This is a genomic window from Delftia sp. CH05 (assembly GCF_009827015.1).
Taxonomy (GTDB): Bacteria; Pseudomonadota; Gammaproteobacteria; order Burkholderiales; family Burkholderiaceae_C; genus Comamonas; species Comamonas tsuruhatensis.
Map to the genome: position 1 here is coordinate 1 of NZ_WUMG01000027.1, position 54,322 is coordinate 54,322.

Below are 54,322 nucleotides of genomic sequence, written 5' to 3' on the forward strand. Positions count from 1 at the left end.
ACGACCAGTGAAGACGGTTTGCCGGACGATGGGGCTGGCGCGCTCGCATGTGCGCGACCTGCTTGGGCGCGGTGAAGACTGGRCCGATGGCCGCAGCCATCGCACACCCAGCGACGATGCCGGGCTGCTCGCCGAACTGCGCCAGSAAATTGCCGACTTGCCCAGCTATGGCTACCGACGKGCCTGTGCCTTGGTGAACCGCCAGCGTGCGGCACGGGGCGCCCCGAGGGTCAATGCCAAACGCGTCTATCGCGYCATGGCACAAGCCGCTCTGCTGCTGCCCAAGGCGCCTCGCCGGCGCCAGTCCGCACGCACGCATGAGGGCCGTGTTGCGGTCTCGCGCAGCGACCTTCGATGGTGCTCCGATGGTCTGGAAATCAAGTGCGATTCGGGTCAAACCGTGACGGCCACCTTCACCAAGGATTGCTGCGACCGTGAGGTGATGGCTTGGCGCGCGAGGGAGGGCAAAGGGCTGCCAGGTGAGCCGGTACGCGAGATGCTCATCGAGGCCGTGGAGCGCCGCTTCGGCTCGGTCGAAGCGGTCCCGCAGGGCCAGGAGTTGGAGTTCCTCAGTGACAACGGCGGWGCCTACATCGCCGCCGAAACGAGGGCACTGGCGCGCGCTCTGGGTCTGAAGCCCATCAACACGCCCGTCTGCAGCCCGCAGAGCAACGGCATGGCCGAGAGCTTCGTCAACACCTTCAAGCGCGACTATGTGGCGCGCATGGACCTGAGTGACGCGCAGACGGTACTGGCGCAACTGCCAGCGGCCTTCGAGCACTTCAACGAGGTGCATCCGCATTCTTCGCTGAAAATGCGTTCGCCTCGGGAGTTCAGGCGACAACAGGCTGCAGGGGCTGAGCAGGCACTTCATTGCGAATAGGGCGGGGTCGGGAGTACGGGGGCAACATCAGGCATTGCGTCGAGTTCACGACTTTATGGAAACGACTATTTGTATGAGCAGTGCGCTGAGCCGCATGGATGCTACGCTTCTGTTTACGACTTTATTTGGCCAGAATAGCGCAGGCCGTGGCCTGCCCTGGTCCTTCGTTGCCCCCTGTGCGAAATGTCCGTCGGACACCCGGCGGCTGGCCTACCTGCGGTGTCGCAACATGGGGCTGCGCACGCTCTGGCCGGTCCTACGGCTGAGCCGCATGTCCGGGCCCACACTGGTTACCAGCGCAGTGCATATCTGCGCTGCAGTCGGGCGCTTCGTTTGACGCGCCTCTTTGACCACCATGTGAAGGAGATACCCATGGCTCAGCAAAACGACCAGCAACAGCAGCAGCAAAACAACCCGCAGCAGCAGAACCCGAACCAGCAAAACCCGGGACAGCAGCAGCAGGACAACCCCCAGCACAAGCAGCCTGGCCAGAACCAGCCAGGCCAGCAGCAGCCCAATCAGCCCCGCTGACAGGCTGGGCGGCGTTCCGTTTGACGTGAGGATGGAACCATGAAACAGCTTCTTCCCACGAGAGGCCCGCAGCATCCGGCCTATGTTCCCATGCAGATGGGGCAACCCATCACGGACAGGAACTACAGCCAGATGCAGTGCAAGGCGAACGTCCGCCAACAAGGGCAGCCTTTGCGCCAGCCACAGCAACGCTGATTGATCGCAGCCAGCGCTGGTGCAGCGCTCCCTGGAACCGGCCGCCTTCGGGCGGCTTTTCCGTGTCGGCGGCCTGCCCTGGCCGGGGCCGCCGGAGATCTCCCCGCACAATGACGCCTTTCCAGCATCAACCTCCAAGGATTTCAACGATGACACTGCAGCGCCCCTGCTTCGTTTTGCCGACCCTGGTGCTCGCCCTGGGATTGTCGGGGTGTGCCGCGCCGCCTTCCAGCGGGCAGCTCGAGAAGGAGGAAGCGGAGCAGGCGAAGACGCTGTGGGTGATCAGCGAGGCCTTGAAGGCCAACATGGCCGTGGTGCTGGTGGCTGACTTGACGCCGCACAAGTCGCTGGCCGACGCCAACGGCATGTCCAAATGGACCTCGAACGTGCTGTGGACCCACCAGGACAGGCCGGAGATCGTGTTCGGCCGCAAGTTCCAGAACAACGCGCTGCAGCGCGATCCCAAGACCACCTACCTCTTCAAGGCCTTCGAGGTCCATGTCCTGCCCCCCGGCAAGTACCTGCTGACGGGCGGCGATGACTACTGGCTCAATGCTCGGCTCGACCAGCTGGGGGCCAAGGCGGGCGCTGCGGGCGCAGGCCGCGGCGCCAGCGGCACGGTGTCCCTGGCGCCCGAGACCTACCGAGAGTTCTATACCGAGATGAACTGGAAGGAGGCCACCACGCACACGCAGACCCGCACCGAGAAGTACTGCACCACGGTGCACCGTGCCTCGGGCCATTGCGTGGCCTGGGGCGAGCGGCAGGTCACGGACAGTACGCCGGGCATGGGTGCGGGCTACTACCAGGACACGGACTCGCGCGACATCCCCGCGCTCAAGGTCCAGGTGCGCGTGCCGCCCCGGCAGGCCCTGGCCAGTTTCACGCTGGAAGGCGGGCAGCTGGTGCTGAGCCAGCGCTCGTATCTGAAGACGCCCAGCTACCAGTTCCGCCAGGCGGGCTGCCGCAAGGTGGCGGCCGAGAAGGTCGAATGCCCGCTGGAGGACTTCACCGTCCACACGCTGCCGGTGCCCATGGAATTCACGCGCACCTATCTGGCCTCCCGCGCCAACGTGACCCCTGACCAGGAAAAACTCATGGCGCGGCTGGCGCCCATGCAGGTCACCACGCTGGGCCGCCAGGGCGCCGCCGATCCGATCTGGGGCACGCCGATCTCGCTGCGCAAGGGGCCTTGAGGTCCGGGCGCAGCCGATGGCCGATGGTCGTTGATCGGCTGCGTCGGGTGGCGGCCCTTTCCTTGCCCGGCCGGTTGTTGGCGGGCTGCGGCGACCGGTGCCTGCCTATGGGGTCACCAGGTGTGCGCGTAGCTGATCTTCAGCACCGTGCCGGCCGCTGGCAGGCGGCTGGTGTTGTTGTTGCTGCGCAGCAGCTGGCTGTAGAGCGGGAAGTACTGGCGGTTGAACAGGTTTTCCACGCCCAGGGACACACGGTTCTTGGGGTCGATCTTCCACTGGCTGATCAGGTCCACCGTGGTGTAGCCCCGTGTGTCATAGCGGCCGAAGCCGGTCTTGCCGTCCAGGCGGTAGTCCTTGGAGGCATAGGCGGTGGCCTGGAGGCGGTGGCTCCAGCGCGTGTCGGGCCGGTACTCCACATAGGCGGTGAGCTTGAGCGGAGGGATGCGAAAGCCCGTCATGTCCTGGTAGCCGCTGGCGGCCTGGGGCAGCTCGCGGCCCTTCATCCAGGTGAAGCTGCCGCCCACGCTCCAGTGGTCGTCGTCGCTGAAGTAGTCCAGGCCGCCTTCGATGCCATGGATCTTCTCGCGGGTGCGCAGCAGGGTCAGGCCATTGTTGAAGCTCTGCACGGCGCCCAGGTTGGAGCGCGACTGGAAGACGCTGAGGTTGGCCATCACGTTGGAGAACTTGCCGCGCCAGCCCATTTCATAGGTGTTGGTCTTGACCGCCTGCAGGTTGGAGTTGCCCAGGTTGAAGGCCGGCGTGGCATTGCGCACCACCACGCCGATGTCCGGCAGCTCGAAGCCCTGGCTGTACGAGGCATAGAGCTCCTGGCCGGGGACCGGCGTGAAGACCGTGCCCAGGTTGTAGGTCCAGGCGTTGTACCGGACGGTGCCGCCGTTCACGGACTGGGGGCTGGGGGCGCGTGACTGCGACAGCGGCGTGAAGTCATTGAAGCTGGCCTGGGCGCGGTCGTAGCGCAGGCCGCCTTCCGCCGACCATTGCGCATTGAACCGGTGCTGCAGCTGGGCGAAGGCGCCGATGCTGCGCGTGGTGACGGGCGGCATGTAGATCAGCTGGCCCGTCTTGTGGAAGACCAGGCCGCCGCTGGCGTCATAGGCCCGGGGATCGAAGATGTCGATGGGCATGTCGGTGCGCTCCTGGTTGAAGTCCGCACCCCAGATCAGCAGGCTCTTCTTGCCGGCGCCCAGCGGCGTCTTCAGGGTCAGGCGCCCGCCAAAGACCTCGGAGTTCTGCATGGACTGGTCGACATTGGCGCCCCGCACCGGCACGGCGCGTGCGTCGAAGGGCGCAAAACGGGTGAAGAAGTCCCGGTAGTAGAGCTGGGCGGCCAGCGTGCTGCCTGCGATGTCCCGGTTCTCGTAGTCCAGGCCCAGCATGGTGTTCTTGATCTGGTTCTGGTCGGCCAGCACCAGGCCCTTGATGGGGCGGGCCGCCGCCGTTCCGGCCGGCAGCCGCGCCACCGACGGGTCGGAGGCGTAGTCCGTATCCTGGGCCGCGTTGTAGTGGCTGGCGGTCAATTGCAGGCGCTGGTCGGCATCGAGCTTGAAGCCGATCTTGGCCGAGGCGTTGTAGATGTTGGAGTCGAACAGGTCGCCCTGGCTGGGCTCGGGCGCAATGCGGTTGCCCTTGGCGTCAAAGGCACCGCCCATGTGTTTTGCGCCCAGGCTCACCGAGTAGTCGACCACCTCGCCGCCGCCGGACAGGTAGTGCTGCACCTCGCCGCCCAGCCCCGCGCCGCGCAGGCGGGACAGCGGGGCCGAGCCGGTGACGATGGTCTCGGCCCGCGTCTCGCCCGAGGGCCGCTTGGTGCGGATGGAGACAATGCCGCCCGCCGCACCGCTGCCGTAGATGGCGCTGCTGCCGCGCAGCACCTCGATCTGCTCGATGTCGGCCGGGTTGATGTTGGCCAGGTTCCTGGACGAGTCGCGGTTGGTGTTCAGCGGAACGCCGTCCACCAGCACCAGCATGTTGCGGCCGCGCAGCGTCTGGCCGTAGTCGGTGATGGTGTGGCTGGAGTCCGCCATGCCGGGGACCACCTTGCTGAGCATGGTGGCCAGGCTGTCCGAGCCCTGGCGCAGCTGCTCCACCTCCTGGCCTTCCAGAATCGTGACCTGCCGCGAGGGCGCGACCAGGTTGTTCTGCGTGCGCGCGGTCACCGTGATGGCGGCAAGTTCCGTGGCCTGTGCCGCGGCTGGGGCTGAGGGTGAGGGCACGGCCGCTGCGGCAGACGGCGCCTGGCGTGCCGCCGCAGGCAGCTTCTCCAGCGCGTAGTTGCCCGCCCCCACGCGGCGCGCTGTCCAGCCTGACGTGTTCAGCAGCTGCGCAAAGCCGTCCTCCACGGAGAACGTGCCGGACAGGCCGCGTGTCTCCATGCCGCCGAGCTGCTGCAGGTCCATGCCCAGGTTCACGCCTGCCTGCGCGGCAAAGGCCATCAGCGCCGGGCCCAGCGGACCCGGCTGGATCTGGTAGCTCCTGGCAGCGGCGCTGGCGGCCGGCTCGGCCGCCTGGACTGGCAGCGCGTGCAGCAGCAGCGAGGTGCTGACGGCCAGGGCCGCCAAGGCGGTGGCGCGCAGGCTGGCGCGTGGTCCGGCGGTGGAAGAAGGGGAGTGCATGGTGTTCTGTCCTCTGGGCTGTCGATGAAAGTGGTCTTCGCAAGCCTTGACAGGCGAGAGCGAAAAACCGGACAGCCACGGCAGAAAAAAATCGAATCAGCGCCGCGCCACCGTCACCCAGTACCGGCTGCGCTCGTGCACGCGCACCGGCAGGGTCTGGGCCAGCAGGGCCAGGATGCGGTCGGTGTCATGCAGCTGGTAGGTGCCGGAGACGCGCAGGTCGGCGACATCGTCGTCGCACCGCACAAGGCCTTCGCGGTAGCGCGACAGCTCGGCCAGGAAGTCCTGCAGCCGCAGGTTCTCGGCATAGAGCACGCCCAGCGTCCAGGCCGAGTCCCGCGGCGCCACCGGGCGGGTGGCGCTGGCGCCTTGTCCATCGAATTGCAGTTGCTCGCCCGCATGCACCACCACGGCCTTGGCCGATGCTGCCGGCGTGACGCGCACCGCGCCCTCCAGCACGGCCAGCGCCGTGCCCCGCTCCAGCTTGCGCACGATGAAGCGCGTGCCCAGGGCCTGCATCTGGCCGTCGTCTGTCTGCACCATGAAAGGCTGGGAGGCGTAGGGCGGGGCATGCGCGGTCTCGACCAGGATTTCCCCGGCATGCTGGCGGATGCGCCGCGCCGTGCCATCCATGCGCACGCTGATGGCCGAGGCCGTGTTCAGCTGCAAGCGGCTGCCATCGGCCAGCGTGACCGCGCGGCGCTCGCCCCTGGCCGTGCGGTAGTCGGCCGTCCAGTCCTGCCAGGGCAGCTGGCGCCAGGCCAGCCAGCCCAGCGCAGGCGTGGCCAGGGCCAGCACGGCCGAGCGCAGCAACTGGCGCCGTGCCGCCGAGGGGCGCGCGCGGTTGAGCGTGGCCATGCCGACGGCGGCGGGCACGGTGTTGAAGCGGCCCTTGAGCTGCTCGGCACACTGCCAGATCTGCTCATGCCGGCTGCTCTGGCTGCGCCAGCGCGCCAGTTCGGCCTGCTCGGCCGCGCTGAAGTCCGATGCGTGCCTGCGGGCCAGCCAGCGGGCGGCCTCGTCCAGGATGCGTGCGTCTGCGGCCTGCATGCTCAGCGCTCCAGCATCACCAGCAGGCATTGCCGAAAGCCCTGGGCCATGTAGCGCGTCACGGTGCGCACGCTCAGCTGCATCCGGTCGGCAATGTCCTCGTAGGACAGGCCTTCCAGCTGGGACATGAGAAAGGCCGTGCGCACCCTGGTGGGCAGGGCGTCCAGCAGCGCATCGAGCTCCTGCAGCGTCTCCAGCAGGATGGCCCGCGCCTCCACGGACGGCACGGTGGCCTGGGGCAGGAGGTGCAGCGACGCCAGGTAGGCCTGCTCCAGCGAGCGGCGTTCGAGGTGATTGACCAGCAGCCGCCTGGCCACTGTCGTCAGATAGGCCCGGGGCTCCCGGATGTCCTCGATGGCCTGCGTCCTGGCGCTGACCCAGATGCGCGTGAACGTGTCCTGGGCCAGGTCGGCCGCATCGCAGCGGTTGCCCAGCCTGCGTTGCAGCCACGCGACCAGCCAAGGGTTGTGCTGCGCGTACATGCTGCCCAGAGCCTGGCTGGCGCCACTGTCGGTGGATGGATGCACGTGCCGGGCCTTTCCTCTTGTGCGTCAAGAAACTGCCGGCATTTTATCCAGTTGATATGAATTCTCATTTGCATTGGGATCGGTGCGATCCCGCGCACCGGATCAGCCCGCCGCCGCCAGCCCGTCGAAGGTCGTGCTGGTCACCCAGTCGATGATCTGCGCGTGCGTGTACTGGCCCGACTCCTTGAGCAGGGCCACCACCGGATCGCAGGCCCGCGCGAACAGCGTGTAGAGCACCAGTTCGGCCGGCAGCGTGGCCTGCATCTGGCCGCTGGTCTGGGCCTCGGTGATCCAGATGCTCAGGCGGTTGCTCAGCGCGATCAGCCGGTCCATGTAGTCGTCGTTGGATTGCAGCGAGGCGCTGAGATTGGAGTTCTGCGCGGGCAGGGAGGGCATCTCGCCTTCCAGCTGGGTCTGCATGGCCCAGCGCGTCACGGCCTTGAGCTGGTCCAGCGGGCGCGTGGGCGTGCCGGCCTCGGCCGCCAGGCTGGCTTCGTCGCGCAGGCCGTCCACGAAGGCCAGGGCACGGTCCAGCACGCCCACCATGGCGGCCCCTGCCAGTTCTTCCTTGGAGGTGAACAGCTTGTACAGGCTGGCCTTGGCCATGCCGGCCTCGGCCGCCACCTCGTCCACCGTCATGGCGTCGTAGCCCTTGGTGGCCAGCAGCCGGTTGACGGCCGCCACGATGGCCTGCTCGCGCACGCGCTGTATCTGTTCTTTGATGGAGGAGCGGCTTGTCATAGCCATATTTTAGACCCGACAGGTCATATCCGATACCAAATAGTGCAAAGCGAATACGTTTGGTATATAGTTTGAACTCATCAGTTCACAGTTTGATCTTCATGGTCTGACTGATCGATTCAACCAGGAAGGACGCTCCCATGCATCGCATTGCAGTCATCGGGTCGGGGATTGCGGGGCTGGCCGCAGCACGGCGGCTGGCCGGCGCGCCGGGCGGGCATAGCGTGACCCTGCTGGAGGCAGGCAGCCATTTCGGCGGCCATGCCAACACGGTCGATCTGGCGCTGGGCGGCGTGAGCCAGGGGGTGGACACGGGCTTTCTGGTGTTCAACCACCGCACCTATCCGCTGCTGACCCGTCTGTTCGAAGAGCTGCAGGTGCCCACGGCGGAGGCCGAGATGTCGTTTTCCGTGCAGGTGCCGCAGGCCGGCGGCCGGGCGGGCCTGGAGTGGAGCGGCAGTTCGCTGGGCGGTGTGTTCGCCCAGCGCAGCAATCTGCTGCGGCCCCGTTTCCTGAAGATGCTGGCCGAGATCCTGCGCTTCAACCGCCTGACCACGCGCATCGCCGAGGAAGGCGATGAAGCGCGGCTGCGCAGCTGCATCGAAGATTTCCTGGACGACCACGGCTTCGGGCCGGCCTTTCGCCAGGACTATCTGCTGCCCATGATGGGCTGCATCTGGTCCTGCCCCACCGACCAGATGCTGCGCTTTCCCGTGGCCACGCTGATCCGCTTTTGCCACAACCACGGCCTGATCCAGGTCACGGACCGGCCGCAGTGGCGCACCGTGCGCGGTGGTTCGCGCCAGTATGTGCGGCGCATGGTGGCCGCGCTGCAAAAGGATGGCCGCCACGAGGTCCGGCTGAACGCGCCCGTGCTGGGCCTGCGCCGCGCCGCGCACGGCGTGCTGCTGCAGATGGCGCACGGCACGGAGCGGTTCGACGCCGTGGTGCTGGCCTGCCACAGCGACCAGGCCCTGCGCCTGCTGGGCTCCGATGCCACGCCGCTCGAGCGCAGCGTGCTGGGCGCCATCCGCTACCAGCCCAACCAGGCCGTGCTGCACACCGATGCCGGCGTGCTGCCGCGCCGCCCGGCGGCCTGGGCCGCCTGGAACTACGAACGCGCCGCCGATCCCGGAAAAGACCGGGCCGGCGTCTGCCTGCACTACCTGCTCAACCGCCTGCAGCCCCTGCCGTGGCAGCAGCCCGTGATGGTGTCGCTGAACCCGGTGCGCCCCATCGATGACAGCCAGGTCCACGCGCGCATCGAGTACAGCCACCCGGTGTTCGACCTGGCCGCCATCGAGGCCCAGGGCCGGGTGGATGCCCTGCAAGGCCAGCGCAGGACCTGGTTCTGCGGCGCATGGTGCGGCTACGGCTTCCACGAGGACGGCCTGCGCTCGGGCCTGGTCGCGGCCGACGGCCTGCTGCATGCCCTGCCGACCTTGCCCGTCCTGCCCGCCAGCGCGGCCTTCGAGGGGGTTGCATGACGGCCCGGCCGCTCATCGGCTTCGGCCATGTCTGGCACCGCCGCCTGCGGCCGGTGGAGCATGCCTTCCGCTACCCGGGCTATTTCCTCATGCTGCCCATGCGCAGCCTGCGCACGCAGCCGGACGCCGCGCTCAGGCGCAACCGCCGTGGCTGGCTGAGCTTCCATGACGGCGACCACGGCGAGGGCGGCTGCGACGCACTGGCCTGGTTCGAGCAGCTGCTGCACAGCGAAGGCATAGCCGACGCCGATGGCGAAGTCTGGCTGCACACCTTTCCGCGCGTGCTGGGCTACGTGTTCAAGCCCGTGAGCTTTTGGTATGCGCACCGCGCCGACGGGTCGCTGGCCGCCGTGCTGGCCGAGGTCAACAACACCTTTGGCGAGCGCCATGCCTATCTGCTGGCGGGGCCGGACCTGGCCTGGGGCCGGGAGCAGGTGGCGCGCAAGCAATTCCACGTCTCGCCGTTCTGCGAGGTGCGCGGCGAGTACCGCTTCCGCTTCGAACGCAGCGAAGACCGCACCCTGGCGCGCGTGGACCTGCATGACGAGGACGGCCCGCTGCTGCAGACCAGCGTGGGCGGCGTGCTGCAGGCGCTGGATGCCGCCGCCGTGCGCCGCGCCTTCTTCGGCACCCCTTTGATGACGCTGGGCGTGGTCGCCCGCATCCACTGGCACGCGCTGCGCCTTTGGGCCAAGCGCGTGCCTTTCCATGGCAAACCCTCCGCGCCCAAGCGCTTCGTCACAAGATGAACACTACCGCCGCCCCCCTGCTGAGCCCCACCGCCGCAGCGCCGCGCCGCACGCCTGCGCGGGCACGCCGTGTGCTGAACCTGCTCGAACGTCTGCCCCACGGGCAGCTGGACCTGGAGCAGCCCGATGGCCGCCTGCTGCACCTGCCCCGTCCGCCGTCGGGGGCTGCCGACGCGCATTGCGTGCTGCACGACTGGCGGGCGCTGGAGCGCACCCTGAAATCGGGCGACATCGGCCTGGCCGAGGGCTATATCGCCGGAGAATGGGACAGCCCCGACCTGGCCGCCCTGCTGCGCCTGTGCATGGCCAACCGCGACCATGTGCAAAGCCTGGTCTACGGCAGCTGGTGGGGCCGGCTGGGCTACCGCCTGCGCCACCTGCTGCAGCGCAATACGCGGGCCGGCAGCGCCAGGAACATCCATGCCCACTACGACCTGGGCAACGATTTCTACCGCCTGTGGCTGGACCCCGGCATGAGCTACAGCGCCGCCTGGTTCCAGGGGCGCACGGGTGAATCGCTGCGCCACGCCGACCTGCAGGACGCCCAGCAGGCCAAGCTCAGGCGCACGCTGGACGAGGTGCGGCTGCAGCCCGGCCAGCGCCTGCTGGAGATCGGCTGCGGCTGGGGCGGGCTGGCCGAGGCGGCGGCGCAGGAGTTCGGCGCCCGGGTCACGGGCGTGACGCTGTCGCGCGAGCAACTGGCCTGGGGACAGCAGCGCATGCGGCAGGCCGGCCTGGCCGACGCCGTGGAGCTGCGCTACCAGGACTACCGCGACCTGCCCGCGCGCCATGCGGGCGAGCCCTTCGACGCCATCGTCTCCATCGAGATGTTCGAGGCCGTGGGCCGCGAGTACTGGCGCGGCTACTTCCAGACGTTGCGCGACTGCCTCAAGCCCGGGGGCCTGGCCTGCATACAGACCATCACGCTGCGCGAGGACCTGTTCGCGCGCTATCTGCGCTCCACCGACTTCATCCAGCAGTACATCTTCCCGGGCGGGCTGCTGCCCAGCATTCCTGCCTTCGAGCAGGAGGCACGGCGCGCCGGCCTGGTGGTGGAGCGCCGCATGGCCTTCGGCCGCGACTATGCGGAGACGCTGCGGCGCTGGCGCCAGGCCTTCGATCACCACCTCGACGCCGTGCGGGCCCAGGGCTTTGACGAACGCTTCGTGCGCATCTGGACCTTCTATCTCGCCTACTGCGAGGCGGCCTTCGACACCGGCAACACCGATGTCGTCCAGTTCACGCTGCGCAGGCCCCTGCCATGAAATCGCCACCACGTCACATGCCGCGCCGCCAGGCGCTGGCCTGGGGCGCCGCCTGCGCCCTTGTCCCTTCACTGATCGCCATGCCCAACGAACTCCACGCCAAGACTCCGACTGCCGACCTTCCGGCCGAACTGCGCAGCGCCCTGCCGGCCGCGCGCCTGGTGGGCACGGGCGTGCTGCGCTTTTTCGGCCTGCGCGTGTACGAGGCACGGCTGTGGGCCGCACCGGGCTTTGTGCCCGAAGACTACGCCCGCCACCCGTTCGCGCTGGAGCTGGTCTATGACCGCAAGCTCGAAGGCGCGGCCATCGCCGAGCGTTCCATCGCCGAAATGCGCAGGGTCGACGGCTTCACCGAGGAGCAGTCCCGCCAATGGCTGGCGCTGATGAAGCAGGCATTTCCCGATGTGGCGGCCCAGGACCGGCTGCTGGGCCTGAACGACGGCCAGGGCGAGGTGCGCTTCTTCCACAACGGCCGCCAGACTGCACAGCTGCGCGATGCCGACTATGCGCGCCTGTTCTTCGGCATCTGGCTCGCGCCCCAGACCTCGGCACCTGCCATGCGCAGCTCGCTGCTGGGCCAATCCTGAGCGCCCGGGACCACGCCATGGCCTCGCACCCTGCCGCCGCCCCGTTGCTGCCCTGGCGCACAGGGCTGGCCTATGGCGGCCTGGCCGCGCCGCTGGCGTTCGTGTCCCTGCCGCTGTATGTGAACCTGCCCTACCACTACGCCAGCGTGGCCGGTGCGCCGCTGGCGGGGCTGGGCGCGGTGCTGCTGGCCACGCGTGCCTTCGATGCCCTGGTGGACCCCGCCATCGGCCGCCAGGCCGACCGGCTGCTGCGCCGGGGCATGCGGCCAGCGTGGTGGGCGGCTGCACTGGCCAGCCTGCTGATGGTCCTGGGCTTCTGGGCGCTGTGGCATCCGCCGCGCGGTGCCCAGGCCGCCATGCTGGGCTGGCTGGCCTGCAGCCTGCTGGTGTGCACGCTGGCCTACAGCTTCGTCACCATCGTCCACCAGGCCTGGGGCACGCGCTGGGGCGGGCAGCCCGCCTGGCGGGCCCGCGTCACGGCCTGGCGCGAGGGCGCTACGCTGGGCGGTGTGCTGCTGGCCAGCGTGTTGCCGGCCTGGCTGGGCTTGGACGCCACCAGCGCCGTGCTGGCGCTGGGCCTGGCGCTGGGGCTGGTGGGGCTGTACCGGCTCAAGGCTCCGGTGACGCTGCCGCAGCAGGCCACGGCGGACACCTCTCGGATCTCACCATGGGCGGATGCCGGCTTTCGCTGGCTGCTGGCCGTCTTCATGGTCAACGGCGTGGCCGCGGCCATTCCGGCCACCTTGCTGCCCTTCTTCGTGGCCGACAGATTGCAGGTGCCCGGGATGCAGCCCCTGCTGCTGCTGTGCTTTTTTGGCGCGGCGGCCCTGGGCCTGCCGCTGTGGGTGAAGGCCGTCTCGCGCTGGGGCCTGGCGCCCAGCTGGCGCGCGGGCATGCTGGCCAGCGTGCTGGCCTTCGGCTTCACGCCCTGGCTGGGCACGGGTGACGGCCTGGCCTTCGCCGTGATCTGCCTGGCCAGCGGGCTGGCCCTGGGCGCGGACCTGGCCCTGCCGGGCGCACTGCTCACGGGCGTGATCCACGAGTCCGGCCAGGGCGGCCAGGGCGAGGGCCGCTACCTGGGGTGGTGGACCTGCGCCACCAAGCTCAACCTGGCCCTGGCCGCGGGCCTGGCCCTGCCCCTGCTGTCCGTTGCGGGCTACCGCAGCGGCAGCACCGATCCGGCCGGCCTGCAGGCCCTGGCCTGGGCCTATGGCGGGCTGCCCTGCCTGCTCAAACTGGCGGCGGCCGGGCTGCTCTGGCGCACCGAGCGACTGCATTCTTCCTGGAGGAACACATGAGCCACATCACCCACTGCGCTTCGTTTTCACCACTGCGGCGCGCCTGCCTGGGGGCGGCATTGGCGCTGTCTCTGGCGGGCTGCGCCGGTCCTTCCGTGCAGGACTACGCCAAGGAGCAGCCGACGCTGGACCTGCGCCAGTACTTCAACGGGCCGCTGACGGCCCACGGCATGTTCACGGACCGCTCGGGCAAGGTGGTCAAGCGATTCACCGTGCGCATGACGGGCCGCTGGAATGGCGACGAGGGCACGCTCGATGAGCACTTCGTCTACAGCGACGGCAGCACGCAGCAGCGCATCTGGCATATCCGCCACCTGGGCGAGGGCCGCTACAGCGGCCGGGCCGACGACGTGGTGGGCGAGGCCCAGGGCCAGAGCGCGGGCAATGCCATCCGCTGGAGCTACGTGCTGGCCCTGCCCGTGGACGGAAGGGTCTGGAACGTCAGCATGGACGACTGGATGTACCTGATGGACGGGCGCACCCTGCTCAACCGCACGGCCATGAGCAAGCTCGGCCTGCACCTGGGCGACGTGACGCTGGCCATCATCAAGGAGTGATGGCCATGCCACTGTTATCCCGCCGGCTGAACCCGCCGCTGCGCGACTGGAAGGGCCGCTCGGCATGGCTTCTGGGCGCCTCCTCGGGCATAGGGCGCGCCACGGCCGAAGCGCTGCACGGCCAGGGCGCGCGCGTGATTGTCTCTGCGCGGCATGGCGGTGCGCTGCAGGATTTCGTGCGCGGCCGCGAAGGCTGCCTGGCCCTGCCGCTGGACGTGACCGATGCCCAGGCCGTGGCACAGGCAGCCCGTGCCGTGCGGGCCCATGTGGGCAGGGCGCCCGACCTGGTGGTGTACTGTGCCGGCCACTACCGGCCCCAGCGCGCCACCGAGTTCGACCTGGCCGAGATGCAGCGCCACCTGGCCGTGAACTATGGCGGCGCGCTGCACCTGCTCGATGCGGTGCTGCCCATGCTGCTGGAGGCCGGCCAGGGGCATCTGGCCCTGGTCGGCTCGGTGGCAGGCTATCGCGGGCTGCCCATGTCCCTGGCCTACGGTCCTACCAAGGCGGCGCTCAACAACCTGGCAGAAAACCTCTACCTGGACCTGCACGGCCCGGGCCTGGGCGTGTCCATCATCAACCCCGGCTTTGTCGATACGCCGCTGACGGCGCAAAACAGCTTCAGCATGCCGGCCCTGATCGGTGCCGACGAGGCCGCCCGGCACATGCTGCAGGGCTGGGCACAGGGGCGCTTCGAGATGAATTTTCCGCGCCGCTTCACGCGCTGGGTGCGGCTGCTGCGCTGCCTGCCCGATGCCTGGTATTTCTCGGCGGTTCGCCGCATCACAGGAGCCTGAAACCGATGAGCACTGCCCTCGGCGATCCCCGACTGGACCGGCTGGCCCAGGCCTATGAGGCGCTGCGCCGCGACAACCTGCCGGCGCTGCTGGCCCTCTATGCGGAACAGGCCCGGTTCAAGGACCCGTTCAACGATGTGCGCGGCCACGCAGCGATACAGCGCGTGTTCGCCCACATGTTCGAGCAACTGGACCGGCCCCGCTTCGCCGTCAGCCAGGGCGCGGTGCAGGGGGACAGCGGCTTTTTGCTGTGGGAGCTGGGCTTTGTCAGGGCATCGGGCCAGCCCATGCACATCTGCGGCACCAGCTACCTGGAGTTCGATGCGCAGGGACTGGTGGCAGTGCACCGCGACTTCTGGGACCCGGTGGAGGAAATCTTCGCCAAGGTCCCCGTGCTGGGCGCCGTGGCCAGGGCGCTGCAGAACAAGCTCAGGGCTCCGCAGTAAGCAGCCTGGCCAATTGCGCCAGGGCGCCGTCCAGGTCGTCCAGGCCTGGGGCGCCCAGGCAGATGCGCAGCCCGCTGGCACGGTCGTGCGGCTCCACCATCAGCGAGCCCGGATCGGTCAGCGTCACGCCCAGCGCCGCTGCGGCCGACACCAGGCGGTCGGCGGCCTCGCGCTCCATGGGCAGCCAGGCGTTGTAGGCCTCGGGGTGCAGCACCAGGCGGCTGTCGCCCAGGTGTGGGACAAGGTGCGATGCGGCCAGCCGCACGCGCCGCTGTGCCTCATGGCGCAGGTCGGCCTGCAGGGAGGCGACCACGCCCTGGGACAGCCATTCATCGACCACGGCGCATGACAGGGCCGAAGGCGCCATGGACAGCTCCTGCAGCGTCGCCAGCGCGGCGCCGCACAGCGCTGGCGGCAGTACCAGCGTGCCCACCTGCAGCCCCGGGCCCAGCGACTTGGACAGACCGTTCACATGCAGGGTGATCTCGGGCGCCAGGGTCGCCAGGTGCGCAAGGCGCGCGTGATCGGGCGAGCAGGCGGCATACACGCCGTCCTCGATGATCCAGGCGCCTGCGTTCCGGCAGATATCCACGATCGCCCGCCTGCGCTCCGCGCCCATGGTGGCCGTGGTCGGGTTGTGCAGCGTGGGGGTGAGGTAGAGCACCTTGCCTTCGGCGGCGGGAATTCCGTGCAGCGCCTCGGCCAGGGCCTGCGGCAGCAGGCCCTGCGCGTCCATGGCCAGGCCCTGCAGGGCGCAGCCCTTGCGCCGGGCCAGGGCAATGGCGCCGGGGTAGGTGATGCGCTCGGTCAGCAGCCGGCCCCGGGGCTGGCAGACCAGGTCCAGGGCCAGGGACAGCGCCTGGCGCGCGCTGCTGGTCAGCACCATGTGGCCAGGTTCCACGTTCAGGCCCAGCGTCTGCAGCCAGCGCGCGAGCACGCGGCGATGCTCCGCATGTCCGCCCGGCGGCGCGTAGGAATTGAAGTGATCGGCATCGATGCGGCGCGCAATGGCGGTCAGCGTGCGCGCCAGCAGGCGTTCGCTGATGGCGGCCGGCGGCGCGTTGGAGGACAGGTCGATGGCCTCGCCGCCCTGCGTCCGCCGGGCGGCCACGAAGGTGCCCCTGCCCTTGACGCTGCGCGTCAGCCCCCGGCGCTCCAGCAGCGCATAGGCCCTGGTCACCGAGCCCAGGCCGATCTGCAGCCTGTCGGCCAGGTCTCTGTGGGCGGGAAGGCGGTCGCCGCCGGCCAGTCGGCCTTCCACGATGTCGTCGGCCAGGGCGCGCGCCAGCCGCTCGGCGGCACTGGCTTCAATGCGCGCAAGACGGGGTGTCCAGGGGGAGGGCAGGAGCATGGTCGGGGCAAGGAAAAAAAGAGTGTGCCGTGACACTATTTCATTTCTCGATAGTGTAACGTTCACCCCATGTTCAGCCACATCACCGTCGGCGCCCGTGATCTCGAGCGGGCCGGCCGCTTCTATGACGCGGTGCTTTCCCCGCTGGGACTGCAGCGCCGCGCCGTCCAGCCCGATGGCGGGCCGGCCGCGCTGTGCTGGGTGACGCCGCAGGCTTCCTTGCCGCGCTTTTATGTCTACAGCCCCTTCAACGGCGAGCCGGCCACGGCGGGCAACGGCAGCATGGCGGCCTTTCTGGCGCCATCGCCCGAGGCGGTGGATGCGGCCCATGCCGCCGGTCTGGCCCGGGGCGGCAGCGACGAAGGCCCGCCCGGCCCGCGACCGCATTACGGCGATGGCTACTACGGTCCCTACCTGCGCGATCCCGACGGCAACAAGGTCCATGTGCTGCATCGCGCCGATGTGCGGACCTAGCGCAGATCGGGCCCGCCGCCCGTTTCCCCTTCTTTTCCTTCCCATGCAACAAGGACTGTCTTCATGAGCATTGCCGTTCATATGGTCGACGTTTTCGCCAGCGGCCCGCTGTCCGGCAATCCGCTGGCCGTGATCACCGGTGGGCAGGCGCTGACCACCGCACAGATGCAGCAGCTGACGCGCTGGTTCAATCTCTCCGAAACCGCGTTCCTGCTGCCGCCCACGCAGGCGCAGGCCGACTACCGCGTGAGGATTTTCACGCTGGACCGGGAGATGCCTTTTGCCGGCCATCCCACGCTGGGCAGCTGCCATGCCTGGCTGTCCCAGCGCGGTGCGCCCCAGAACGCAGGCCACATCGTCCAGGAGTGCGGGGCGGGCCTGGTGCAGATACGGCAGGAGCATGGGCGGCTGGCATTCGCCGCGCCGCCCATGCTGCGCTTTGGCGCGCCCACCGCCGACGAGCTGGATGCCGCGCTGCGCATGCTGGGCATCACCGCCGAAGAGGTGCAGGCCGCCTCGTGGATAGACAACGGCCCCGGCTGGCTGGGCATCCGCCTGGCCTCGGCCGAGCAGGTGCTGGCGCTGAACCCGGCCCGGCAGTGGCCCACGCGCATGGACGTGGGCGTGGTGGGGCCCTATGCCAGGGGTGTCGGCGGTGCCAGCCCTGCCGCCTGCGAGGTGCGCGCCTTCTTCTCCGATCACCAGGGCGCCATCGTCGAAGACCCCGTCACCGGCAGCCTCAACGCCTCGCTGGCGCAGTGGCTGTTTGCGACGGGGGTGATGGACAGCGACTACGTTGCCGCCCAGGGCCGCTGTCTGGGCCGTGACGGCCGCATCTTCCTGACCCGTGACGGCACGGGCCAGGTCTGGGTGGGCGGCACGGCGCGCACCCATGTCGAAGGCGCACTGAGCGGCCTTTGATCCACACCGAAAGAACCCACGAATGACAGCGATCCAGGAGAGCCTGCGCGCTCCCGTCTCATCGGCCAGGGCCAACCTGAAAATGCTGGTGCGCTACAAGGCCTGGGCCAACGGCCTGACCTTCAAGAGCGTGATGGAGCTGCCCGAAGGCGAGGCCTTGAAGCAGCGCCCCACGAGCTTCGGCAACATGGTGCGCACGCTGAACCACGTCCTTGTGGTGGAGGACATCTTCAGGCACCACCTGCAGGGCCGCAAGCATGGCTACACCATGCGCAACACCGACCACACGCCCACGCTGCAGGCGCTGTGGGAATCCGTGCAGGCAATGGACCGCTGGTATGTGGAGTTCGTCGATGCGTGCCCGGACGAGGAACTGGCGAAGGTCGTGCACTTCGAGTTCGTGGGCGGCGGGCAGGGTGCCATGACGCGCGAGCAGATCGTGCTGCACGTGGTGAACCACGGCAGCTACCACCGTGGCTTTGTCAGCGACATGATGTACCAGGTGCCCTTCGTGCCGCCGGCCAACGACCTGCCGGTGTTCCTCAGGGACTGCTACCGCGTGGACGAGCCGGCCTGCGGTTGAGGCAGGGCCAGGGCCTGCTGCGCCAGGGCGCCCTGGAGCACGGGCAGCGCAGGCGGCGCGTCGCCGGGCAGGGCCCATCCCTGGCGCAGCGCACCGGCAAAGCCGTCGGCCACGCGCGAGTAGGCGCGGCCGCTGGTCATCACCCGGGGCCGGGCCGACCAGGCGATGCGGGCGCCGCCGGCCGCCAGGCGGTCCACCAGGTCCTGGTCCTCGCCGCAGGTGCGTGCGTCGAACCCGCCGGCCTGGCGGTAGTGCCAGGCTGAGATGCCCAGGTTGGCACCATGCACGTGGCGGTGGCCGTCGCGGTCCGTGTAGGTGGTCTCGAAGTGCCGCCGCGCCGTGTCCGCCTGGGCGCCGTGGGCCGACCAGTCGGCCACCTGCACCGTGCCGCAAACCACGTCGGACTGAAGCGCCAGCTGGTCGGCCAGCCAGCTCGGCGAGACGGTGGTGTCGGCGTCCGTGAAGGCCAGCCAGCGGGCGCCCAGCAGCAGCAGGTACTCCGACCCCAGGGCCCGCGCCTTGCCCACGTTGCGCGCGGCAATGGACAACGGGATGGCGGGCCAGCGGCGCACGGCCGATTCGGTGGCGTCCTGGCAGCTGTCCAGCACCACCACGACGGCCACGGTCTCGCCTTGCAGGTCGGCATGGGCGGCCGCGCAAAACACGCTGTCCAGGCAGCGGCCTATGAGGTCTTCCTCGTCATGGGCTGGGATGCACACGCCGATCATCTGTCCGTCCTTTCAGGGGTTTTCTGCCAGATGTCCAGCTGGAAATCCGGTTCGCTGTGGCTCAGCAGCAAGTGCAGCTGCGCATGGGCCGACACGCTGTCATGCAGGGTGCGAGTGGTCTGCAGGTGATCGTGCGCCCCATGCCGCCAGTGGCACATGAGCCAGTGGCCGCCGCCCTGCAGCGAGGCCAGGCACTGGCGGTTGAAATGCGCCAGTGCCGCGTCGTCGAAGTAATAGGCAAGCTCCGAGACCACGATGAGATCGAAGCCTTGCTGCGGCACCTGGGGCACCTGTGGCCATTGCCAGGGCAGGGGCAGGGCCTGCAGGTCCAGACGGGCGCGGTCCTGCGGCGCAATCCGCTGCCGGCACAGATCCACGGCCCTGTCCGAGAAGTCGACGGCGCACAGCCGGTCGCAGCGCTGCAGCAGGCGCTGCGTGGCCTCGCCATTGCCGCAGCCGGGCTCGAAGCCGTGGGCATAGCGCTCGCGCGGCAGGGCGGCCAGCAGCAGGTCGCGCTTGCGCCGTTCGTACCAGCGTGATGCGACCCGCCAGGGGTCGGGGTCGGCCTGGTACATCTGCTCGAAGTGCTGCCGGGCGCCGTTCATAGAAACACCACTTCAAACGGACGCAGCAGGCGCTGCGTGGCCCAGGACGGCAGGATGGCGTCGCGGCCCGTGGACGGGTCGGGCAGCAGCTGGCTGCGAAAGCACGACAGGGCCTGGCGCTTGAGCGCCAGCTCCTGCGGCGCCAGCGCAATGGCGGCGGCGCGGTGCCAGGGCACGCGCGCGTCGCCGGGCTCGGCCCAGTGCCAGGCCCAGATCGGCAGCTCGAAGAGCCGGCAGCCCGCGTGCCGGGCTGCCGTGGCGCAGGCCTGGCCCGTGGCCTCGTGGTCCGGGTGCCCGTCTTCGCGCCAGGTGCACAGCAGCGCATCCGAGGGCTGCAGCAACGGCTCCAGCCGTTGCAGCAACTGCGCTGCATGCTCGGCGATATGGCCGTCGGGCAGGCCCAGCCGCAGCACCTGCGCCTGCGGCGCAAGCAGGGCCAGGGCCTGGGTGCTCTCCTGCACGCGCTCGCGCACCAGACGCTGCGGCGGCCACAGCGTCGAGTCGGGGTGGCTGGCTCCGCCATCGGTCACGGAGACGATGAGGCAGGGCATGCCCCGCTCGGCACAGCGGCGCAGCAGGCCGGCGCAGCCCAGGATCTCGTCATCGGGGTGCGGCGCGACGATGACGGCGCGGCGCCGGCCTTCCAGCAGGTCGTCCATGGATACCTGCGCTGGCCGGCGTTGCGCAAACCAGGCCTGCCAGCGCGATTCGGGCGTGCCCCGGCCCTCGATGAGGCGCGGCTTCACAGCATCCATGCCGCGCCTCCCGGTGCCTGCGAGGCCTGTGCCTTCTCGGCCAGCAGGCGGCCCAGCGCGGCCTGGTCGCGCTCGGCATGGCTTTGGCGGATGAAGACGGGCAGGTCGGCCATCAGCTGTGCCAGGCCCCTGTTCTTGCACAGTGGGCCGGGACCGATGGCGCGCGGCACGCGCCGCAGCACCTCTTCGGCGGCGGCTTCCACGGCCAGGCGGGCGCGGTTCACGGCCAGCAGGCAGGGGTCCGAGGGCGTGGCATCGATGCGGGCCGCAGCGTCGCGCAGCAGGCCGGCCGCGCCGGCCAGGGCCACATCCAGCGCGCCCAGGTGGGCCTGGCGGTGCGGGTCCTCGCCTTGACCGACGGCCTGCTGCAGATGGCTGGCGATGCGCGCTGCCGCGCCATGCCAGCATGCAGCAACGCCCGCGCCGCCATGGTGAAAGCCGGGGCGGCTCAGGTACTGGCCCGGTTCGCCGACCAGCACGCCGGTGGCGCCGTCGAAATGCACGTCGGCGCTGGCGCTGGCGGCCATGCCCACGGCCTGCCAGTGGCTGTCGTCTCTGCGGATGCCGGGCTGGTCCATGGTGACGGCGATCAGGCAGCGCCGGCCGTCGGCCAGCCAGCCGCTGACCAGGGCACGGTCCACCGCGCGCGCGCCCGAACACCAGGGCTTGTGGCCGGACAGCTGCACGGCCATGCCGGCATGTGCCGCAGCATGGGGGGCCGTGGACGTGGCCTGCACGCGCTCGCCCGGCGGCTCGGCGCACCAGACGGCCCAGCGCAGTCCTTCGGTGGCCAGGTCGGCCTGCAGTTCGGACAGGATGGCCAGGGCATCGGTATGGCCTTCATAGAGCTTGGCCAGGCTCAGGCTGTGGGCGGCCACCTCGGCCAGTGCGCGCCAGCGCAGCAGCGTGTGGCCATGGCCCGGCAGCGGCAGGCGGTCGGCGCCCTGCGCCACCAGCAGGGCCAACTGGTCCGCTGGCGACAGGTCCGTGTGGCCGCGCAAGGCCTGCGCCAGCGTGTCGCTGCATGTCCACGCATGGGCGTGCTCGTTGTCGTGCTGGGCCATCGCCGCTTGCCTTCCTTTTGTGTGTCGTGCGCAGCCCGGGAAATGGGGTGGGGCCGGGCGATGCCATGGTGCCGGGAGGATGAACGCGGCGCCGCAGGAGCAGGAAGGCATTACCTGTCGGAGACCACCGACCGGCAGGCGTCCCGTTCCACGCCGTCGGCAGGGCAGGCGGCCAGCTCCAGGCGCAGCGGTGCCTGCTCCTGTCTGATCGAGGGAACGGGGATGCCGAAGGCTTCCCTTTCCCTGTGCTCCAGCGGCCTGGCCTCTTTCAAGGCAGACAGAAAGGCCTTGCGCCACCAGTGCACGTCCTGCTCGGCGATGCGCTGCAGCAGCCGCTGGTGCCGCTGGCGCCTTTCCTGCAGGGGCATCTGCAGGGCCTGCTGCACCACGGCGGCCGTGCCGTGCACGTCGTAGGGATTGACCAGCAGCGCCTCCTGCAGCTGCTCGGCCGCGCCGGCAAACCGCGACAGCACCAGCACGCCCGGGTCGGCCGGGTCCTGGGCCGCCACATATTCCTTGGCCACGAGGTTCATGCCGTCGCGCAGCGGCGTGACCAGGCCCACGGCCGCCGCGCGGCACAGGCCCGGAATGCCATCGCGCGGCAGGGTCTGGTGGATGTAGCGCACGGGCATCCAGTCCAGCTCGCCGTAGTCGCCGTTGACGGCGCCGCACAGCGATTCAAGCTCCCGCCGTATGTCGGCATACGCGTCCAGGCCCTCGCGCGTGGGCGAGCCGATCTGGATCAGCGTGGCGCGCCGGCGCTGCTCGGGATGGCGGGCCAGCAGCTCCCGAAAGGCACGCAGGCGCTGCGGCAGGCCCTTGGAGTAGTCCAGCCGGTCTATGCCCAGCAGCAGGCGACGCTGTGCGTACTCGTGCTTCATGCGCGCATGCATGTCCTGCGATGCGCCGGACAGGGCCAGCGCCGCGAAGCCCTCCACATCGATGCCGATGGGGAAGGCGCGGCACACCAGGCGCTGCCCATGGGCACGCAAGGCGCCATCGCCCAGCGACTGACCCCCGGCCTCGTCGCAGACATAGCGCTCGAAATGCTGCACGTCCTGGCGGGTCTGCAGGCCCACAAGGTCGTAGGCAAACAGGCAGCGCATCAGCCATGCATGCTCGGGAATGGCCGCCAGCAGGGTCGGCGGGGGCAATGGGATGTGCAGGAAAAAGCCGATGCGCTGGCGGCAGCCCAGGGCGCGCAGCTCGGCCGCCAGCGGGATCAGGTGGTAGTCATGCACCCAGAGGATGTCGTCCTGCGCCAGCAGGGGCAGCAGCCTGCGCGCAAGCAGCTGGTTCACGCGGCGGTAGCCGGCCGCATGGCCCGTGTCGAAGCTCGCCAGGTCCAGCCGTCCGTGAAAGACGGGCCACAGCACGCCGTTGCTGTAGCCCGCGTAGTAGCTGTCATGGTCCGCGCGGTCCAGGTCCACCGTGGCCAGCGTGACGTTGCCTGCCTGGGTGCGGTGCACATGGCCGGCCGGCGCGGCCAGGGCACCGTCATCGGTGACGGCCCCGCTCCAGCCGAACCACAGGCCGCCCGTCTGCCGCAGCGCATCGCCCATGGCCACGGCAAGGCCCCCGGCTGCGGCCCTGCGCGGATCGGCCACGCGGTTGGAGATCACCACCAGCCGGCTCATGGCAGCACCTCCGCGCAGGTCTGCGCAGCCAGGTGCATGCATGCGGACTTCAGCCAGGCATGCACGGCCTGCGGGCTGCCCAGCCGGTGGCGGGCCCTGCTTGCGCCTTCGCCCACCTTGATCGCCATGCCGCCGTGTGCCTGCACCACGGCAAAGCCGCTCTCGTCCGTGACATCGTCACCGGCAAACACCGGGGTGCGGCCGGCGAACGGCGCTTCGCGCAGGAAGGCCGCAATGGCGTGGCCTTTGTCCACGCCTGCGGGCCTGACCTCCAGCACGCATTTGCCGTGCAGCAACTCCAGCCCGGGCTGGTGTCGCAGGGCGCGGCCCAACATGTCCAGGCACAGCGCCGCCAGCTCTGGCGCACGCCGGTAGTGCAGTGCGACCGAGGAGCGCTTGCGCTCCACCAGCAGGCGGGGATGGTCGGCCGCCAAGGCATTGCACATCTGCAGCACGGTCTCTGGCATGGCCGATGCCTGCATGTGCAGGCGGCCTGCGGCATCCCGCCGCTGCAGGCCGTGCTCGCAGGCGGCAGGCAGATGCAGCGGCGCCAGAAAGTGGTCCAGCATCTCGACCTGCCGACCCGTGACGATGGCCAGCGCACCGCCCAACAGACCCTGCAGCCTGGCCAGCATGGGGATCAGGCCGGGGTCTGGCGCAATGGCGTCCGGGGTCTCGGCCAGCGGCACGAGCGTGCCGTCGAAGTCGAGGAACAGTGCGGATCTGCAGGTGGGGGATGGGGGTGTTTCCATGGAGGCGCCAGGGTATGGGTTGCCGGTTTCGTGGATCGACATCAGGAAAGCGTCTGCTGCCATGGCCTGCTCACCGCTCGGCCTTGATGGAGCCGCGGATGTTGGTGATGGCCAGGCAGAACTGCAGGCTCACCAGCGCCCAGGCCGCCGTGGACCAGCCCCACAGCGCCCACAGCGCATTGCTGAGCATCAGGATCCAGAAGCCCAGGTTGCGCCTTTGCGCAGAACGCGAGCCCACACACCAGGCGCCGGCGATGGAGGCCAGAAAGGCAGGCCACTGGAGCCAGTCGGGAATGTCGGGCATGGGGTTGCTCCTGTATGGAGTGAAGCGCGGGCACCTCAGTTGCCGGGCCGTGCCGGGTCGTCTTCGTCGATGGAGTGGCATTCCTTGCAGGCTCCGCTTTCGTGCGCGCGGGCGGCCAGATTGACGTGGAAGGCCACCCCTTGCTGCAGCTGCTCCCCGTCCAGAGCCCTTCGATGCCGGTCATGCGGTTGCTGGCGATCTTGTTGGCTGCCAGCAGCTCGTTGCGCTTCAGGTGCAAGCTTCAGGTGCCATCAAGGCTGCTTGCGCACCATCTTCTTGCGCCGTTCGGCATCCAGGCCCGGCGTCTGGCGCATGTCGGTATCGACCTGGCCGGAGGCGAGGTCGTCATGGGCCTGGCGCATCACCGGATCGGGCGCATCGCTGGTAGCGTCCAGGCTCTGGTCGCGCTCGTGCGGAAGGCGCAGGCCCTGTTCGGATGCGTCGGATGCATCGGATTCACCGGGCGCATGGGGCGCCTTGCCGACCTGTCCGGGCAGCTTGGTCTGGCCATCGCCCGACGGCTTCGCCTGTGTGGGTGCAGAGGACTTGGATGCGGATGGGGTCTTGTCTTTCATGGCGTCTTCCTTTCATTCGCGGGCCTGCGCAGGCGGCGCTTGGGCCATGGTCTCTTGGCCCTTTCGCAGCCGCCGTGGGACCACGCCGAAAGCGCAGGAACGAAAAGATGCCTCGCGCATGAACGCCGTTCTCAGGCACGCCGATTGCCCTGTGCCGGGGTGCGAAAAATGGCCACAGGCCACTGGCGCGATGTCCGCAAGGCCCGGTCGCCGCGTTCCTACGGCACATGGCCGCAAGCGCGCACGCCGGCGGCGCGCCACGGCGATCACGATAGACATCACTTTCAACTGCCAAGGAGCACATTCCATGACGCAATCGAATCCCGCAAACCGTGACCCGCTGTCCGACGCGCCCGGCGCACATCCCGTGGGCACCGGCATAGGCGCTGCAGGCGGTGCCGTGACCGGCGCTGCATTCGGCGCAATGGGCGGCCCCATCGGTGCTGCCGTGGGCGGTGTGGCCGGTGCCGTGGTCGGCGGGCTGGCCGGCAAGGGCGCGGCCGAAGCCGTCAATCCCACGGTCGAGGACGCCTACTGGCGCGACGCCTACCAGAACGAGCCCTACTACGTGGCAGGCCGCAGCTACGAGGAATACCGCCCCGCCTACGAGCTGGGCTGGAACGCGGCCGCCGCGCGCCGCGATGCCGATTTCGATGCCTTCGACGCCGAATGGGAGCGCGAATGGACCACGCGCCGTGGCGCCAGCCATCTGGACTGGGACCAGGCCCGGCCCGCAGCGCGCGCAGCCTGGGAGCGCGCAGGCGTTCGCGATGTCCGTGATGACACGGGGACCATCGTGGCACCGGCCTACACCGGCGACATCGACAACGACGATGTGGCCGACGTGCTCAACGACCTGCTCGAATCCTGCCGCGATGGCGAGTACGGCTTTCGCACCTCGGCCGAGAACGCCGACTCGCCGGACCTCAAGACCCTGTTCCTGCGCCATAGCGCCGAGTGCGGCGCCGCCGCGCTGGAGCTGGAGGCCGAGATCCGCAAGCTGGGCCGCGAGCCCGCATCGGGCGGCACGGTGGCCGGCGCGCTGCACCGGGGCTGGGTGTCGGTGAAGACGGCGCTGACCTCGCAGGACGACAAGGCCGTGCTGGAGGAGTGCGAGCGCGGCGAGGATTCCGCCGTGGCCCAGTACCGCAAGGCGCTCAAGCAGCCGCTGCCTCCGGCCATCCGCGTGATGGTGGAGCGCCAGGCCCAGGGCGCGCAGCGCAACCACGACGAAGTGCGCGATCTGCGCGACCGCATGCGCGCAGCCTCCTGACCCGGCACAGGATGCCTGGGGTTGCTAGCCGCCTACGCCGTACGGCGCAAAGCGGCTGGCGTTCTCATCCACATGCAGCGCCTTTCCCACATAGGGAAAGGCGCGCTGCGTGCACTGGTCACGCTCGCAGACCTTGCAGCCCATGCCGATGGGCGTGGCCGATTCCGGATCGCCCAGGTCCAGCCCCTTGGCATAGACCAGGCGCGAGGCATGGCGTATGTCGCAGCCCAGGCCGATGGAGAAGGTCTTGCGCGGCGAACCATAGCCGCGCTGACCGTGCGAGACCGAGCGTGCAATCCACAGGTAGCGCCGCCCGTCGGGCATGCTGGCGAGCTGGCGCAGCACCTGGTCGGGCTGGCCGAAGGCCTCGTACACCGTCCACAGCGGGCAGGTGCCGCCGGTGCGGCTGAAGTGGAAATGCGTGGCCGACTGGCGCTTGGAGATATTGCCCGCGCGGTCCACGCGCACAAAGAAGAAGGGCACGCCGGGCGCGCCGGGCCGCTGCAGCGTGCTCAGCCGGTGGCAGACGGTTTCAAAGCCCACGCCAAAGCGCTGGCCCAGCAGGTCGATGTCATAGCGCAGCTGCTCGGCCGATTCCAGGAACAGGTCGTAGGGCAGCAGCAGCGCGCCCGCAAAGTAGTTGGCCAGGCCCACGCGGGCGAGCTTGCTTGAGGCCGGGTCGCCCTGGAAGGCGGCGGTGGCGATCAGCCGGTCCAGCGTGTCGCCCATCTCCAGCAAGGCCAGCTGCGTGCCCAGCTGGAAGGCCTGTTGCGCAGGCTCCAGCGCCGAGGACAGCCACAGCGAGCGCGTGGCCGGGTCGAACCGGCGCTGGCTTTGCCGGGAGTCTTCCAGGCGATGCACCTGCACGCCGTGGCGCTGCTGCAGCCGCCGGACCAGCCAGTCCGCCAGATGGCCCGGGTCCGCACGCGCCTCGCCGGCCAGGGCCTGGGCCGCGCGGTCCACTTCATCGAAGTAGTTCTGGTGCGCAAAGAAGAAATCGCGCACGGCCTCGAACGGCATGGTGCGCGCCACCGGCATGTCCGAGCGGTCATCGCCCAGCCTGAGCGACATGCTCTCGATGCGCTCCAGGGCCTCCAGATGGCGGCGGTGCAGCGCCATCACCGCACGTCCCAGGGCGGGCATCTGCGCGGCGACTTCCTGTAGCTCGGGCAGGGCAATGGATTCGGGCGCCTCGGCAAGGGCCTCGCGCAGGCCGGCGACCAGGCGCGCTTCCTCGTCCTCCGAGAACTGCTGGATATCGACGCCCAGCGCGCGGTTGAGCTTGAGCAGCACCGACACCGTCAGCGGCCGCTGGTTCTGCTCCAGCTGGTTCAGGTAGCTGGGCGACAGGCCCAGCGCGTGGGCCAGGGCGATCTGGGACAGGCCGTGCTCCGCGCGCAGTTTGCGCAGCTTGACGCCCATGAACGTCTTCTTCATGGCTGTTTCCTCGGGTGGCTGTTATTCGCAGAATTTGCAAATTCGCGGACTTCGTTTCGCAAGAATTCGCCTTTTCAGCACTATGGCAGGGGCGCTATTTTGCGTAAATTGCGAAACATGACAACACCCACCGGAACCGCCGAGCTGCATGAACTGGTATTGCCCGCGCTGGCCAACCACCACGGCACGCTGTTCGCGGGCCAGGGCCTGCAGCTCATGGCCAAGGCGGCCTTTCTCGCTGCGCGCAGCCTGGCACAGCGCGAGGTCGTGATGGCGGCCGTCACCGGCGTGGACTTCCTGGCACCCGTGCCCGTGGGCCACGAGATCGTCCTGCGCGGCTGGGTCAGCCGCGTGGGGCGCAGCTCCATGACGGTCTGTGTCACCGCGTCGGCCCAGGCGCCGGGCATTGCCTGCGAGGACGTGCTCAAGGGCCTGTTCGAGATGGTGGCTGTCGACCACAACGGCCTTCCTGCGGCCATTGCCCATTCCTATCTGAACCAGGAGACCCTTTCATGAGTACCACGACCATCGACGCGCCATCTGCGCCAACTTCGCCATCTGCGTCCGCATTCAAGCCCAAGAAATCGGTCGCGCTGTCGGGCGTGACCGCCGGCAACACCGCGCTGTGCACCGTGGGCCGCTCGGGCAACGACCTGCACTATCGCGGCTACGACATCCTGGACATTGCCGAGGTCTGCGAGTTCGAGGAGATCGCCCATCTGCTGGTGCACGGCAAGCTGCCCACGCGCCCCGAACTGCAGGCCTACAAGACCAAATTGCAGGCGCTGCGCGGCCTGCCGGCCAGCGTCAGGCAGGCGCTGGAGCAGCTGCCTGCCGGCGCCCACCCCATGGACGTGATGCGCACCGGCGTCTCGGCCCTGGGCTGCGTGCTGCCGGAAAAGGACGACCACAACCTGGCGGGTGCCCGCGACATTGCCGACCGGCTCATGGCCAGCCTGGGCTCCATGCTGCTGTACTGGTACCACTGGAGCAATTCGGGCCGGCGCATCGAGGTGGAGACCGACGACGACTCCATCGGCGGCCACTTCCTGCACCTGCTGCACGGCCACCGGCCGTCCGAAGGCTGGGTGCGCGCCATGCACACCTCGCTCAACCTCTATGCAGAGCATGAGTTCAACGCCTCCACCTTCACGGCGCGCGTGATCGCGGGCACGGGCAGCGATATGTATTCCTCCATCGCGGGCGCCATCGGCGCGCTGCGCGGGCCCAAGCATGGCGGCGCCAACGAGGTGGCCTTCGAGATCCAGAAGCGCTACGACACGCCCGACGAGGCCGAGGCCGACATCCGCCGCCGCGTCGATGCCAAGGAAGTGGTGATCGGCTTCGGCCACCCGGTCTACACCGTCAGCGACCCGCGCAACGTGGTCATCAAGGGCGTGGCCAAGCGCCTGTCCGACGAGGCCGGAACCACCCGCATGTACGACATTGCCGACCGGCTGGAATCGGTGATGTGGGAGGTCAAGAAGATGTTCCCCAACCTGGACTGGTTCAGCGCCGTCAGCTACCACATGATGGGCGTGCCCACGGCCATGTTCACGCCGCTGTTCGTGATCGCGCGCACCAGCGGCTGGGCCGCGCACGTGATCGAGCAGCGCCAGGACAACAAGATCATCCGCCCCAGCGCCAACTACACGGGGCCGGATGACCAGACGTTCGTGCCCCTCGATGCGCGCGCCTGAGCCGCCGCTGTCCTGAACCTGGCGGGCGGGCTGCAGGCCTGCCCGCATTGCATCCGCCCCATGAACAACGACCACAAGAAACCCCTGCCCGGCACCACGGTGCACTACATCGATGCCCGCGCCGCCGTCGATGCGCTCTCGCCCGGCGCCTGGGCACGCCTGCCCTACACCGCCCGCGTCCACGCCGAGAACCTCGTGCGCCGCGCCGATCCCGCGCAGCTGCACGGCTACCTGCTGCAGCTCATCGAGCGCCGGCGTGACATCGACTTTCCCTGGTACCCCGTGCGCGTGGTCTGCCATGACATCCTGGGCCAGACCGCCCTGGTGGACCTGGCCGGCCTGCGCGACGCCATCGCGGCCGAAGGCGGCGACCCGGCCCAGGTCAACCCCGTCGTGCCCGTGCAGCTCATCGTGGACCACTCGCTGGCCGTGGAGTGCGGCGGCTTCGATCCCGATGCCTTCGTGAAGAACCGCGCCATCGAGGACCGCCGCAACGAGGACCGCTTCCACTTCATCGAGTGGACAAAAAAAGCCTTTGCCAACGTGGATGTGATCCCTGCAGGGAACGGGATCATGCACCAGATCAATCTGGAGAAGATGTCCCCCGTGGTGACAGTGCAGGATGGCCTGGCCTTCCCGGACACCTGTGTCGGCACCGACTCGCACACGCCCCATGTCGATGCCCTGGGCGTGATCGCCGTGGGCGTGGGCGGCCTTGAGGCCGAGAACGTTATGCTGGGCCGCGCCTCCTGGATGCGCATGCCCGAGATCGTGGGCGTGTGCCTCACGGGCCGGCGCCGGGGCGGCATCACCGCCACCGACATCGTGCTGGCCCTGACCGAATTCCTGCGCCAGCAAAAAGTCGTCGGCGCCTATGTGGAATTCTTTGGCGAGGGCGCCGACAGCCTGAGCATCGGCGACCGCGCCACCATCTCCAACATGTGCCCCGAATACGGCGCCACGGCGGCCATGTTCTCCATTGACGACCAGACCCTGGCCTACCTGCGCCTGACCGGCCGCGACGAGGCCCAGGTGCGCCTGGTCGAGGCCTATGCGCGCACCGCAGGTTTCTGGAGCGACAGCCTGGCCGATGCCCAGTACGAGCGCGTGCTGCAGTTCGACCTGTCCACCGTGGTGCGCAACATGGCCGGCCCCTCGAATCCGCACCGGCGCCTGCCCACCTCGGCCCTGGCCGAGCGCGGCATTGCCGATGCGGCCAAGCTGCAGGCCGCCCGCGCCCAGGAGGCACAAGGCCTGATGCCCGATGGGGCCGTCATCATCGCGGCCATCACCAGCTGCACCAACACCAGCAACCCGCGCAATGTCATCGCCGCGGCGCTGCTGGCGCGCAATGCCAATCGCCTGGGTCTCACGCGCAAGCCCTGGGTCAAGTCCTCGCTGGCGCCGGGCTCCAAGGCCGTGGAGCTGTACCTGAAGGAGGCCGGGCTGCTCAGCGAGCTGCAGCAGCTGGGCTTTGGCATCGTCGCCTTTGCCTGCACCACCTGCAACGGCATGAGCGGCGCGCTGGACCCCAGGATCCAGCAGGAAATCGTCGAGCGCGACCTCTACGCCACGGCCGTGCTCTCGGGCAACCGCAACTTCGACGGGCGCATCCATCCGTATGCCAAACAGGCCTTCCTGGCCTCGCCGCCGCTGGTCGTGGCCTATGCGCTGGCGGGCACCATCCGCTTCGACATCGAGCAGGACGTGCTGGGCGTGGTGGACGGGCGCGAGATCCGCCTCAAGGACCTGTGGCCCGCCGACGAGGAGATCGACGCCATCGTCGAGCAAGCGGTCAAACCTGCGCAATTCCGCGCCGTCTACGACCCCATGTTCGCCATCCGCAAGGACGATGGCGACAAGGCACGGCCCCAGTACGACTGGCGCCCCCAGTCCACCTACATCCGCCGCCCGCCCTACTGGGATACCGAAGGCGTGGGCGCGCTGGCGGCCTTCCCGCGCACGCTGCGCAACATGCGGCCGCTGGCGCTGCTGCCCGACAACATCACCACCGACCACCTGTCGCCCTCCAACGCCATCCTGGCCGACAGCGCGGCGGGCGAATACCTGGCGCGCATGGGCCTGCCCGAGGAAGACTTCAACTCCTACGCCACCCACCGCGGCGATCACCTGACGGCCATGCGCGCCACCTTCGCCAACCCGCAGCTGGTCAACGAGATGGCCGTCATCGATGGCGTGCAGCACAAGGGCTCGCTGGCGCGCATCGAGCCCGAAGGCCGTGTGGTGCGCATGTGGGAGGCCATGGAAACCTACCTGAACCGCCGCCAGCCGCTGATCATCATCGCGGGCGCCGACTACGGCCAGGGCAGCTCGCGCGACTGGGCGGCCAAGGGAGTGCGGCTGGCCGGAGTCGAGGCCGTGGTGGCCGAAGGCTTCGAGCGCATCCACCGCACCAACCTCATCGGCATGGGCGTGCTGCCGCTGCAGTTCCTGCCGGGCACCGACCGCAAGACCCTGGGGCTGGACGGCACGGAGGTCTATGGCGTGGAAGGCGAGCGCACGCCGGGCACCCAACTCACGCTGGTGGTCGAGCGCAGAAACGGCCAGACGCTGCGCGTGCCCGTGACCTGCCGGCTGGACACGGCCGAGGAGGTATCGGTCTACGAGGCCGGCGGGGTGCTGCAGCGGTTTGCGCAGGACTTCCTGGCGCAGGCTCAGGCAGCCTGAGAAGGGGGCGTGCCAGCGGCCAGCGGCTGGCGCGCCAGCTCGATGAAGGCCTGCAGATAGTCGGTCTGCAGGTCCGCCACGCGCGCGCCCAGGAAGATCTGCTTGGCAATGCCCTGGGCGCCCAGGCGCACGGGAACCACGTCCAGCTTGCCCGCGTACTCCTGCACCAGCCAGCGCGGCAAGGCCGCCACGCCCCGGCCGCTGGCCACCATCTGCATCATGATGTCCGTGGTCTCTATGGCCTTCTGGCGGCGCGGCGTGATGCCGGCCGGCATGAGGAACTGGTTGTAGATGTCCAGCCGGTCCATGGGAACGGGATAGGTGATCAGCACCTCGGGCGCGAGCTGGGCGGCCTCCACGAAATCGGCCCCTGCCAGCGCATGCGCGCTGGAGACTACCAGCACCTGCTCGTAGTCGAACACAGGCACGAACTCCAGGCCCGCCTTGAACAGCGGATCGGGCGTGACCAGCAGGTCGATCTCGTAGCCGAACAGCGCGCCGATGCCGCCGAACTGGAATTTCTGCTTCACATCCACATCCACATCGGGCCAGCTCGCCAGATAGGGCGCGACGATCTTGAGCAGCCACTGGTAGCAGGGATGGCACTCCATGCCGATGCGCAGCGCGCCGCGCTCGCCCTGGGCGAACTGGCGCAGCCGCTCCTCGGCCAGGTCCAGCTGGGGCAGCACGCGCTGGGCCACGGCCAGCAGGTACTGGCCGGCCTGCGTCAGGCGCAGGCTGCGGCCTTCGCGCAGCCAGATGTCCGTGCCCAGCTGCTGCTCCAGCTTCTTCATGCTGTGGCTCAGCGCCGACTGCGTCACGCACAGCACGCCGGCTGCTGCCGTCAGCGAGCCTTGTTTTTCGACTTCACGGACGATGGCGAGGTGGGTGCGTTCGAGCATTTTGGTGAGAAAAATTCATGGATTTTTGAACTAGAAAAATTCTAGTTCATTGATGTGGATCCATTCCATGGCTGCCTTCATCGATTGAAAGCAGTGCATGACCATCATTCATCACCTCGGTTTCCCCATCGGCGCCCGGTGCACTACGCAGCCGGTGCGCCGGGCTGCAGGGCGCCGTGCAGGAAGGCCTGCTCCATCACGGCCCCCACGCTGGCCCGCGCAACACGGCCGCGCCGCTCCGCATCCAGCAGCCCTACGACCATGGACAGCCACAGCTCGGTCATGGCCGCAGCCGTGATGTCGATGCGGAACACGCCGGCCTGCTGGCCGCGCAGGAAAAAGGCATCCATGGCCGCCACCCATTCGCTCTCTATCTGGCCGACCACCGAGATGTCGGAGCGCCAGAAATACATCAGGAACAGCAGCAGCGTCTGGTGGTCCTGGCAGTGGGCGGTGAGGCGGCGCAGCGCCTCCAGCGGCGCGTGGCGCTCCAGCTCGGCCGCGCGCATGGCGCGCGACAGGGTGTCGGCCGCATGTCCTATGAGCCGGTCGATGAGCTGGTCGCGCGTGGGGCAGAAGCGGTAGAGCGTGGCCTTGCTGATGCCGATGGCGCGTGCCAGCTCCTGCAGATTGGCCTTGGGATCGTCCAGCAGCGCCAGTGCCAGTGCGCCCAGCAGCTTGCCTTCGTCCTCTTGCTTGGTGCTCGTCATCGCTTGTCATGCCTCCTTGGAAAGTGCATGGATTTTATCTGTTGATGTTTAAAAGAATCAAATGAATCGATGTTGACTCATTTGATTCTGATATGTACCATCGCGGCCTTCGTATCGAACTCAATCAGGTTGTGAACATGAGCATGCGTCTGAACAAGCGACGTGGCCTGCCGCTGGCGGCCCTGGTGCTGGCCGCCCTGGCCGCCCTTGCAGCGGGCTGCGGCCGCAACGAGGCTCCGGCCGCAGCGGGTGACGCGCTGCCCGTGGTGCAGGCCGTCACCGTGCAGCCCGCGCCGCTGGCCCTGTCCAGCGAGCTGCCGGGCCGTATCGAGCCCGTGCGCGTGGCCGAGGTGCGTGCGCGGGTGGCCGGCATCGTGCTGCGCCGCCATTTCGAGGAAGGCGCCGACGTCCGGGCCGGCCAGGTGCTGTTCCAGATCGACCCGGCGCCCCTGCGCGCCGCCCTGTCCCGCGCCCAGGGCCAGCTGGCCAGCGCCGAGGCGGCTCTGCTCGATGCGCGTGCCGTGGTCGGCCGCAACGCGCCGCTGGTGGCGCAGGAGGCAGTCAGCCGCCAGGACTTCGAGGCCATGCAGGCCCGCCTGCAGGCGGCCCAGGCCGCGCGGCAGTCCGCCCAGGCCGAGGTGCAGGCGGCCGCCCTGAACCTGGAATACGCCACGGTCAGGGCGCCGATCGCGGGCCGCATCGGCCGTGCGCTGGTCACCGAGGGCGCCCTGGTGGGCCAGGGCGAGGCCACGCCCATGGCGCTGGTCCAGCAGCTCGACCCGGTCTATGCCGACTTCCAGCAGCCCGTGGCCGAAGCCCAGCGCCTGCGCGCGGCCCTGGCCGAGGGCCGCCTGGCACAGACAGCGGGCAAGGACGGCACGCCGGTCTCCCTGAAGGTGGACGGCACGGGCCTGCAGCGCACGGGGCGGCTGCTGTTCTCGGATGTGACGGTGGACCGCGGCACGGGCCAGATGGCGCTGCGCGGGCGCTTCGACAACCGCGACGGCATGCTGCTGCCCGGCATGTATGTGCGCGTGACCGTGGGCCAGGGCGTGGACCCTGCCGCCATCCTGGTGCCGCAGCGGGCCGTGCAGCGCAGCACCGACGGGCAGGCCCACGTGCTGGTGGTGGACGGCGAGGACACGCTGCAGATGCGCCCCGTGCAGACCGCGGCCATGCATGGCGCGCAGTGGCAGATCAGCGCAGGCCTCAAGGGCGGCGAGCGCGTGGTGGTGGGCCGCATGGCGGGCCTGCAGCCCGGGGCGCGGGTTCAGGTCACGGCCCTTTCCGATGCCGCGGCCTCCCCTACGGCGGGGCTGTCCGGCACCTTCAGCGCCTCCGGCAGCTCCGCCACGTCCAGCGACTGAGCCGGCGCGTGCCCAAGGAATAGACCATGTCCAAGTTCTTCATCAACCGCCCCAACTTCGCCTGGGTGGTGGCCATCTTCATCATGCTCGCCGGGCTGCTGGCCATACCGGCGCTGCCCGTCTCCCAGTTTCCCAACGTGGCGCCGCCGCAGATCTCGATCACCGCCAACTATCCGGGCGCCTCCGCCACCACGGTGATGGAGTCGGTGACCAGCGTCATCGAGGAGGAGCTCAACGGCACCAAGGGGCTGCTGTACTTCGACTCCTCCAGCGGCTCCACGGGCATGGCCGAGATCACGGCCACCTTCGCCCCGGGCACCGAGCCGGCGCTGGCCCAGGTGGAGGTGCAAAACCGCATCAAGAAGGCCGAGGCGCGCCTGCCCGCGTCCGTGATGCAGATGGGCCTGCAGGTCGAGCAGGCCAGCGCCAACTTCCTGATGATCTACTCGCTGACCTACAAGGACGGCAGCGGCAACAGCGGCAACAGCGAGGTGGCCCTGTCCGACTACGCCGTGCGCAACATCAACAACGAGATCCGCCGCGTGCCCGGCGTGGGCAAGGTGCAGTTCTTCGCGGCCGATGTGGCCATGCGCGTGTGGGTCGATCCGAACAAGCTGCTGGGCTACGGCCTGTCGGTGGCGGACGTGAACGCGGCCATCGCCGCCCAGAACGCGCAGGTGCCGGCCGGCAGCTTTGGCGCCTCGCCCGCAGGGCCCGGCCAGGAGCTGAGCGCCACCATTGCCGTCAAGGGCACGCTGGCCTCGCCCGAGGAGTTCGGCCAGATCGTGCTGCGTGCCAGGGCCGATGGCTCGGCCGTGCGCCTGGCCGATGTGGCGCGGCTGGAGGTCGGCCAGCTGGACTACAGCTTTTCCTCGCGCGAGGACGGCCGCCAGGGCGTGGCCGCCGCCGTGCAGCTGGCGCCCGGCGCCAACGCCATGCAGACGGCCAAGGCCGTCAAGGCGCGCCTGGCCGAGCTGTCGCAGAACTTCCCCGCCGGCATCCAGTACGCCGTGCCCTATGACACCTCGCGCTTCGTGGAAGTGGCCATCGGCAAGGTCATCCAGACCCTGGTGGAGGCCGTGGCGCTGGTGTTCCTGGTGATGTGGCTGTTCCTGCAGAACCTGCGCTACACGCTGATTCCCACCATCGTCGTGCCCGTCTGCCTGGCCGGCACCCTGGGCGTGATGTATGCGCTGGGCTTTTCGGTGAACATGATGACCATGTTCGGCATGGTGCTGGCCATCGGCATCCTGGTGGACGACGCCATCGTGGTGGTGGAGAACGTGGAGCGCCTCATGGCCGAGGAGGGGCTGTCTCCGCTGGCGGCCACGGTCAAGGCCATGCAGCAGGTCTCGGGCGCCATCGTCGGCATCACCCTGGTGCTGGTGGCCGTGTTCCTGCCGCTGGCCTTCATGAGCGGCTCGGTGGGCGTGATCTACCGGCAGTTCTCGCTGTCGCTGGCCGTGTCCATCCTGTTCTCGGGCCTGCTGGCGCTGACCTTCACGCCGGCGCTGTGCGCCACGCTGCTCAAGCCCGTTGCCAAGGGCCACCACGCCGAGCGCAAGGGCTTCTTCGGCTGGTTCAACCGCCGCTTCGCGGCGCTGACCGAGCGCTTCGACCTGCTCAACCAGCGGCTGGTGCGCCGCGCCGGGCGCTGCATGCTGGTGTATGCCGCCATCGTGGCCGGGCTGGGCGTGGCGTACACGCGCATGCCCGAATCCTTCGTGCCCTACGAGGACATGGGCTACTACATCGTCGGCGTGCAGCTGCCGCCGGGCGCCACCACGGAGCGCACCAAGGCCATGGTCAAGGACATGGAGGACTACATCCAGGGCCGCCCCGCCACGGCCCAGGCCGAGTTCCTGATGGGCTACAGCTTCTCGGGCATGGGGCAGAACGCGGCCCTGGCCTTCGTCACGCTCAAGGACTGGTCGGTGCGCGGCGCCGGGCAGGCGTCGTGGGACGAGGTGCAGGCCTTCAACCAGCGCTTTGCCAGCCTGTCCGACGGCACCGTCATGGCCGTGGACCCGCCGCCCATCGACGGCCTGGGCAACTCCGGCGGCTTTGCGCTGCGCCTGCAGGACCGCGCCAGCCTGGGCCGCGAGGCGCTGATCGCCGCGCGCGACCAGCTGCTGGCCAAGGCCAATGCCTCGCCCATCATTGCCTACGCCATGATGGAAAACCTGGAGGATGCGCCCCAGCTGCGGCTGGACATCGACCGGCGCAAGGCGCAGGCCCAGGGCGTGGATTTCAGCGCCATCAACACGGCCCTGTCCACCGCCTACGGCTCGGCCGTGATCAACGAGTTCCCCAACGCGGGCCGCCTGCAGCGCGTGGTGGTGCAGGCCGATGCCCAGGCCCGCGCGCGGCCCGAGGACATCCTGCGCCTGCACGTGCCCAACGCCAGCGGGCAGCAGGTGCCGCTGTCGGCCTTTGCCTCGGTGCGCTGGGAATGCGGGCCGGTGCAGATCTCGCGCTACAACGGCTATCCGGCCTTCCGCATCTCGGGCGATGCCAAGCCGGGCCACACCACGGGCGAGGCCATGGCCGAGCTGGAACGCATCATGGCCGAGATGCCGCGCGGCATAGGCTACGAGTGGACGGCCCTGTCCTTCCAGGAGAAAGCCGCCGGTGCCCAGGCGCCCAAGCTGTTCGCGCTGGCCATCGTGGTGGTGTTCCTGCTGCTGGTGGCCCTGTACGAGAGCTGGAGCATTCCCGCCGCCGTGATGCTGATCGTGCCCATCGGCGCGCTGGGATCGGTGCTGGCCACCTCGGCCGTGGGCCTGTCCAACGACGTGTACTTCAAGGTGGGCCTGATCACCATCATCGGCCTGGCGGCCAAGAACGCCATCCTGATCGTGGAGTTCGCCAAGGACCTGCATGCGCAGGGGCACAGCCTGGCGCAGGCCGCGCTGCAGGCGGCGCGGCTGCGCTTTCGGCCCATCGTCATGACCTCGCTGGCCTTTATCCTGGGCGTGGTGCCGCTGGCGCTGGCCTCGGGCGCGGGCGCCTCCAGCCAGGCCGCCATCGGCTTCGGCGTGATCGGCGGCATGCTGTCGGCCACGCTGCTGGGGGTGGTCTTCGTTCCCGTCTTCTTCGTCTGGGTGCTGTCCCTGTTCCGGCGCAAGGCGCCGGCCGGCACCCCGCCTGCCCTGCAGGCCCCGGCAACCCGCATCGAGTAAGCGCCATGTCCATGCACTTCTTCCCACGCGCCCTGTGTGCGCTGGCCGCCAGCCTGGTGCTGGCGGGCTGCTCCCTCGCCCCGGTCCACCAGCGTCCGCAGGCGCCCATTCCCACGCAATGGCCGCAGCAGGATGCGGCGCCCGTGCTGTCCTCGTCGGCGGCCACGCTGGACTGGAACAGCTTCATCGCCGACCGCCAGCTGCGCCAGCTGGTGGACCTGGCCCAGGCCCACAACCGCGACCTGCGCCAGACCCTGCTCAACGTGGAGGCGGCACGCGCCCTGTACCAGGTGCAGCGCGCCGACCGCCTGCCGGGCGTGGGCCTGCAGGGCGGCGGCACGCGCCAGCGCCTGCCGGGCGACATGAATGCCACGGGCCAGCCGCAGGTGCAGGGCAGCTGGCAGGCCGGCCTGGGGCTGGCCGCCTTCGAGCTGGACCTGTTCGGCCGCGTGCGCAACCTGTCCGAAGCCGCCCTGGGCGAGTACCTGGCCACCGAAGAGGTCGCGCGCGCCGCCCGCATCAGCCTGGGTGCCGAAGTGGTGCAGGCCTACCTGTCCCGCGATGGGGCCCTGCGCCGGCTGCAACTGGCGCAGCGCACGCTGCAAAGCCGTGAATCCTCGCTGCGCCTGACCGCGCAGCGGCGCCAGGCGGGCACGGCCACCGCCCTGGACCACCAGGACGCCCTGGGCCTGGCCGCCCAGGCCCGCGCCGACGTGGAGCGCAGTGAACGCGAGCTGCGCCAGGCCGGCAACGCCCTGCTGCTGCTGACGGGCGTGGAGGATCTGACGCCGTACCTGTCCGCACAGTCGTCCCAACCGTCCCAACCATCCGATGTGCCCCTGCTGCTGCAGGACCTGTCGGCCGGCACGCCTTCCGAACTGCTCATCCACCGGCCCGACATCCAGGCGGCCGAGCACCGGCTGCGCGCGCGCAGCGCGGACATTGGTGCGGCGCGCGCGGCCTTCTTCCCGCGCATCTCGCTCACCGGCTTCCTGGGATCGTCCAGCGCCGATCTGTCCGACCTGTTCCGCTCGGGCCAGCGCGCCTGGTCGTTCACTCCCCAGGTCACGCTGCCCCTCTTCGACGGGGGGCGCAACCGCGCCAACCTCGACCTGGCCGTGCTGCGCAAGGACATGGCCGTGGCAGCCTACGAGCAGGCCATCCAGACCGCCTTCCGCGAAGTGGCCGACGCCCTGGCCGCCACCGACACGCTGCGCCGCGAGGAAGCCGCACGCCTGGCGCTGCGCGACAGCAGCCGCGAAAGCCTGCGGCTGGCGCAGGCCCGTTACCAGGCGGGGGTGGACGACCATCTGCGCTACCTGGACGCACAGCGCAACGCCTTCGCCAATGAAAGCGCCTACATCGATACCGTGACCCAGCGGCAGCTGGCGCTGGCCCAGCTGTTCCGCGTGCTGGGCGGCAGCTGGACGGCGCCGCCGCCTCACAGCGCCCCGAACACCTCCGGCAAGGCGGCATCGCGCGGCATGCCGCCATAGCTCTTGGTGCCGCCCTGGCTGTCGATCACCACGATGCCCGGCGTGCCACGGAAGCCCAGGGACATCATCAGCTTGCGGTGGGCCTCCAGCGTCTTGCGCACGTCTGGGCTGACGCTGAAGGCGGGCGCTATGCCGCCCTGGGCGGACTTCTTCTCGTGCTCCATCAGTGCGGCCGCTCGGTCCGGGGCCTGCAGGATGGCGGCGGCCTTGGCCGGGCTGTCGTCCCGGATCACGCCCACCAGGATGTGGCGCAGCTGCACCTTGCCCGCATCTACCCAGGGACGCGCGGCCTCCCAGAACTTGTGGCAGTACTTGCAGTTGGGGTCGGTGAAGGTATAGATCACGCGCGGCGCATCGGCCTTGCCGTCGGGCACCCAGGTGGAGGTCTCCAGCTGCGACTGCACGGTGTCGCCCGCCGGCTTGGCGGCCTGGGCCTTGGCATGGGGGGCCTGGGCCGTGGCAGGGCCTTCTGCGGCCGTGGCCCATCCCGCCGCCAGAAAGATGCTGGCAGCCATGCCTGCAAAAAGGACGGTGCGTTGAAGATGCATGGGAACTCCTTGAAACGGTTGGATGAATGAGGGTGCGGCGCTGCGCGACAAGGGTGCAGCGCCTGGTGCTGTGGCCACAGCGGCGGACGGTGTGAGTCGGAGTGCATCCGCCGCGTTCCATCGGTCCAGGAAATCGCTTGCGGCAATCTCGCACACGACGGCCGACCGACCACGCGCCGCTGTCGCCGCGTTGCAGCCCATGGGCTTCGCACGCCGCCGATTGTCATTGACACCCTTGCAGATGCTGCGCATCGGCGCTGGGCAGTCGTCATTGCAGACAGCCAGGGCGAGCGGGGCAGGGTGGAGGAGGGCTTGCGCCCGGCGCGGCAGGCAGTCTTGGAAGCGGGGGCCGGTCCCGCCTCCGTGCTCAGGGCGCAGCGGCAATCTCGGTCTGGCCATCGGGCCCGGCCACCAGAGTGACGGGCAGGATCTGGGCCAGCATGCGTGCGAACTCGGCGGGGCGGCTGGCCTGGTAGGTGCCGCCAATGCGCAGAGCCGCCACGGCCGGGTCGTGCACCACCAGGCCGGTCGGCCCGTAGCGCTCCAGCTCGGCCAGGGCGTCGGCCAGGGGCGTGTTCTCGAAGCGGATCAGTCCCTTGCGCCACAGCGCAATGCTGCCGGGCGCCACAGCCGACACCGGACCGAGCACGCCTGCAGGCGACACGCTCAGGGCCTGGCCAGCGACCAGGTCGGCAGGCGTTGCCGCGCCTTGCGCACCGGCCACGCGCACATGGCCTTCCTGCACGGCCACCTGGGCGCTGCCCGCCTCCATGCCCGTGGCGCGATAGCGCACGGAAAACTGCGTGCCGCCCACGGTGACGCGCGCCGGGCCGGCCAGCACATGGAAGGGCCTGGCGCTGTCGGGCGCCACGGCAAACAGGATCTGCCCTTGCGTGATGCGCACCTCGCGCCGGTCGCGGTACAGAGTTACCTGCGCCTGGGTATCGGCATCCAGGGACAGTGCGGTGCCATCCGGCAAGGTGATGGTCCTGGCCTGGCCGCGTGGGGTCAGGTGGCTGCTGGTGAAGGTGGGCTGCTGCTGCCACTGGTGCCAGCCCACGCCCACGGCCAGGACCAGGGCAACGGCAAGGGCAAGGGCCACCGTGCAGCACAGGGCCGCCAGGGCAGGTCGCGGCAGCAGGCGGGACCAGCTCCAGCCTTGGCGCTCTTCGGAGGACGGGCGCTGCGTGGCCGGTTCCGGGCGTGCGTGAGGCGCTGACTGCGAGCGCCGGCGTGCCTGCTCCGCGCGCAGGCGCGCCACCTGTTCGGGGGGAATGGACCGCGCTGCCGCCAGGCTCTGGCCCAGGTGGCGCAAGGCGGCCTCGTGCGCCGTGCTGGCCGCCAGCCATTCAGTGAATTCGGCTTCTTCCTCGGCGGTCAGGCCTTGCTCCATGCGCGTGTGCCAGTCGGCCGCAGCGAGGTCGATGGGGTTTTGCCCGCGGAAGAACTCTTCCAGTTCGCGCACCTGCGCAGCCTTGTCCAGGGGCGCGGTGCAGGAGCGGTGGCGGCGCATGCGTGCGGCTTGCCGGCTTCAGAAGCTGGTCCAGTCCTGCGATTCGGCGGACGGCTTGGTCGCAGCCAGGCGTGCAGGGCTTGCAGAGCGCGCGCCAGCTGCGGGTCGTGCCGGTGCCGGCCTGGCCGGCGCCAGCGCAGATGCCGTGGCCGCGCGCGTGGGCACGGACGCCGGCAGCGGCGCCTGCAAACGCGGCTGCTGCGCCGCGCCACCCTGGTCGCCCAGGCGGAAGATGGCCACGGCCTGCACCAGGCGCTGGGCCTGGGCCTTGAGGCTGGAGGCCGCCGCCGCGCTTTCTTCCACCAGCGAGGCGTTTTGCTGCGTGACCTGGTCCATCTGGCTCATGGCCTGTCCGACCTGGGCCACGCCGGCGCTTTGCTCGTCGCTGGCATTGCTGATCTCGCCCATGAGGTCGGTCACGCGCTGTATGGATTGCAGCACCTCGGCCATGGTGGCGCCGGCCTGGTCGGCCAGCTCCGCGCCCTGGCTGACGCGGGTGGCGCTGTCAGTGATGAGCTGCTTGATCTCGCGGGCGGCCTGCGCGCTGCGCTGGGCCAGGGTGCGGACCTCGGCGGCCACCACGGCAAAGCCCTTGCCCTGTTCACCGGCGCGAGCGGCCTCGACGGCGGCGTTCAGGGCCAGGATGTTGGTCTGGAAGGCGATGGAGTCGATCACGCCCACGATGTCGCCGATCTGGCGCGAGCTGGCATGGATGTCCTGCATGGCGCCGACGACTTCCTGCACCACGGTGCCGCCCTTGACCGCCACCTGGCTGGCGCCGAGCGCGAGCTGGTTGACCTGGCGCGCGTTGTCCGCGTTCTGCTGCACGGTGGAGGACAGCTCGTCCATGGAGGCCGCCGTCTGCTGCAGCGCGCTGGCCTGCTGCTCGGTGCGGCGGCTCAGGTCGGCATTGCCCTTGGCGATCTGCTCGCTGGCCACTGCCACGCTGTCGGCGTTGTTGCGCACGTCGCTGACCACGCTGGCCAGGCTCTGGTGCATGGCGTTGAGCGAGGCCTGCACGCTGCCGGCGGGCGCTTCGCTGCGCAGCAGTCCGGGGTCGAGGTTGCCGTCGGCGATCTGGCGGGCGACCTCGCCCAGCTGGGCCGGCTCGGCGCCCAGCGCGCGTGTCAGGCCGCGTGCGATCAGCCGGCCCATGAGCAGGGCCAGCACGAAGGCGACCGCGCTCATGCCGATCTGCATGTTGCGTTGCTGCACATAGGACTGCGTGGCCTGCTCCACCATGTCCTGGGCGTGCTGGCGCGTGAGCCGGCTGTACTCGTCGGTGGCCGCGATCAGCTGGGCCAGCAGCGGCCGGCACTCGCTGTTCATCTTGGCAATGGCCTCGTCGCGTTGCTGGCGCAGCGCCAGCGCGACGATGTCCAGCGCCACCGGGCCGTAGCGCTGCTCTATCTGGTCGATGCGGGCGACCAGGGCGCGTGCCTCCTCACCCACCCCGGGCGCGGCCACCAGGGCCTTGAGCTGGTCCAGCCGGGTCTTGACCTCGGCATGGGCGGCGTACACGGCCGCTTTTTCCAGCTCCAGGTCGGCTGGCGTGTTCACCAGCACCAGGTTGCGCGCCGCGATGGCACGGCTGTCCACGGCTGCGCGCACCTGTTCGGCCAGTTGGGCACGGGCGTTCACGCCATCGACGAACCGGGTCAGGTTGCGGTTGGCATCGTCCAGCGCCTGCAGAGCGGATACGGAAACCAGCGCGACCAGCAGAGCCAGGGCGGTGAAGGCGGCGTAGAGCTTGGTCTTGACGGTCCAGGTGCGGAGATTCATGGCGCTTTCCAGGTAGATGGTGCAAGTATCAGTTTTTATCAAAGAATAAGTGATTAATTTGATAAAAGCCCTTTGAAAATTGTTAAATTTCCATGAGAAGTGACAAATTCAGACGAGGCATCGGTTCAGCGTCACCGCTGCGCTTCCCGTGCAGGCTGGATCAACAAAGCCCGCATTTCTTGAACGCCTGCGGGTGCTGCCCCTGCGGGACAGGCTGCGTCGGCGCTACAGTCGGTCCCCATCCCATGCATACCCCTCCCCACATCCAAGGCTGGTGCCCCGGCGCCTGGCAGCCCATGGCCTCCGGCGACGGGCTGGTGGTGCGCGTGCGCCCGCCGCTGGGGCGCCTGACGGTGGCCCAGGCGCGGCGGCTGGCGCGCCTGGCCTGGGTGCATGGCAACGGCGCGCTGGAGCTGTCCAGCCGCGCCAATGTGCAGTTGCGCGGCATTGCGCCCGGGCGGCACGCCGCCGTGCTGCGCGCCCTGGCCGCCGCAGGCCTGCTCGATGCCGACGCGGGCCGCGAGCGCCGCCGCAACCTGGTGATCGACCCGCTGTGCCGGCCGCAGGAGGCCGTCCATGCGCTGGGCCAGGCCCTGCAGCAGGCACTGGATGCGGCCGACGACCTGGCCGGCCTGCCGGCCAAGTTCGGCTGGTCGGTGGAGGGCGCGCCGGGCCGGCTGGCCGGCGTGTCCGCCGATATCCGCCTGCAGCGCACCTCCACCGGCTGGCAGGTGCAGCCTGACGGACGCAACCACGCGCTGGCCGTGGCCGATGCAGGCCAGGCCGTGGCCGCAGGCCTGGCGTTGGCGCGCTGGTTTGCCGGTCAGGCCTCCCTTCGCCGCGCCCAGGGCTTGCGACCCGGGCGCATGGCCGCGGTGGCGGCGCAACTGCAGCCGCCCCCCGGACTGGACTGGGTGGAGACAGAAACCCCGGCCCACGACGAAGGACCGGCGCCCGGTGCCGTGCCCGGCGTGGGCTGGCTGCTGGGCGCGCCGCTGGGCCGCTTGCCGGCCGTGGCGCTGGCGCGGCTGCTGCGCGCCTTGCCTGAGCAGGCCTTTTTGCGTGTGACTCCCTGGCGCATGCTGCTGGTGGAAGACCAAGACGCGGAAGCTGGCGCCGCCATGCCCCGCTGGTGGGCGGCTGCAGGGCTGGACAGCGCCGCTGACTGGATCACCCACGCCCATGACCCGCGCCTGCGCGTATCCGCCTGTACCGGCGCGCCGGGCTGCACCCAGGCCCTGGGTCCCACGCAGACATTGGCGCTGGAGCTGGCGCCGCAGGTGCCCCACGGCGCGCACCTGCATGTGACCGGATGCGCCAAGGGCTGCGCGCGGCAGGCGCCGGCCACCGTGGTGCTGCGTGCCGAAGGTGAAGACGAGGGCGAAGGCCCTTTCTATTCCGTAGTGCGCCATGGCCGTGCCGGGGATAGGGCGCAGGAGCAGCGGACCCTGGCCTCGGTGCGAGACAATCCGGGATTGCTGTTTTCAAAAGAATAATGCTGCACCGCTACGAAACCGATGGCGCCGAGATCTACCGGCAGTCCTTTGCCACCATCCGCCGCGAGGCGGCGCTGGAACGCTTCACGCCTGTCGAGGAACGCGTGGTGGTGCGCATGATCCACGCCGCCGGCCTGGTGGAGCTGGCCCCGCACGTGGCCTTCTCGCCCGGCATGGCCGAGGCCGCCGCGCAGGCCCTGCAAAACGGCGCCCCCGTGCTGTGCGACGTGCGCATGGTCAGCGAGGGCATCACGCGCTCGCGCCTGCCCGCCGCCAACCCCATCATCTGCACGCTGCAGGACGAGCGCGTGCCTGCGCTGGCCCGTGACATGGGCAACACGCGCAGCGCCGCCGCGCTGGAGCTGTGGCGCCCGCATCTGGCCGGCGCCGTGGTGGCCATCGGCAATGCGCCCACGGCCCTGTTCCACCTGCTCAACATGCTGCAGGACCCGGCCTGCCCCCGGCCGGCCGCCATCATCGGCTGCCCCGTGGGCTTTGTGGGCGCCATGGAATCCAAGCAAGCGCTGATGCAGGACCTGCCCGTGCCCTGCATGGCCGTGCATGGCCGGCTGGGCGGCTCGGCCATCACCGTGGCCGCCATCAACGCACTGGCCAGCCATGTCGAGTAGGCAGCCGCGTCCCAGCCAGGGTGGGCCCGGCATTGTCTGCGTGGGCCTGGGCCCGGGCGACCCCGAACTCATGAGCGTCAAGGCCGACCGCCTGGTGCGCGGCGCCCGCCAGGTGGCGTTCTTCCGCAAGAAGGGCCGGCCCGGCAAGGCCCGCCAGCTGGTGGACGGCCTGCTGGCCCAAGGCGCTGCCGAGCACGCCATGGAATACCCGGTGACCACCGAGCTGCCCGTGGACAGCCCCGCCTATGTGGACCTGCTGGCGCGCTTCTACGACGACTGGTGCCTGCGCCTGGAAGCGCTGGCGCAGACCGGGCAGGTGGTGGTGCTGTGCGAGGGCGACCCCTTCCTCTACGGCTCCTTCATGCATCTCTACACCCGGCTGCGCGAACGCGGCCAGGTGCCGCTGGACGTGGTGCCCGGCATCCCCGGCATGGTGGGCTGCTGGCACGCCACGGGCGAGCCCATCACCTGGGGCGACGACGTGCTCAGCGTGATGACCGGCACCCTGTCCGAAGACGAGCTGGTGCGCCGTATGCAGTCCGCCGAGGCCCTGGTGGTCATGAAGGTCGGCCGCAACCTGCCGCGCATCCGCCGCGCCCTGCAGCGCACCGGCCGGCTTGACGCCGCCTGGCTGGTGCAGAACGGCACCACGGACAGCGAGCAGGTCGCGCGCCTGGGTGATGTGTCCGACGACGCCTGCCCCTATTTCGCCATCGTGCTCGTGCACGGCCAGGGCCGCCGGCCGGAGGCCGCATGGTGAGCGCCGGCCGCCTGACGGTGGTGGGGCTGGGTCCGGGCGCACTGGACCAGATCACGCCCGAAGCCGCAGCCGCCTTGCACGCGGCCGACGATGTGGTCGGCTACCTGCCCTATGTGTCCCGCGCGCAGGCCCTGCTGGCGCAGGCGGGTCAGGGCCAGGCCGTGGCCTGGCATGCCTCCGACAACCGCGTGGAGCTGGAGCGCGCGCGCCAGGCGCTGGCGCTGGCCGCGCAGGGGCGGCAGGTGGTCGTGGTGTCCTCGGGCGACCCGGGCGTGTTCGCCATGGCGTCGGCCGTGTTCGAGGCCATGGAATCGGCCGATGCGGCGCAGGCCGCCGCCTGGCAGGCGCTCGATATCCAGGTGCTGCCCGGCATCACCGCCATGCTGGCCGCCGCCGCGCGCGCTGGTGCGCCGCTGGGCCATGACTTTTGCTGCATCAATCTCTCGGACAACCTCAAGCCCTGGCCGGTGATCGCGCGGCGCGTGGAACTGGCGGCCGAGGCCGACTTCGCCATGGCCTTCTACAACCCGCGCTCCAAGAGCCGGCCCGAAGGCTTTGTGCGCCTGCTGGAGCTGCTGCGCACCCGCTGCGAGCCGCAGCGCCTGCTGGTGTTCGCGCGCGCCGTGTCCACGCCCGAGGAACACTTGCACGTATGCACGCTGGCCGAGGCCACGCCCGAGATGGCCGACATGCGCACCGTGGTCCTGGTGGGCAACAGCGCCACGCGCCGCGTGGGCCGCTGGGTCTACACGCCACGCCACTACGGCATGGATGGCGGCGCGGGCGGTGCTGTCGGCGCGGGCGGTGCTATCGGCAGCACGCCATGAGCAATCCAGTGCAGCACCGCAGCCACCGACCCGGTGCGCTGGCGCTGCGGCAGCGCCGGGCGCTGCACCATCACCACGGGCAGGCCCAGGGCACGTGCGGCATCGAGCTTGCCGCGCGTGGCCTCGCCGCCCGCGTTCTTGGCCACCAGCCATTCGATGCCGTGCGTGCGCAGCAAGGCTTCATCGTCGTCCGCGCTGAAAGGACCGCGCCCCAGCACGACCGTGGTGTGGGGCAGGGGCAGGCTGCCGGGCCCGGGCGCATCGACCAGGCGCAGCAGATAGTGGTGCTGCGGCTGGCCCGCAAAGGCCGCAAGCTGCTTGCGGCCCACGGCCAGAAACACCCGGGCGGCTGCCTGGGGCAGGGCGGCAGCGGCGGCTTGCATGTCGGGCACGTCGATCCAGGCGTCGCCGGCACTGGCCTGCCAGGGCTCGCGCTCCAGCGCCAGCAGCGGCGTGCCGGTGGCGGCGCAGGCCTCGCAGGCATTGCGGCTCATCTGCGCGGCGAACGGATGGGTGGCATCGACCACATGGCTGATGGCCTGCCCGCGCAGGAATTGCGCCAGGCCCTGGGCACCGCCAAAGCCTCCCACGCGCGTGGGCAGGGGCTGGGCCACGGGCGACTGCGTGACGCCCGCATACGAGAACACGGCGGCAATGCCGGCGCGGTGCAGGGCCTGGGCCAGCTGGCTGGCGCCGCTGGTGCCGCCCAGCAGGAGAACATGGGGCATGACTGATCCCTGGTTGACATTGGTGGGCCTGAACGAAGACGGCCTGGACGGCCTCTCGCCCGCCGCGCTGCGCGCGCTGGACGCGGCCGAGACCGTTTTTGGCGGGCCGCGCCACCTGGCGCTGGCCGGTGCCGGCGAGCGTGGACGGCCTTGGCCCGTGCCCTTTGACGTGGCGCCCGTGCTGGCTTGCCGTGGCCGGCCCACGGTGGTGCTGGCGTCGGGCGATCCGTTCTGGTTCGGGGCGGGCGGCAGCCTGGCGGCGCATCTGGCGCCGCAGGAGTGGCGCTGCCACGCCCAACCTTCGACATTTTCGCTGCTGGCGTCCCGCCTGGGCTGGAAGCTGGAAGACACGGTCTGCCTGGGCCTGCATGCCGGCCATGTGCAGCAGTTGCTGCCGCACCTGTCGCCAGGCCGCCAGTCGCTGGTGCTGCTGCGCGATGGCGCCGCCGTGGCCGCACTGGCCGACTGGCTGGTGCAGGAAGGCTGGGGCGACAGCCGCCTGGAGGTCATGGAATCCGTGGGCGGCCCGCGCGAGCGCCGCCGCGCATGGCGCGCCGCCGAAGCCGCCCAGGCCCTGGCCGCCGACCCTGCCTGCGCGCCCGTGGCCGTGGCCGTGCTCGCCCAGGGCGGCGCGGCCCTGCCGCTGGTGCCGGGCCGGCCCAATCACTGGTACGCCAACGACGGCCAGATCACCAAGGCCCCGGCCCGCGCGCTGACCCTGGCGGCTCTTGCGCCGCGCCACGGCGAATGCCTGTGGGATGTGGGCGGCGGCTCGGGCTCGGTGGCCGTGGAGTGGTGCCTGGCCGGTGGCTCGGCCATCAGCCTGGAGCAGCATGCGGCGCGTGCGGACAACATCCGCCTCAACGCCCGGCGCTTCGGACTGCAGGCGCGCCTGCGCGTGGTGCAGGGCGTGGCGCCCGAGGCGCTGGCCGAACTGCAGGCGCTGGCCCGGCCCCAGGCCGTGTTCGTGGGCGGCGGCTTTGACGCCGAATTGTTCGATCGCCTGCAGGCCCTCATGCCCGCAGGCTGCCGCCTGGTGGTCAATGCCGTGACGCTGGAGACCGAGGCCCTGCTGGTGCAACTGCAGGCCCAGCACGGCGGCCAGCTGCTGCGGCTGGAGATTTCCAGCGCCGAGCCGCTGGGCCGCATGCGCAGCTGGAAGGCTGCGCGGCCGCTGGTGCAGTGGAGCTGGCAGCGGTGAACCCGGACGAAGCCATCCCCCACCGCTGCGGCGTGCTGGGCCTGGGCCTGCACACCGACGCACTGCCCCATGCGCTGCAGGCGCTGTGGCAGCGGGCCCAGGCGCACCTGCTGCAGCAAGCCTGCGCGCCGCAGCCCGTCTGCGCCGTGGCCGTGCTGGACACCAAGGCCGGCCATCCGGCGCTGGAGGCCTGGATGTCGGCGGTCGTGCCCTCGGCCGTCCTGGTCCGTGTGCCGTCCGCGCAATTGCCGGGCCAGCCGGTGGTCACCCAATCGCCGCGCATGCTGGCGCGCTACGGCACCGGCAGCGTGGCCGAGGCGGCGGCACTGGCCGCCGCAGGCCCGCACTCCGCCCTGAGCGTGACCCGCCTGGTGGCGGACGACGGCAGCGCCACCCTGGCCCTGGCCGTGGGCCAGGGCGGTCCTCTGAACTGTTGCCTGGCCCACGCCAGCCAGGCCAAGAAACAAGGAGCAACGGCATGACCGTGCATTTCATCGGCGCCGGCCCCGGCGCCGCCGACCTGATCACCGTGCGCGGGCGCGACCTCATGGCGGCCTGCCCGGTCTGCCTGTACGCAGGCTCGCTGATACCGCGCGAGCTGCTGGCGCACTGCCCGCCGGGCGCGCGCATCGTCAACACCGCATCCATGAGCCTGGACGACATCGTGGCCGAGATCCAGGCCGCCGAGGCGCGTGGCGAAGACGTGGCGCGCCTGCACTCGGGCGACCTGTCCGTGTGGTCGGCCATGGGCGAGCAGCTGCGCCGCCTGCGCGAGGCCGGCATTGCCTACACCGTCACGCCCGGCGTGCCCTCGTTCGCGGCCGCCGCTGCCACGCTGGGCGCGGAGCTGACCCTGCCCGGCCTGTGCCAGTCCGTGGTGCTGACGCGCACCTCTGGCCGCGCCACGGCCATGCCCGAGGGCGAGAACCTGGCCGCCTTTGCGGCCACGGGTGCCGTGCTGGCCATCCATCTGTCCATCCATGTGGCCGCCAAGGTGCAGTCCGAGCTGCTGCCGCACTACGGCGCCGACTGCCCCGTGGCCATCGTCTGGCGCGCCAGCTGGCCTGACGAAACCGTGGTGCGCACCACGGTGGGCAGCCTGGCCGAGGCCGTGGCCACCCATATGGAGCGCACGGCCCTGATCCTGGTGGGCCGCAGCCTGCAGGCCGAGGACTTCGGCGAAAGCCGCCTCTACGCGGCCGACTACGACCGCCGCTACCGCCCGCTGGGCACCGAGCCGCGCTTTCCCGCCACCGATGTGCATGCGGGTGCCACGCTGGATACCGCGAGGGATACCTTGAGGGACACCGTGAGCGACACCGTGAGCGACGTGCCCCTCGGGAACCCCGCCCCATGAGCGCGGCCCTGCCGCCCGTGGCGCTGAGCCTGATCGGCATAGGCACGGGCAACCCCGACCACCTCACGCGCGAAGCCCAGGCCGCCATGCAGGCCGCCGACCTGATCCTGCTGCCGCACAAGGGCGAGGACAAGGCCGAACTCGCCGCCCTGCGCCGCGACCTGTGCGATGCCGTGCTCACTGCGCCCGGCCCGCGCATCGAAGGCTTCGACATGCCCGTGCGCCGCAGCGTGGGCGACGACTACCTGGCCCAGGTCGATGAATGGCATGCGGCCATCACGCGCTGCTGGCAGGCGGCCATCACCCGGTCCCTGGACGAGGGGCTGCAGCCGCGCACCCCCGGCCAGCCCTTGCAGGTCGCCCTGCTGGTCTGGGGCGACCCTGCGCTGTACGACAGCACCCTGCGCATCGCGGCGCGCATGCAGCCGGCGCCGCACAGCGTGCGCGTGGTGGCGGGCATCAGCTCCATGCAGGTGCTGTGCGCCGCGCATGCGATTGCGCTCAACGGCATAGGCCAGCCCTTCGTGGTGACCACGGGCCGCCAGCTGCGCGAGCAGGGCTGGCCGCCCGGCGTGGACACGGCCGTGGTCATGCTGGACGGGCAATGCAGCTTCACCGAGCTGCCCTCCCACGGCCTGCACATCTGGTGGGGTGCCTACCTGGGCATGGACCGCCAGATGCTGGACAGCGGCCCGCTGGCCGAGGCGGCACCGCGCATCGTGCAGGCCCGCGCCGCAGCGCGCGAGCGGCATGGCTGGATCATGGATATCTACCTGCTGCGGCGCGGGGACTGAGGCCGAGGCTGCTGCCGACGCCGGCCCCCACGCTGTACACCCCCTTCATCAAGGAATCCCGCCATGCAGATGGACAACATCCCCTTCAACACCACCGACTGGGCCGCCGTGGCGGCCACCGAGCATTCGGCCGAGGCCGGTCAGGCGTTCTGGCGCACGCAGAACTTCGGCAACATCCGCGTGCGCACGGTGGAGTACACGCCCGGCTATGTCTCCGACCACTGGTGCACCAAGGGCCATGTGCTGCTGTGCCTGGAAGGGGAGCTGGAGACCGAACTGGCGGACGGCCGCCGCTTCACGCTGACACCCGGCATGAGCTACCAGGTGGCGGACAACGCCGAGCCGCACCGCTCGCGCTCGCCCAAGGGCGCCAGGCTCTTCGTGGTGGACTGAACCTGCAGGCACGATCGGCACGGCAGCGCGCTGCAGGTCTGCGACGGGTTCGCGCCGGCGCGGGCGAGAGCTGCGCAAACGTGCCGTCATTGAGTGGCGTACGGCACGGGTTGCCAGGGTGCCCATGCCCGGGTGGTGGAATGCCTGACGGACGGCTCTCCAGGTACACAGTCATCGGCCATCAACTCAGTGGCGAAGTAGGCATTGCCGATGGCGACAGCCCCTGTGGCCGGGCTTGTGCACAATGAAGAGCTTTCGCCCAGCCTCTTCACGCGATGCAGCAAGAACCCGACTTCCTCCACAACCTGAACCAGGAATTCCGGGACGGCAGGCGCTGGCTGGACCGCACCATCGTGCTGGCCTATGCCGCCGCCGCCGGGCTGTGCGTGGTGGCCTTCACGCTGATGGCGGACGCGGGCTTCGAATTCTTCGAGAGCATCTACCACTGGCAGGGCGGCTGGGCCGTGCTGCTGTGGATGCCTGCCGTCACGGCGGGCGCCGTGTGGCTCACGCGGCGCTGGGCGCCGGGTGCGGCGGGATCGGGCATTCCGCAGGTGATCGCCACGCTGGACCCGGCGCTGGACTCCACGCAGCGCGGGCGCTTCGTGTCGCTGTGGCTGTCCTTCGCCAAGATGGCGCTGGCCAGCGCAGGCTTTGCGGCGGGGCTGTCCATCGGGCGCGAGGGGCCGTCGGTGCAGGTGGCCGCCGGTGTCATGCACCATGCGCGGCGCTGGTTCGGCCCTCATTCGGGTATCAGCCACCATGCGCTGCTGGTGGCCGGCGGCGCGGCCGGCATTGCGGCGGCCTTCAACGCGCCGCTGGCCGGCGTGGTCTTCGCCATCGAGGAGCTGTCGCGCAAGCTGGAGTCGCGCTCCAGCGGCCTGATCATCGCGGCCATCGTGCTGGCCGGCCTGATGGGCGTGTCGGCCTTCGGCAACCTCAGCTATTTCGGGCGCATCCAGGTGCCCCACCTGACCTGGGACGCGCTGCTGCCGGGCCTGTGCGTGACCCTGGCCTGCGGCGTGCTGGGAGGCCTGTTCGCCAAGCTGCTGGCCGCCTCGCTGACCCGCGCGCCCGAGCGGCTCAACCAGCTGCGCGCGCGCTTTCCCATCCGCTTCGCGGCGGCGGTCGCGCTGGTGATCGCCGTCATCGGCATGGTCACGGGCGGCGCCACCTTCGGCGCGGGCTCGGAAGCCGTCAAGCACATGCTGGCGGGCCAGGCCGACGTGCCTTCGTTCTACGTCACCCTGAAGTTCATCGCCACCTGGCTGTCGGCCTGGGTGGGCGTGCCGGGCGGCATCTTCGCGCCGTCGCTGTCCATTGGCGCGGGCGTGGGCCACAACGTGGCCGGCCTCATGGGCGCAGACATCGCGCCCGCCCTCATCGCCATGGGCATGGCCGCCTTCCTGGCCGCCGTGACACAGGCGCCGCTGACGGCCTTCATCATCGTGATGGAGATGGTGGACGGCCACTCCATGGTGCTCAGCCTCATGGCGGCGGCCATGCTGGCCAGCCTGGTCTCGCGCATGCTGGCCCGGCCGCTGTACGAGACGCTGGCCCAGCACATGCTGAGCATGGTGGTCGCACCTGCTCCTGCTCCTGCTCCTGCTCCTGCTCCTGCGTCGGCACCCGCACCGGTGCCCGAGCAGGCCTCTCCCCCGAAGGACCAGGACAAGCCCGCAGGCGCCTGAAGCGGGCGCGCTTGGCTGACAGCCAATGGCGAATGCCGATGGCCTGGGTGTGCTGCACGCCACGCCATGCTCCCTTCCTGAGTCCGGACGCAAACCCAAGGAAAGGAACGCGCCATGTGGGAGGAAGTGGCCAACACCCTGGTCGAGGAATTTTCCAGCCTGCCCGATGCGGCCGAGGTCACGCGCGTCATGGTGCGCCTGCTGCTGGCGGCGCTGCTGGGCGGCATCGTCGGCTACGAGCGTGAGCACAAGGGCAAGGCCGCAGGCCTGCGCACCCACATGCTGGTGGCCATGGGCGCGGCGCTGTTCGTGCTGGTGCCCGAGCGCGGCGGCATGGACATTGCCGACATGAGCCGCGTGATCCAGGGCGTGGTGGCCGGCGTAGGCTTCCTGGGCGCGGGCGCCATCATCAAGCGCCACTCCGAGGAACAGGTGCAGGGCCTGACCACGGCAGCCGGCATCTGGATGACGGCCGCCATCGGCGTGGCCTGCGGCCTGGGGCGCGAAGCCATCGCGCTGCTGGCCACGCTGCTGGCCATCGTCATCCTCGTGATGCTGCCGCATGTGGTCAGTGCGCCGCCGCCGCACGATGACGCGGAGCCGGACACCAAGCCGCGTGAGACCTGAGGGCGGGCTGCGGCTCAGGCGTGCGGCTGTGAGTCGGGTGGCGGGGACTTCGCCTGTGCCAGCAAACTGTCCCAATCGCCAGGAGGGTGCCCGTTGGCGAGCATTTTTCGGAACACCCTGTAGGCATCGTCGCTGCCCTCATAGGCTCGCTTGGTGTCCTCATCGTTGACCCAGGCGAACACGATGATTTTGCTGGGGGCGTGAAAGCGAAAGAACAGGCGGTACTGCTGGAAGAACCTGGCCCGAAACCAGTGCTTGTGCTCCTCGCCCAGGGTATGGCCCTGGCGGTAGTCTGGCCGCGTCGGATCCTGCGGGATGACATCGAATGCCAGCTTGCGGATCGCCGCCAATCGCTTGGTCGCGTTCTTGCGTGTGTACCCGCCAGGGTCCTTGGTTTTCAGACCCTCCACTTCCTGGCTCAACGCCTGCAGCTGGGCCAGGAAAAGCGGGTGCATGAATACCGTCCAGCCGTGAATGCGCAAGGGGGCGGGCGGTACGGCGCTCATTCGTCGTCTGCCAGAAGCGGTGCA

Annotated in this window: 54 protein-coding genes (1 of these 54 cut by a window edge); 32 read left to right on the top strand and 22 right to left on the bottom strand. The window is 69.8% G+C overall.

Annotated features, from left to right (window positions below):
• The 3 genes from GRX31_RS19335 to GRX31_RS19340 all read left to right on the top strand — a co-directional run.
• Positions 1 to 883: IS3 family transposase (locus GRX31_RS19335; protein WP_160854271.1), on the top strand; the 883-nt coding region annotated here is incomplete at its 5' end.
• A gap of 372 nt (positions 884 to 1,255) precedes the next feature.
• Positions 1,256 to 1,414, top strand: a complete 159-nt coding sequence (locus GRX31_RS30605) for a hypothetical protein (RefSeq protein WP_016448437.1) — start codon at positions 1,256 to 1,258, stop codon at positions 1,412 to 1,414.
• Between the two features lie 344 nt (positions 1,415 to 1,758).
• Entirely contained in the window at positions 1,759 to 2,805 is a 1,047-nt protein-coding gene (locus GRX31_RS19340; protein WP_016452730.1) for a hypothetical protein, read from the top strand.
• 113 nt (positions 2,806 to 2,918) lie between these two features.
• On the opposite strand, the gene GRX31_RS19345 is transcribed toward GRX31_RS19340, so the two are convergent.
• From GRX31_RS19345 to GRX31_RS19360, 4 genes are all read right to left on the bottom strand, one after another.
• Entirely contained in the window at positions 2,919 to 5,438 is a 2,520-nt protein-coding gene (locus tag GRX31_RS19345; RefSeq protein WP_160854273.1) for a TonB-dependent siderophore receptor, read from the bottom strand.
• A gap of 96 nt (positions 5,439 to 5,534) precedes the next feature.
• The gene (locus tag GRX31_RS19350; RefSeq protein ID WP_043792867.1) at positions 5,535 to 6,488 is read right to left on the bottom strand and encodes a FecR domain-containing protein; all 954 of its coding nucleotides are present in this window, start codon (positions 6,486 to 6,488) and stop codon (positions 5,535 to 5,537) included.
• Positions 6,489 to 6,490: 2 nt separating this feature from the next.
• The gene (locus GRX31_RS19355) at positions 6,491 to 6,970 is read right to left on the bottom strand and encodes a sigma-70 family RNA polymerase sigma factor (RefSeq protein ID WP_052014130.1); all 480 of its coding nucleotides are present in this window, start codon (positions 6,968 to 6,970) and stop codon (positions 6,491 to 6,493) included.
• 147 nt (positions 6,971 to 7,117) lie between these two features.
• Entirely contained in the window at positions 7,118 to 7,756 is a 639-nt protein-coding gene (locus GRX31_RS19360; protein ID WP_017407121.1) for a TetR/AcrR family transcriptional regulator, read from the bottom strand.
• Between the two features lie 140 nt (positions 7,757 to 7,896).
• Here GRX31_RS19360 and GRX31_RS19365 point away from each other — a divergent pair, with 140 nt between their 5' ends.
• Genes GRX31_RS19365 through GRX31_RS19400 form a run of 8 tightly spaced genes read left to right on the top strand, consistent with a single transcriptional unit; the run spans position 7,897 to position 14,942 of the window.
• A complete protein-coding gene (locus GRX31_RS19365; protein ID WP_160854275.1) occupies positions 7,897 to 9,243 on the top strand; it encodes an NAD(P)/FAD-dependent oxidoreductase in 1,347 nt (448 codons plus the stop codon).
• Positions 9,240 to 9,992: a DUF1365 domain-containing protein gene (locus GRX31_RS19370; RefSeq protein ID WP_074922454.1), complete on the top strand. Its 753-nt coding sequence runs from the start codon at positions 9,240 to 9,242 to the stop codon at positions 9,990 to 9,992. Before GRX31_RS19365 ends, GRX31_RS19370 begins: the two co-directional genes overlap by 4 nt.
• Positions 9,989 to 11,257, top strand: coding sequence for an SAM-dependent methyltransferase (locus tag GRX31_RS19375; protein ID WP_016448428.1), 1,269 nt, complete (start codon positions 9,989 to 9,991; stop codon positions 11,255 to 11,257). The genes GRX31_RS19370 and GRX31_RS19375 overlap by 4 nt, the downstream gene beginning before the upstream one ends.
• 17 nt (positions 11,258 to 11,274) lie before the next feature.
• A complete protein-coding gene (locus GRX31_RS19380) occupies positions 11,275 to 11,844 on the top strand; it encodes a chalcone isomerase family protein (RefSeq protein WP_016448427.1) in 570 nt (189 codons plus the stop codon).
• Between the two features lie 17 nt (positions 11,845 to 11,861).
• Positions 11,862 to 13,142, top strand: a complete 1,281-nt coding sequence (locus tag GRX31_RS19385; protein WP_160854277.1) for an MFS transporter — start codon at positions 11,862 to 11,864, stop codon at positions 13,140 to 13,142.
• A complete protein-coding gene (locus tag GRX31_RS19390) occupies positions 13,139 to 13,699 on the top strand; it encodes a DUF3833 domain-containing protein (RefSeq protein ID WP_016448425.1) in 561 nt (186 codons plus the stop codon). Before GRX31_RS19385 ends, GRX31_RS19390 begins: the two co-directional genes overlap by 4 nt.
• 5 nt (positions 13,700 to 13,704) lie before the next feature.
• Complete coding sequence (locus GRX31_RS19395; protein WP_016448424.1) at positions 13,705 to 14,496, top strand: SDR family NAD(P)-dependent oxidoreductase; 792 nt, start codon at positions 13,705 to 13,707, stop codon at positions 14,494 to 14,496.
• Positions 14,497 to 14,501: 5 nt separating this feature from the next.
• Positions 14,502 to 14,942, top strand: coding sequence for a nuclear transport factor 2 family protein (locus GRX31_RS19400; protein ID WP_016448423.1), 441 nt, complete (start codon positions 14,502 to 14,504; stop codon positions 14,940 to 14,942).
• On the opposite strand, the gene GRX31_RS19405 is transcribed toward GRX31_RS19400, so the two are convergent.
• Entirely contained in the window at positions 14,926 to 16,293 is a 1,368-nt protein-coding gene (locus GRX31_RS19405) for an aminotransferase-like domain-containing protein (RefSeq protein WP_160854279.1), read from the bottom strand. The two genes, GRX31_RS19400 and GRX31_RS19405, sit on opposite strands and share 17 nt — an antisense overlap.
• A gap of 69 nt (positions 16,294 to 16,362) precedes the next feature.
• Between GRX31_RS19405 and GRX31_RS19410 the strand changes: the two genes are divergently transcribed.
• The 3 genes from GRX31_RS19410 (at position 16,363) to GRX31_RS19420 (ending at position 18,271) form a co-directional block, all read left to right on the top strand.
• Entirely contained in the window at positions 16,363 to 16,767 is a 405-nt protein-coding gene (locus GRX31_RS19410) for a VOC family protein (RefSeq protein ID WP_160854281.1), read from the top strand.
• A 63-nt stretch (positions 16,768 to 16,830) separates the two neighbouring features.
• Positions 16,831 to 17,688 carry a PhzF family phenazine biosynthesis protein gene (locus GRX31_RS19415; RefSeq protein ID WP_160854283.1) on the top strand — a complete coding sequence of 286 codons (858 nt, stop codon included), beginning with the start codon at positions 16,831 to 16,833 and terminating at the stop codon, positions 17,686 to 17,688.
• Positions 17,689 to 17,710: 22 nt separating this feature from the next.
• Positions 17,711 to 18,271 carry a DinB family protein gene (locus tag GRX31_RS19420; protein ID WP_017407113.1) on the top strand — a complete coding sequence of 187 codons (561 nt, stop codon included), beginning with the start codon at positions 17,711 to 17,713 and terminating at the stop codon, positions 18,269 to 18,271.
• On the opposite strand, the gene GRX31_RS19425 is transcribed toward GRX31_RS19420, so the two are convergent.
• From GRX31_RS19425 to GRX31_RS19465, 8 genes are all read right to left on the bottom strand, one after another.
• Entirely contained in the window at positions 18,241 to 18,999 is a 759-nt protein-coding gene (locus GRX31_RS19425; protein ID WP_160854285.1) for a glycosyltransferase, read from the bottom strand. The two genes, GRX31_RS19420 and GRX31_RS19425, sit on opposite strands and share 31 nt — an antisense overlap.
• Positions 18,996 to 19,604, bottom strand: a complete 609-nt coding sequence (locus GRX31_RS19430) for a class I SAM-dependent methyltransferase (protein ID WP_160854287.1) — start codon at positions 19,602 to 19,604, stop codon at positions 18,996 to 18,998. The genes GRX31_RS19425 and GRX31_RS19430 overlap by 4 nt, the downstream gene beginning before the upstream one ends.
• A complete protein-coding gene (locus tag GRX31_RS19435) occupies positions 19,601 to 20,359 on the bottom strand; it encodes a PIG-L deacetylase family protein (protein WP_017407110.1) in 759 nt (252 codons plus the stop codon). Before GRX31_RS19435 ends, GRX31_RS19430 begins: the two co-directional genes overlap by 4 nt.
• A complete protein-coding gene (locus tag GRX31_RS19440; RefSeq protein WP_017407109.1) occupies positions 20,347 to 21,423 on the bottom strand; it encodes an acyl-CoA dehydrogenase family protein in 1,077 nt (358 codons plus the stop codon). Before GRX31_RS19440 ends, GRX31_RS19435 begins: the two co-directional genes overlap by 13 nt.
• A gap of 110 nt (positions 21,424 to 21,533) precedes the next feature.
• Complete coding sequence (locus GRX31_RS19445) at positions 21,534 to 23,060, bottom strand: alpha,alpha-trehalose-phosphate synthase (UDP-forming) (protein WP_160854289.1); 1,527 nt, start codon at positions 23,058 to 23,060, stop codon at positions 21,534 to 21,536.
• The gene (otsB, locus tag GRX31_RS19450; protein WP_160854291.1) at positions 23,057 to 23,875 is read right to left on the bottom strand and encodes a trehalose-phosphatase; all 819 of its coding nucleotides are present in this window, start codon (positions 23,873 to 23,875) and stop codon (positions 23,057 to 23,059) included. The genes GRX31_RS19445 and otsB overlap by 4 nt, the downstream gene beginning before the upstream one ends.
• A gap of 7 nt (positions 23,876 to 23,882) precedes the next feature.
• Positions 23,883 to 24,116: a hypothetical protein gene (locus GRX31_RS19455; protein WP_016452716.1), complete on the bottom strand. Its 234-nt coding sequence runs from the start codon at positions 24,114 to 24,116 to the stop codon at positions 23,883 to 23,885.
• 251 nt (positions 24,117 to 24,367) lie between these two features.
• Positions 24,368 to 24,691, bottom strand: a complete 324-nt coding sequence (locus tag GRX31_RS19465) for a hypothetical protein (RefSeq protein ID WP_016448411.1) — start codon at positions 24,689 to 24,691, stop codon at positions 24,368 to 24,370.
• Positions 24,692 to 24,998: 307 nt separating this feature from the next.
• On the opposite strand from GRX31_RS19465, the gene GRX31_RS19470 reads away from it, so the two are divergent.
• Entirely contained in the window at positions 24,999 to 25,964 is a 966-nt protein-coding gene (locus GRX31_RS19470; protein ID WP_016448410.1) for a ferritin-like domain-containing protein, read from the top strand.
• A gap of 24 nt (positions 25,965 to 25,988) precedes the next feature.
• Here GRX31_RS19470 and GRX31_RS19475 read toward each other — a convergent pair whose 3' ends face one another.
• The gene (locus GRX31_RS19475; protein WP_017407105.1) at positions 25,989 to 27,401 is read right to left on the bottom strand and encodes a short-chain fatty acyl-CoA regulator family protein; all 1,413 of its coding nucleotides are present in this window, start codon (positions 27,399 to 27,401) and stop codon (positions 25,989 to 25,991) included.
• Between the two features lie 117 nt (positions 27,402 to 27,518).
• Here GRX31_RS19475 and GRX31_RS19480 point away from each other — a divergent pair, with 117 nt between their 5' ends.
• From GRX31_RS19480 to acnD, 3 genes are read left to right on the top strand one after another with little or no spacing between them, the layout of a single operon-like run.
• Positions 27,519 to 27,917: an acyl-CoA thioesterase gene (locus GRX31_RS19480; RefSeq protein WP_160854293.1), complete on the top strand. Its 399-nt coding sequence runs from the start codon at positions 27,519 to 27,521 to the stop codon at positions 27,915 to 27,917.
• Positions 27,914 to 29,101 carry a bifunctional 2-methylcitrate synthase/citrate synthase gene (prpC, locus tag GRX31_RS19485; protein ID WP_160854295.1) on the top strand — a complete coding sequence of 396 codons (1,188 nt, stop codon included), beginning with the start codon at positions 27,914 to 27,916 and terminating at the stop codon, positions 29,099 to 29,101. The genes GRX31_RS19480 and prpC overlap by 4 nt, the downstream gene beginning before the upstream one ends.
• A 60-nt stretch (positions 29,102 to 29,161) precedes the next feature.
• Positions 29,162 to 31,789, top strand: coding sequence for a Fe/S-dependent 2-methylisocitrate dehydratase AcnD (gene acnD, locus GRX31_RS19490; protein WP_160854297.1), 2,628 nt, complete (start codon positions 29,162 to 29,164; stop codon positions 31,787 to 31,789).
• On the opposite strand, the gene GRX31_RS19495 is transcribed toward acnD, so the two are convergent.
• Both GRX31_RS19495 and GRX31_RS19500 read right to left on the bottom strand, forming a co-directional pair.
• Positions 31,777 to 32,691, bottom strand: coding sequence for a LysR family transcriptional regulator (locus tag GRX31_RS19495; protein WP_017407102.1), 915 nt, complete (start codon positions 32,689 to 32,691; stop codon positions 31,777 to 31,779). The two genes, acnD and GRX31_RS19495, sit on opposite strands and share 13 nt — an antisense overlap.
• Before the next feature lie 143 nt (positions 32,692 to 32,834).
• Complete coding sequence (locus tag GRX31_RS19500) at positions 32,835 to 33,401, bottom strand: TetR/AcrR family transcriptional regulator (protein WP_160854299.1); 567 nt, start codon at positions 33,399 to 33,401, stop codon at positions 32,835 to 32,837.
• Between the two features lie 137 nt (positions 33,402 to 33,538).
• Here GRX31_RS19500 and GRX31_RS19505 point away from each other — a divergent pair, with 137 nt between their 5' ends.
• Genes GRX31_RS19505 through GRX31_RS19515 form a run of 3 tightly spaced genes read left to right on the top strand, consistent with a single transcriptional unit; the run spans position 33,539 to position 39,446 of the window.
• Positions 33,539 to 34,768 carry an efflux RND transporter periplasmic adaptor subunit gene (locus GRX31_RS19505; protein ID WP_160854301.1) on the top strand — a complete coding sequence of 410 codons (1,230 nt, stop codon included), beginning with the start codon at positions 33,539 to 33,541 and terminating at the stop codon, positions 34,766 to 34,768.
• A gap of 26 nt (positions 34,769 to 34,794) precedes the next feature.
• Positions 34,795 to 37,950 (top strand): multidrug efflux RND transporter permease subunit, encoded by a 3,156-nt coding sequence (locus GRX31_RS19510; RefSeq protein ID WP_160854303.1) that lies wholly within the window; start codon positions 34,795 to 34,797, stop codon positions 37,948 to 37,950.
• 5 nt (positions 37,951 to 37,955) lie between these two features.
• Entirely contained in the window at positions 37,956 to 39,446 is a 1,491-nt protein-coding gene (locus GRX31_RS19515) for an efflux transporter outer membrane subunit (protein WP_017406591.1), read from the top strand.
• On the opposite strand, the gene dsbG is transcribed toward GRX31_RS19515, so the two are convergent.
• The 3 genes from dsbG to GRX31_RS19530 form a co-directional block, all read right to left on the bottom strand.
• Positions 39,392 to 39,994, bottom strand: a complete 603-nt coding sequence (gene dsbG, locus GRX31_RS19520) for a thiol:disulfide interchange protein DsbG (protein WP_160854305.1) — start codon at positions 39,992 to 39,994, stop codon at positions 39,392 to 39,394. The two genes, GRX31_RS19515 and dsbG, sit on opposite strands and share 55 nt — an antisense overlap.
• Before the next feature lie 367 nt (positions 39,995 to 40,361).
• Positions 40,362 to 41,507, bottom strand: coding sequence for a FecR family protein (locus GRX31_RS19525; protein ID WP_160854307.1), 1,146 nt, complete (start codon positions 41,505 to 41,507; stop codon positions 40,362 to 40,364).
• Between the two features lie 18 nt (positions 41,508 to 41,525).
• Positions 41,526 to 43,289 carry a methyl-accepting chemotaxis protein gene (locus GRX31_RS19530; RefSeq protein ID WP_160854309.1) on the bottom strand — a complete coding sequence of 588 codons (1,764 nt, stop codon included), beginning with the start codon at positions 43,287 to 43,289 and terminating at the stop codon, positions 41,526 to 41,528.
• Between the two features lie 245 nt (positions 43,290 to 43,534).
• On the opposite strand from GRX31_RS19530, the gene cobG reads away from it, so the two are divergent.
• The 4 genes from cobG to cobJ are packed head-to-tail and all read left to right on the top strand — an operon-like array spanning position 43,535 to position 47,001.
• Positions 43,535 to 44,785, top strand: coding sequence for a precorrin-3B synthase (gene cobG, locus GRX31_RS19535; protein WP_160854311.1), 1,251 nt, complete (start codon positions 43,535 to 43,537; stop codon positions 44,783 to 44,785).
• Positions 44,785 to 45,414 carry a precorrin-8X methylmutase gene (locus tag GRX31_RS19540; protein WP_013800507.1) on the top strand — a complete coding sequence of 210 codons (630 nt, stop codon included), beginning with the start codon at positions 44,785 to 44,787 and terminating at the stop codon, positions 45,412 to 45,414. Before cobG ends, GRX31_RS19540 begins: the two co-directional genes overlap by 1 nt.
• Complete coding sequence (gene cobI, locus GRX31_RS19545) at positions 45,404 to 46,174, top strand: precorrin-2 C(20)-methyltransferase (RefSeq protein WP_160854313.1); 771 nt, start codon at positions 45,404 to 45,406, stop codon at positions 46,172 to 46,174. Before GRX31_RS19540 ends, cobI begins: the two co-directional genes overlap by 11 nt.
• Complete coding sequence (gene cobJ, locus GRX31_RS19550) at positions 46,168 to 47,001, top strand: precorrin-3B C(17)-methyltransferase (protein ID WP_160854315.1); 834 nt, start codon at positions 46,168 to 46,170, stop codon at positions 46,999 to 47,001. Before cobI ends, cobJ begins: the two co-directional genes overlap by 7 nt.
• On the opposite strand, the gene GRX31_RS19555 is transcribed toward cobJ, so the two are convergent.
• The gene (locus GRX31_RS19555; protein WP_160854317.1) at positions 46,935 to 47,729 is read right to left on the bottom strand and encodes a cobalt-precorrin-6A reductase; all 795 of its coding nucleotides are present in this window, start codon (positions 47,727 to 47,729) and stop codon (positions 46,935 to 46,937) included. The genes cobJ and GRX31_RS19555 overlap by 67 nt on opposite strands.
• Here GRX31_RS19555 and cbiE point away from each other — a divergent pair.
• The 7 genes from cbiE to GRX31_RS19590 all read left to right on the top strand — a co-directional run bounded on the left by cbiE (position 47,728) and on the right by GRX31_RS19590 (position 53,792).
• Positions 47,728 to 48,930, top strand: coding sequence for a precorrin-6y C5,15-methyltransferase (decarboxylating) subunit CbiE (gene cbiE, locus GRX31_RS19560; protein WP_202396645.1), 1,203 nt, complete (start codon positions 47,728 to 47,730; stop codon positions 48,928 to 48,930). The two genes, GRX31_RS19555 and cbiE, sit on opposite strands and share 2 nt — an antisense overlap.
• A complete protein-coding gene (locus GRX31_RS19565) occupies positions 48,927 to 49,412 on the top strand; it encodes a cobalamin biosynthesis protein (RefSeq protein ID WP_160854319.1) in 486 nt (161 codons plus the stop codon). Before cbiE ends, GRX31_RS19565 begins: the two co-directional genes overlap by 4 nt.
• Positions 49,409 to 50,287 carry a precorrin-4 C(11)-methyltransferase gene (gene cobM, locus GRX31_RS19570; protein ID WP_160854321.1) on the top strand — a complete coding sequence of 293 codons (879 nt, stop codon included), beginning with the start codon at positions 49,409 to 49,411 and terminating at the stop codon, positions 50,285 to 50,287. Before GRX31_RS19565 ends, cobM begins: the two co-directional genes overlap by 4 nt.
• The gene (gene cobF, locus GRX31_RS19575) at positions 50,284 to 51,081 is read left to right on the top strand and encodes a precorrin-6A synthase (deacetylating) (RefSeq protein WP_160854323.1); all 798 of its coding nucleotides are present in this window, start codon (positions 50,284 to 50,286) and stop codon (positions 51,079 to 51,081) included. The genes cobM and cobF overlap by 4 nt, the downstream gene beginning before the upstream one ends.
• 63 nt (positions 51,082 to 51,144) lie before the next feature.
• A complete protein-coding gene (locus GRX31_RS19580; RefSeq protein WP_160854325.1) occupies positions 51,145 to 51,474 on the top strand; it encodes a DHCW motif cupin fold protein in 330 nt (109 codons plus the stop codon).
• A gap of 275 nt (positions 51,475 to 51,749) precedes the next feature.
• Positions 51,750 to 53,165, top strand: coding sequence for a chloride channel protein (locus GRX31_RS19585; protein WP_160854327.1), 1,416 nt, complete (start codon positions 51,750 to 51,752; stop codon positions 53,163 to 53,165).
• Positions 53,166 to 53,279: 114 nt separating this feature from the next.
• Positions 53,280 to 53,792, top strand: a complete 513-nt coding sequence (locus GRX31_RS19590) for an MgtC/SapB family protein (protein ID WP_016448386.1) — start codon at positions 53,280 to 53,282, stop codon at positions 53,790 to 53,792.
• A 14-nt stretch (positions 53,793 to 53,806) separates the two neighbouring features.
• Here GRX31_RS19590 and GRX31_RS19595 read toward each other — a convergent pair whose 3' ends face one another.
• The gene (locus GRX31_RS19595; RefSeq protein ID WP_034363310.1) at positions 53,807 to 54,298 is read right to left on the bottom strand and encodes a type II toxin-antitoxin system YhaV family toxin; all 492 of its coding nucleotides are present in this window, start codon (positions 54,296 to 54,298) and stop codon (positions 53,807 to 53,809) included.
• Positions 54,295 to 54,322, bottom strand: partial view of a type II toxin-antitoxin system PrlF family antitoxin gene (locus GRX31_RS19600; RefSeq protein WP_160854329.1) — the 3' portion only. It continues 302 nt past the right edge of the window; 28 of the gene's 330 nt are visible here — the last part of the coding sequence; its start codon lies beyond the right edge, outside the window — the gene reads right to left on this strand; it ends in the stop codon at positions 54,295 to 54,297. The genes GRX31_RS19595 and GRX31_RS19600 overlap by 4 nt, the downstream gene beginning before the upstream one ends.

What these genes read in the sequence shown, in the direction of transcription:
- GRX31_RS30605 (WP_016448437.1), top strand. Translation starts at nt 1,256, where the DNA reads ATGGCTCAGCAAAACGACCAGCAACAGCAGCAGCAAAACAACCCGCAG.
- GRX31_RS19340 (WP_016452730.1), top strand. Translation starts at nt 1,759, where the DNA reads ATGACACTGCAGCGCCCCTGCTTCGTTTTGCCGACCCTGGTGCTCGCC.
- GRX31_RS19345 (WP_160854273.1), bottom strand. Translation starts at nt 5,438, where the DNA reads ATGCACTCCCCTTCTTCCACCGCCGGACCACGCGCCAGCCTGCGCGCC.
- GRX31_RS19350 (WP_043792867.1), bottom strand. Translation starts at nt 6,488, where the DNA reads ATGCAGGCCGCAGACGCACGCATCCTGGACGAGGCCGCCCGCTGGCTG.
- GRX31_RS19355 (WP_052014130.1), bottom strand. Translation starts at nt 6,970, where the DNA reads ATGTACGCGCAGCACAACCCTTGGCTGGTCGCGTGGCTGCAACGCAGG.
- GRX31_RS19360 (WP_017407121.1), bottom strand. Translation starts at nt 7,756, where the DNA reads ATGACAAGCCGCTCCTCCATCAAAGAACAGATACAGCGCGTGCGCGAG.
- GRX31_RS19365 (WP_160854275.1), top strand. Translation starts at nt 7,897, where the DNA reads ATGCATCGCATTGCAGTCATCGGGTCGGGGATTGCGGGGCTGGCCGCA.
- GRX31_RS19370 (WP_074922454.1), top strand. Translation starts at nt 9,240, where the DNA reads ATGACGGCCCGGCCGCTCATCGGCTTCGGCCATGTCTGGCACCGCCGC.
- GRX31_RS19375 (WP_016448428.1), top strand. Translation starts at nt 9,989, where the DNA reads ATGAACACTACCGCCGCCCCCCTGCTGAGCCCCACCGCCGCAGCGCCG.
- GRX31_RS19380 (WP_016448427.1), top strand. Translation starts at nt 11,275, where the DNA reads ATGCCGCGCCGCCAGGCGCTGGCCTGGGGCGCCGCCTGCGCCCTTGTC.
- GRX31_RS19385 (WP_160854277.1), top strand. Translation starts at nt 11,862, where the DNA reads ATGGCCTCGCACCCTGCCGCCGCCCCGTTGCTGCCCTGGCGCACAGGG.
- GRX31_RS19390 (WP_016448425.1), top strand. Translation starts at nt 13,139, where the DNA reads ATGAGCCACATCACCCACTGCGCTTCGTTTTCACCACTGCGGCGCGCC.
- GRX31_RS19395 (WP_016448424.1), top strand. Translation starts at nt 13,705, where the DNA reads ATGCCACTGTTATCCCGCCGGCTGAACCCGCCGCTGCGCGACTGGAAG.
- GRX31_RS19400 (WP_016448423.1), top strand. Translation starts at nt 14,502, where the DNA reads ATGAGCACTGCCCTCGGCGATCCCCGACTGGACCGGCTGGCCCAGGCC.
- GRX31_RS19405 (WP_160854279.1), bottom strand. Translation starts at nt 16,293, where the DNA reads ATGCTCCTGCCCTCCCCCTGGACACCCCGTCTTGCGCGCATTGAAGCC.
- GRX31_RS19410 (WP_160854281.1), top strand. Translation starts at nt 16,363, where the DNA reads ATGTTCAGCCACATCACCGTCGGCGCCCGTGATCTCGAGCGGGCCGGC.
- GRX31_RS19415 (WP_160854283.1), top strand. Translation starts at nt 16,831, where the DNA reads ATGAGCATTGCCGTTCATATGGTCGACGTTTTCGCCAGCGGCCCGCTG.
- GRX31_RS19420 (WP_017407113.1), top strand. Translation starts at nt 17,711, where the DNA reads ATGACAGCGATCCAGGAGAGCCTGCGCGCTCCCGTCTCATCGGCCAGG.
- GRX31_RS19425 (WP_160854285.1), bottom strand. Translation starts at nt 18,999, where the DNA reads ATGATCGGCGTGTGCATCCCAGCCCATGACGAGGAAGACCTCATAGGC.
- GRX31_RS19430 (WP_160854287.1), bottom strand. Translation starts at nt 19,604, where the DNA reads ATGAACGGCGCCCGGCAGCACTTCGAGCAGATGTACCAGGCCGACCCC.
- GRX31_RS19435 (WP_017407110.1), bottom strand. Translation starts at nt 20,359, where the DNA reads ATGGATGCTGTGAAGCCGCGCCTCATCGAGGGCCGGGGCACGCCCGAA.
- GRX31_RS19440 (WP_017407109.1), bottom strand. Translation starts at nt 21,423, where the DNA reads ATGGCCCAGCACGACAACGAGCACGCCCATGCGTGGACATGCAGCGAC.
- GRX31_RS19445 (WP_160854289.1), bottom strand. Translation starts at nt 23,060, where the DNA reads ATGAGCCGGCTGGTGGTGATCTCCAACCGCGTGGCCGATCCGCGCAGG.
- otsB (WP_160854291.1), bottom strand. Translation starts at nt 23,875, where the DNA reads ATGGCAGCAGACGCTTTCCTGATGTCGATCCACGAAACCGGCAACCCA.
- GRX31_RS19455 (WP_016452716.1), bottom strand. Translation starts at nt 24,116, where the DNA reads ATGCCCGACATTCCCGACTGGCTCCAGTGGCCTGCCTTTCTGGCCTCC.
- GRX31_RS19465 (WP_016448411.1), bottom strand. Translation starts at nt 24,691, where the DNA reads ATGAAAGACAAGACCCCATCCGCATCCAAGTCCTCTGCACCCACACAG.
- GRX31_RS19470 (WP_016448410.1), top strand. Translation starts at nt 24,999, where the DNA reads ATGACGCAATCGAATCCCGCAAACCGTGACCCGCTGTCCGACGCGCCC.
- GRX31_RS19475 (WP_017407105.1), bottom strand. Translation starts at nt 27,401, where the DNA reads ATGAAGAAGACGTTCATGGGCGTCAAGCTGCGCAAACTGCGCGCGGAG.
- GRX31_RS19480 (WP_160854293.1), top strand. Translation starts at nt 27,519, where the DNA reads ATGACAACACCCACCGGAACCGCCGAGCTGCATGAACTGGTATTGCCC.
- prpC (WP_160854295.1), top strand. Translation starts at nt 27,914, where the DNA reads ATGAGTACCACGACCATCGACGCGCCATCTGCGCCAACTTCGCCATCT.
- acnD (WP_160854297.1), top strand. Translation starts at nt 29,162, where the DNA reads ATGAACAACGACCACAAGAAACCCCTGCCCGGCACCACGGTGCACTAC.
- GRX31_RS19495 (WP_017407102.1), bottom strand. Translation starts at nt 32,691, where the DNA reads ATGCTCGAACGCACCCACCTCGCCATCGTCCGTGAAGTCGAAAAACAA.
- GRX31_RS19500 (WP_160854299.1), bottom strand. Translation starts at nt 33,401, where the DNA reads ATGACGAGCACCAAGCAAGAGGACGAAGGCAAGCTGCTGGGCGCACTG.
- GRX31_RS19505 (WP_160854301.1), top strand. Translation starts at nt 33,539, where the DNA reads ATGAGCATGCGTCTGAACAAGCGACGTGGCCTGCCGCTGGCGGCCCTG.
- GRX31_RS19510 (WP_160854303.1), top strand. Translation starts at nt 34,795, where the DNA reads ATGTCCAAGTTCTTCATCAACCGCCCCAACTTCGCCTGGGTGGTGGCC.
- GRX31_RS19515 (WP_017406591.1), top strand. Translation starts at nt 37,956, where the DNA reads ATGTCCATGCACTTCTTCCCACGCGCCCTGTGTGCGCTGGCCGCCAGC.
- dsbG (WP_160854305.1), bottom strand. Translation starts at nt 39,994, where the DNA reads ATGCATCTTCAACGCACCGTCCTTTTTGCAGGCATGGCTGCCAGCATC.
- GRX31_RS19525 (WP_160854307.1), bottom strand. Translation starts at nt 41,507, where the DNA reads ATGCGCCGCCACCGCTCCTGCACCGCGCCCCTGGACAAGGCTGCGCAG.
- GRX31_RS19530 (WP_160854309.1), bottom strand. Translation starts at nt 43,289, where the DNA reads ATGAATCTCCGCACCTGGACCGTCAAGACCAAGCTCTACGCCGCCTTC.
- cobG (WP_160854311.1), top strand. Translation starts at nt 43,535, where the DNA reads ATGCATACCCCTCCCCACATCCAAGGCTGGTGCCCCGGCGCCTGGCAG.
- GRX31_RS19540 (WP_013800507.1), top strand. Translation starts at nt 44,785, where the DNA reads ATGCTGCACCGCTACGAAACCGATGGCGCCGAGATCTACCGGCAGTCC.
- cobI (WP_160854313.1), top strand. Translation starts at nt 45,404, where the DNA reads ATGTCGAGTAGGCAGCCGCGTCCCAGCCAGGGTGGGCCCGGCATTGTC.
- cobJ (WP_160854315.1), top strand. Translation starts at nt 46,168, where the DNA reads ATGGTGAGCGCCGGCCGCCTGACGGTGGTGGGGCTGGGTCCGGGCGCA.
- cbiE (WP_202396645.1), top strand. Translation starts at nt 47,728, where the DNA reads ATGACTGATCCCTGGTTGACATTGGTGGGCCTGAACGAAGACGGCCTG.
- GRX31_RS19555 (WP_160854317.1), bottom strand. Translation starts at nt 47,729, where the DNA reads ATGCCCCATGTTCTCCTGCTGGGCGGCACCAGCGGCGCCAGCCAGCTG.
- cobM (WP_160854321.1), top strand. Translation starts at nt 49,409, where the DNA reads ATGACCGTGCATTTCATCGGCGCCGGCCCCGGCGCCGCCGACCTGATC.
- cobF (WP_160854323.1), top strand. Translation starts at nt 50,284, where the DNA reads ATGAGCGCGGCCCTGCCGCCCGTGGCGCTGAGCCTGATCGGCATAGGC.
- GRX31_RS19580 (WP_160854325.1), top strand. Translation starts at nt 51,145, where the DNA reads ATGCAGATGGACAACATCCCCTTCAACACCACCGACTGGGCCGCCGTG.
- GRX31_RS19585 (WP_160854327.1), top strand. Translation starts at nt 51,750, where the DNA reads ATGCAGCAAGAACCCGACTTCCTCCACAACCTGAACCAGGAATTCCGG.
- GRX31_RS19590 (WP_016448386.1), top strand. Translation starts at nt 53,280, where the DNA reads ATGTGGGAGGAAGTGGCCAACACCCTGGTCGAGGAATTTTCCAGCCTG.
- GRX31_RS19595 (WP_034363310.1), bottom strand. Translation starts at nt 54,298, where the DNA reads ATGAGCGCCGTACCGCCCGCCCCCTTGCGCATTCACGGCTGGACGGTA.